The 57,671-nt window shown below is 43.5% G+C and carries 52 protein-coding genes (2 of these 52 only partly in view); 28 read left to right on the plus strand and 24 right to left on the minus strand.

Features of this window, described 5'->3' with window-relative positions; all coding sequences use genetic code 11:
* Window positions 1-171, plus strand: the 3' portion of a protein-coding gene (locus NI469_RS00380) for a hypothetical protein (protein WP_253174202.1). It extends 168 nt beyond the left edge of the window; only the last 171 of its 339 coding nucleotides appear in the window; its start codon lies off the left edge, out of view; the stop codon is at window positions 169-171.
* Window positions 161-427, plus strand: a complete 267-nt coding sequence (locus tag NI469_RS00385) for a helix-turn-helix domain-containing protein (protein ID WP_233945241.1) — start codon at window positions 161-163, stop codon at window positions 425-427. The genes NI469_RS00380 and NI469_RS00385 overlap by 11 nt, the downstream gene beginning before the upstream one ends.
* Here the strand turns inward: NI469_RS00385 and NI469_RS00390 are convergent.
* The 3 genes from NI469_RS00390 to NI469_RS00400 form a co-directional block, all read right to left on the minus strand.
* The gene (locus NI469_RS00390; RefSeq protein ID WP_253174203.1) at window positions 424-1,629 is read right to left on the minus strand and encodes a tyrosine-type recombinase/integrase; all 1,206 of its coding nucleotides are present in this window, start codon (window positions 1,627-1,629) and stop codon (window positions 424-426) included. The two genes, NI469_RS00385 and NI469_RS00390, sit on opposite strands and share 4 nt — an antisense overlap.
* A gap of 153 nt (window positions 1,630-1,782) precedes the next feature.
* Window positions 1,783-6,306 (minus strand): translocation/assembly module TamB domain-containing protein, encoded by a 4,524-nt coding sequence (locus tag NI469_RS00395; RefSeq protein WP_253174204.1) that lies wholly within the window; start codon window positions 6,304-6,306, stop codon window positions 1,783-1,785.
* 36 nt (window positions 6,307-6,342) lie between these two features.
* The gene (locus tag NI469_RS00400) at window positions 6,343-9,099 is read right to left on the minus strand and encodes an autotransporter assembly complex protein TamA (RefSeq protein WP_253174205.1); all 2,757 of its coding nucleotides are present in this window, start codon (window positions 9,097-9,099) and stop codon (window positions 6,343-6,345) included.
* 174 nt (window positions 9,100-9,273) lie between these two features.
* On the opposite strand from NI469_RS00400, the gene NI469_RS00405 reads away from it, so the two are divergent.
* Both NI469_RS00405 and coq7 read left to right on the plus strand, forming a co-directional pair.
* The gene (locus tag NI469_RS00405) at window positions 9,274-10,593 is read left to right on the plus strand and encodes an MFS transporter (RefSeq protein WP_253174206.1); all 1,320 of its coding nucleotides are present in this window, start codon (window positions 9,274-9,276) and stop codon (window positions 10,591-10,593) included.
* Window positions 10,594-10,596: 3 nt separating this feature from the next.
* Window positions 10,597-11,232, plus strand: coding sequence for a 2-polyprenyl-3-methyl-6-methoxy-1,4-benzoquinone monooxygenase (gene coq7, locus NI469_RS00410; protein WP_004278762.1), 636 nt, complete (start codon window positions 10,597-10,599; stop codon window positions 11,230-11,232).
* 144 nt (window positions 11,233-11,376) lie between these two features.
* On the opposite strand, the gene NI469_RS00415 is transcribed toward coq7, so the two are convergent.
* On the minus strand, window positions 11,377-12,078 hold the full coding sequence (locus NI469_RS00415; RefSeq protein WP_216986121.1) for a DUF1003 domain-containing protein: 702 nt from the start codon (window positions 12,076-12,078) through the stop codon (window positions 11,377-11,379).
* A 282-nt stretch (window positions 12,079-12,360) separates the two neighbouring features.
* Between NI469_RS00415 and NI469_RS00420 the strand changes: the two genes are divergently transcribed.
* Window positions 12,361-13,062, plus strand: coding sequence for a VIT1/CCC1 transporter family protein (locus NI469_RS00420; RefSeq protein ID WP_005097209.1), 702 nt, complete (start codon window positions 12,361-12,363; stop codon window positions 13,060-13,062).
* 595 nt (window positions 13,063-13,657) lie between these two features.
* On the opposite strand, the gene NI469_RS00425 is transcribed toward NI469_RS00420, so the two are convergent.
* The 4 genes from NI469_RS00425 to NI469_RS00440 form a co-directional block, all read right to left on the minus strand.
* A complete protein-coding gene (locus NI469_RS00425) occupies window positions 13,658-14,095 on the minus strand; it encodes a 2-amino-4-hydroxy-6-hydroxymethyldihydropteridine diphosphokinase (protein WP_222112201.1) in 438 nt (145 codons plus the stop codon).
* Window positions 14,052-14,432 (minus strand): dihydroneopterin aldolase, encoded by a 381-nt coding sequence (folB, locus tag NI469_RS00430; protein WP_034439422.1) that lies wholly within the window; start codon window positions 14,430-14,432, stop codon window positions 14,052-14,054. The genes NI469_RS00425 and folB overlap by 44 nt, the downstream gene beginning before the upstream one ends.
* Before the next feature lie 129 nt (window positions 14,433-14,561).
* Entirely contained in the window at window positions 14,562-15,860 is a 1,299-nt protein-coding gene (locus tag NI469_RS00435) for an ABC1 kinase family protein (protein ID WP_253174207.1), read from the minus strand.
* A gap of 58 nt (window positions 15,861-15,918) precedes the next feature.
* Window positions 15,919-16,689, minus strand: coding sequence for a HesA/MoeB/ThiF family protein (locus tag NI469_RS00440; RefSeq protein WP_253174258.1), 771 nt, complete (start codon window positions 16,687-16,689; stop codon window positions 15,919-15,921).
* A 483-nt stretch (window positions 16,690-17,172) separates the two neighbouring features.
* Here NI469_RS00440 and NI469_RS00445 point away from each other — a divergent pair, with 483 nt between their 5' ends.
* Window positions 17,173-17,703: a pyridoxamine 5'-phosphate oxidase family protein gene (locus tag NI469_RS00445; protein WP_004731434.1), complete on the plus strand. Its 531-nt coding sequence runs from the start codon at window positions 17,173-17,175 to the stop codon at window positions 17,701-17,703.
* Window positions 17,704-17,959: 256 nt separating this feature from the next.
* On the opposite strand, the gene NI469_RS00450 is transcribed toward NI469_RS00445, so the two are convergent.
* The 3 genes from NI469_RS00450 to NI469_RS00460 form a co-directional block, all read right to left on the minus strand.
* Window positions 17,960-19,606 (minus strand): AMP-binding protein, encoded by a 1,647-nt coding sequence (locus NI469_RS00450; RefSeq protein ID WP_253174208.1) that lies wholly within the window; start codon window positions 19,604-19,606, stop codon window positions 17,960-17,962.
* A 269-nt stretch (window positions 19,607-19,875) separates the two neighbouring features.
* Window positions 19,876-21,012: an acyl-CoA dehydrogenase family protein gene (locus tag NI469_RS00455; protein ID WP_253174209.1), complete on the minus strand. Its 1,137-nt coding sequence runs from the start codon at window positions 21,010-21,012 to the stop codon at window positions 19,876-19,878.
* Window positions 21,013-21,259: 247 nt separating this feature from the next.
* Window positions 21,260-22,030, minus strand: coding sequence for an SDR family NAD(P)-dependent oxidoreductase (locus tag NI469_RS00460; RefSeq protein ID WP_253174210.1), 771 nt, complete (start codon window positions 22,028-22,030; stop codon window positions 21,260-21,262).
* A gap of 138 nt (window positions 22,031-22,168) precedes the next feature.
* Here NI469_RS00460 and NI469_RS00465 point away from each other — a divergent pair, with 138 nt between their 5' ends.
* The gene (locus NI469_RS00465; protein ID WP_253174211.1) at window positions 22,169-23,191 is read left to right on the plus strand and encodes an AraC family transcriptional regulator; all 1,023 of its coding nucleotides are present in this window, start codon (window positions 22,169-22,171) and stop codon (window positions 23,189-23,191) included.
* 229 nt (window positions 23,192-23,420) lie between these two features.
* Window positions 23,421-23,774: a hypothetical protein gene (locus NI469_RS00470; protein WP_044108873.1), complete on the plus strand. Its 354-nt coding sequence runs from the start codon at window positions 23,421-23,423 to the stop codon at window positions 23,772-23,774.
* A gap of 184 nt (window positions 23,775-23,958) precedes the next feature.
* On the opposite strand, the gene prmC is transcribed toward NI469_RS00470, so the two are convergent.
* Together prmC and prfA are read right to left on the minus strand one after the other, a co-directional pair.
* Window positions 23,959-24,777: a peptide chain release factor N(5)-glutamine methyltransferase gene (gene prmC, locus NI469_RS00475; RefSeq protein ID WP_253174212.1), complete on the minus strand. Its 819-nt coding sequence runs from the start codon at window positions 24,775-24,777 to the stop codon at window positions 23,959-23,961.
* Entirely contained in the window at window positions 24,777-25,865 is a 1,089-nt protein-coding gene (gene prfA / locus NI469_RS00480; protein WP_253174213.1) for a peptide chain release factor 1, read from the minus strand. The genes prmC and prfA overlap by 1 nt, the downstream gene beginning before the upstream one ends.
* A gap of 345 nt (window positions 25,866-26,210) precedes the next feature.
* On the opposite strand from prfA, the gene NI469_RS00485 reads away from it, so the two are divergent.
* From NI469_RS00485 to NI469_RS00500, 4 genes are all read left to right on the plus strand, one after another.
* Window positions 26,211-26,627, plus strand: a complete 417-nt coding sequence (locus NI469_RS00485; protein ID WP_004645401.1) for a glycine zipper domain-containing protein — start codon at window positions 26,211-26,213, stop codon at window positions 26,625-26,627.
* Between the two features lie 245 nt (window positions 26,628-26,872).
* Window positions 26,873-27,328, plus strand: a complete 456-nt coding sequence (locus tag NI469_RS00490) for a hypothetical protein (RefSeq protein WP_004278778.1) — start codon at window positions 26,873-26,875, stop codon at window positions 27,326-27,328.
* Window positions 27,329-27,498: 170 nt separating this feature from the next.
* A complete protein-coding gene (locus NI469_RS00495; protein ID WP_114541113.1) occupies window positions 27,499-28,503 on the plus strand; it encodes an LLM class flavin-dependent oxidoreductase in 1,005 nt (334 codons plus the stop codon).
* Between the two features lie 352 nt (window positions 28,504-28,855).
* Window positions 28,856-29,419 (plus strand): NAD(P)/FAD-dependent oxidoreductase, encoded by a 564-nt coding sequence (locus NI469_RS00500; protein WP_253174214.1) that lies wholly within the window; start codon window positions 28,856-28,858, stop codon window positions 29,417-29,419.
* Window positions 29,420-29,665: 246 nt separating this feature from the next.
* On the opposite strand, the gene ppsR is transcribed toward NI469_RS00500, so the two are convergent.
* The gene (ppsR, locus tag NI469_RS00505; RefSeq protein WP_004278781.1) at window positions 29,666-30,502 is read right to left on the minus strand and encodes a posphoenolpyruvate synthetase regulatory kinase/phosphorylase PpsR; all 837 of its coding nucleotides are present in this window, start codon (window positions 30,500-30,502) and stop codon (window positions 29,666-29,668) included.
* 154 nt (window positions 30,503-30,656) lie between these two features.
* Here ppsR and ppsA point away from each other — a divergent pair, with 154 nt between their 5' ends.
* The 12 genes from ppsA to alr all read left to right on the plus strand — a co-directional run bounded on the left by ppsA (window position 30,657) and on the right by alr (window position 43,715).
* The gene (gene ppsA / locus NI469_RS00510; RefSeq protein WP_004278782.1) at window positions 30,657-33,035 is read left to right on the plus strand and encodes a phosphoenolpyruvate synthase; all 2,379 of its coding nucleotides are present in this window, start codon (window positions 30,657-30,659) and stop codon (window positions 33,033-33,035) included.
* Between the two features lie 419 nt (window positions 33,036-33,454).
* Window positions 33,455-34,252: an RDD family protein gene (locus NI469_RS00515; protein WP_085064867.1), complete on the plus strand. Its 798-nt coding sequence runs from the start codon at window positions 33,455-33,457 to the stop codon at window positions 34,250-34,252.
* 298 nt (window positions 34,253-34,550) lie between these two features.
* The gene (cyoA, locus tag NI469_RS00520; RefSeq protein ID WP_044108868.1) at window positions 34,551-35,645 is read left to right on the plus strand and encodes a ubiquinol oxidase subunit II; all 1,095 of its coding nucleotides are present in this window, start codon (window positions 34,551-34,553) and stop codon (window positions 35,643-35,645) included.
* A gap of 3 nt (window positions 35,646-35,648) precedes the next feature.
* Window positions 35,649-37,637, plus strand: coding sequence for a cytochrome o ubiquinol oxidase subunit I (gene cyoB / locus NI469_RS00525; protein ID WP_005252153.1), 1,989 nt, complete (start codon window positions 35,649-35,651; stop codon window positions 37,635-37,637).
* A 4-nt stretch (window positions 37,638-37,641) separates the two neighbouring features.
* Window positions 37,642-38,262 (plus strand): cytochrome o ubiquinol oxidase subunit III, encoded by a 621-nt coding sequence (gene cyoC / locus NI469_RS00530; RefSeq protein ID WP_004278786.1) that lies wholly within the window; start codon window positions 37,642-37,644, stop codon window positions 38,260-38,262.
* On the plus strand, window positions 38,262-38,588 hold the full coding sequence (locus NI469_RS00535; RefSeq protein WP_004645410.1) for a cytochrome o ubiquinol oxidase subunit IV: 327 nt from the start codon (window positions 38,262-38,264) through the stop codon (window positions 38,586-38,588). Before cyoC ends, NI469_RS00535 begins: the two co-directional genes overlap by 1 nt.
* A 10-nt stretch (window positions 38,589-38,598) precedes the next feature.
* Entirely contained in the window at window positions 38,599-39,477 is an 879-nt protein-coding gene (gene cyoE, locus NI469_RS00540) for a heme o synthase (protein ID WP_153566251.1), read from the plus strand.
* Window positions 39,478-39,853: 376 nt separating this feature from the next.
* Window positions 39,854-40,240 (plus strand): 30S ribosomal protein S6, encoded by a 387-nt coding sequence (gene rpsF / locus NI469_RS00545; RefSeq protein WP_004278789.1) that lies wholly within the window; start codon window positions 39,854-39,856, stop codon window positions 40,238-40,240.
* Between the two features lie 12 nt (window positions 40,241-40,252).
* On the plus strand, window positions 40,253-40,480 hold the full coding sequence (gene rpsR / locus NI469_RS00550) for a 30S ribosomal protein S18 (protein WP_004278792.1): 228 nt from the start codon (window positions 40,253-40,255) through the stop codon (window positions 40,478-40,480).
* Between the two features lie 9 nt (window positions 40,481-40,489).
* Entirely contained in the window at window positions 40,490-40,936 is a 447-nt protein-coding gene (gene rplI, locus NI469_RS00555; protein ID WP_004278793.1) for a 50S ribosomal protein L9, read from the plus strand.
* Window positions 40,937-41,152: 216 nt separating this feature from the next.
* Window positions 41,153-42,595, plus strand: a complete 1,443-nt coding sequence (gene dnaB, locus NI469_RS00560) for a replicative DNA helicase (RefSeq protein ID WP_253172836.1) — start codon at window positions 41,153-41,155, stop codon at window positions 42,593-42,595.
* Window positions 42,596-42,644: 49 nt separating this feature from the next.
* A complete protein-coding gene (gene alr / locus NI469_RS00565; protein ID WP_253174215.1) occupies window positions 42,645-43,715 on the plus strand; it encodes an alanine racemase in 1,071 nt (356 codons plus the stop codon).
* Between the two features lie 47 nt (window positions 43,716-43,762).
* Here the strand turns inward: alr and NI469_RS00570 are convergent, their stop codons facing one another.
* The 5 genes from NI469_RS00570 to NI469_RS00590 form a co-directional block, all read right to left on the minus strand.
* Entirely contained in the window at window positions 43,763-44,194 is a 432-nt protein-coding gene (locus NI469_RS00570; RefSeq protein WP_191112145.1) for a BLUF domain-containing protein, read from the minus strand.
* 81 nt (window positions 44,195-44,275) lie between these two features.
* Window positions 44,276-45,010 carry a proteasome-type protease gene (locus tag NI469_RS00575; RefSeq protein WP_159516005.1) on the minus strand — a complete coding sequence of 245 codons (735 nt, stop codon included), beginning with the start codon at window positions 45,008-45,010 and terminating at the stop codon, window positions 44,276-44,278.
* Window positions 45,011-45,023: 13 nt separating this feature from the next.
* Entirely contained in the window at window positions 45,024-45,803 is a 780-nt protein-coding gene (locus NI469_RS00580; RefSeq protein ID WP_180190917.1) for a transglutaminase family protein, read from the minus strand.
* The gene (locus NI469_RS00585; protein WP_253174216.1) at window positions 45,800-46,402 is read right to left on the minus strand and encodes an alpha-E domain-containing protein; all 603 of its coding nucleotides are present in this window, start codon (window positions 46,400-46,402) and stop codon (window positions 45,800-45,802) included. Before NI469_RS00585 ends, NI469_RS00580 begins: the two co-directional genes overlap by 4 nt.
* 22 nt (window positions 46,403-46,424) lie before the next feature.
* Window positions 46,425-47,984, minus strand: a complete 1,560-nt coding sequence (locus NI469_RS00590) for a circularly permuted type 2 ATP-grasp protein (protein WP_253174217.1) — start codon at window positions 47,982-47,984, stop codon at window positions 46,425-46,427.
* Between the two features lie 240 nt (window positions 47,985-48,224).
* Between NI469_RS00590 and NI469_RS00595 the strand changes: the two genes are divergently transcribed.
* Complete coding sequence (locus NI469_RS00595) at window positions 48,225-49,232, plus strand: helix-turn-helix transcriptional regulator (RefSeq protein ID WP_253174218.1); 1,008 nt, start codon at window positions 48,225-48,227, stop codon at window positions 49,230-49,232.
* Between the two features lie 817 nt (window positions 49,233-50,049).
* A complete protein-coding gene (locus NI469_RS00600) occupies window positions 50,050-51,720 on the plus strand; it encodes an FMN-binding glutamate synthase family protein (RefSeq protein WP_253174219.1) in 1,671 nt (556 codons plus the stop codon).
* A 69-nt stretch (window positions 51,721-51,789) separates the two neighbouring features.
* Here NI469_RS00600 and NI469_RS00605 read toward each other — a convergent pair whose 3' ends face one another.
* From NI469_RS00605 to NI469_RS00620, 4 genes are read right to left on the minus strand one after another with little or no spacing between them, the layout of a single operon-like run.
* Window positions 51,790-52,833 (minus strand): alpha/beta hydrolase, encoded by a 1,044-nt coding sequence (locus tag NI469_RS00605; RefSeq protein WP_253174220.1) that lies wholly within the window; start codon window positions 52,831-52,833, stop codon window positions 51,790-51,792.
* Window positions 52,833-53,972, minus strand: coding sequence for a YdcF family protein (locus NI469_RS00610; protein WP_005263276.1), 1,140 nt, complete (start codon window positions 53,970-53,972; stop codon window positions 52,833-52,835). Before NI469_RS00610 ends, NI469_RS00605 begins: the two co-directional genes overlap by 1 nt.
* Window position 53,973: 1 nt before the next feature.
* Entirely contained in the window at window positions 53,974-55,014 is a 1,041-nt protein-coding gene (gene murB, locus NI469_RS00615; protein ID WP_253174221.1) for a UDP-N-acetylmuramate dehydrogenase, read from the minus strand.
* 3 nt (window positions 55,015-55,017) lie between these two features.
* The gene (locus tag NI469_RS00620) at window positions 55,018-55,524 is read right to left on the minus strand and encodes a low molecular weight protein-tyrosine-phosphatase (protein WP_004645426.1); all 507 of its coding nucleotides are present in this window, start codon (window positions 55,522-55,524) and stop codon (window positions 55,018-55,020) included.
* 120 nt (window positions 55,525-55,644) lie between these two features.
* Between NI469_RS00620 and NI469_RS00625 the strand changes: the two genes are divergently transcribed.
* A complete protein-coding gene (locus NI469_RS00625) occupies window positions 55,645-56,805 on the plus strand; it encodes an iron-containing alcohol dehydrogenase (protein ID WP_213687394.1) in 1,161 nt (386 codons plus the stop codon).
* A gap of 44 nt (window positions 56,806-56,849) precedes the next feature.
* Window positions 56,850-57,284: an acyl-CoA thioesterase gene (locus NI469_RS00630; RefSeq protein WP_081401206.1), complete on the plus strand. Its 435-nt coding sequence runs from the start codon at window positions 56,850-56,852 to the stop codon at window positions 57,282-57,284.
* An 8-nt stretch (window positions 57,285-57,292) separates the two neighbouring features.
* On the opposite strand, the gene dnaX is transcribed toward NI469_RS00630, so the two are convergent.
* Window positions 57,293-57,671: the 3' end of a DNA polymerase III subunit gamma/tau gene (gene dnaX, locus NI469_RS00635; protein WP_253174222.1), read on the minus strand. Its footprint extends 1,754 nt past the window's final position; 379 of the gene's 2,133 nt are visible here — the last part of the coding sequence; the start codon falls outside the window, past its right edge — the gene reads right to left on this strand; the stop codon is at window positions 57,293-57,295.

Genomic DNA, 57,671 nt, shown 5'->3' on the forward strand with positions numbered 1-57,671 from the left:
CTAAAACGCCTTGTCGAAAGTCATGAGTTGGTTGAACATGCTGGAGGCTTAGATAGCGCTAAAAAACAGATTGAATTGAAAGACAGTGAGGACAACTGTTTGTGGTTTGTTGATTTGAAGATAGCCATCGCAGACGTAGAAAGTTGTATGGAGGTGAAAAGTGAAAATTAAGCTAAATGAAATGTCGCAGCAAGATAAAGATATGCGTTTAGATCGCTTCCTTGCTGCATCAGATCAACAGTTATTTCCGCAGGAAGATGTAGCAATTTACCTCTCCTGCTCTATCCACACCTTGCAGCGCTTGCGTTGTGTGGGTGGCGGAATCCCTTACACTAAGGTTGGTCGATGTGTTACCTACAAGAAGTCAGACGTACTAGCCTACCAAGAGCGACAAACAGTAATGAATACAGCTCAACTTGCCTCTTAATCGAAGCAGTTGAGCTTACCTTGATACACGGCTTCAATGTCATTCATTGCAAGCCGTAATTTTTTGAGTGATACCTGCACATAACCACCAGTCACATCATTTTTAGCCCCAGATCTATGGTTGAGTAGTCGCTTAATGGTATATGGGCCATAGTCCAAATTATTGCAGATCGTCGCAAAGGTTCGACGCAAATCATGTAATGAAATTTGGATACCAGTCTGTTCACCAATAGTTCTTAGTAAGCCTTGAGCGCCCGCAATATGCTTTGCATTTGATGTCATATTGGAACCCGGGAAAACATAATCATTTCTTCGCAGCTCATAACGCTGTTTGATAATTTCAAATAAGTGGTCGCCCATTGGTAACAAGTGGTCGTCACCGTTCTTTGGGTCCTTGAATACAAATAAGCCCTTTTCGATATCTACATTTTCCCACTTCAGGGTTTGGGCTTCGTTTCTGCGGCACCCGGTATACATAATAAATAACACTAAGTCACGAGTAGCATTCTTGGAAGCATCTTCATACAAGGAGCGCTCAGTAAAGTAATTCAGGACCGCATTGTAAAAAGTGTGGATATTGCTTTCATCCAGGTGGCGTGTACGTGCTTTGGTTTTATTCCAGCCACGTTTTGCAGGAATCACGTCAACCGGGTTTTGTTTAAGAATTGGGTTTTCATCGGTAGAGCAATGGATTTGAGCAAAGCGCCAGATGGACCCGAACATTTTTAAAGTAAGATTGGCTTGAGTGGGACTGTATTCTGTCAGCTTAATGAACCGGTCAAATACATCCTTTTTATTGATTTCAAATATAGGCCGTTCTTTCCAGTCTGGAAGGAAGGTATTGATGCAGTGATTGTAGGTATTCACAGAAAGCGGTTTTAACTTTCTTTGCTTTAGGTACAGGTCGAAAGCCTGGCTTAAGGTTATCTCATTATTTAAGGCATCTTTCTTTTTCTCAAAAACACCATTGGCAATATCAGCCAAAATAGACTGAGCCTTTTTTCTAGCTTCTGCAGGTGTAATCTCATTGGTCTTACCCAGCGTCACACGGAATAACTTTCCAGCATGCCGACGCTCGACAATATAAGATTTACTTTTGGTAGTGGCTCGGACTGCAAAACCAATCAGGTCTGAGTCGCGATAGATGGCTTGCCCTTTTTCGGTCAATGCAATAGCATCAACATTAGATTTGTTGAGTTTCATTTCAAGCTTAATTTACAAATTCGACACTTGCATTTTAAGCCTGAAATTACTCAACAGTCTACATATAGTCTACACGTTATTTTTTAGTGTAGACGTGATGCATAATAAATTACTTTATAACAACAACTTGCATCACACTACACTTTCTCACCACTAGAAGCGCCAATTATAGAACAAGTCAATCGCACGTTCTAAAGACTGACTCGCTTCCAGATACAAGCGCTGATTTACCTGATAGCGTAAAGTGAGCTTATTCACCGGTGTAAATACCCCGACTCCATAACGGAGATATAAATCAGGCGTAATATAACCAGTCACAGAAACCTGGGTATCATCTCCTGTACCTTGAGCATCCAGAGCTAGACCAGTTAAGCCAAAACTGCGCCCGATCTGGTTGGTCAGCGCGCGGGTGCTACCCAAGCCCAAACTAATCCCCGCAGCAGCGATCGTATTATTCACATCGGACCTAAATCCTTCAGCCTGGCTTAAACCAGATACACCCTCATTAACACGACCGGTAATCAAGGCATTTAAGGCTTCCTGTTCTGACAGGCCCGCATCATTATAAATCTGAATACTTGGACTCGATGCAGTCCCTGTTACCCGTACCCCGACTGTACTACCCTGAACCGATTTATTGGCATCAATGTCCAGTGTCGGATTGGTAAGTTCACCATTAAAACGCGCGATAGCACGATTCAAGTCCAGACTTTGGCCATAGGCTTCGATTTTCACCCGCTGTGATACCCCGATTGCACCATTGGCACGCATTGCAGTTTCCAGACCACGCTGTGACAGATTGACTCGACCCAAGAGTGGAATACGACTGTCAAAGCCCTGGAAAATCACCTGATTACCTAAAGAAACAGCAACATCTGCCCGGATATCCCAAGGACGTGCAGACTTCAAGATCGCCAGCTGATCATCACCTTCATGTACGACACGAACATCTGAAGATAAACCGACTACAGGTTCTGAGGCTTCAGGCATTGAAATCAGCGCACGCGGTACATCAACTGTGCCACTCAGACTCAGTTTTTTATTAAATGGATACATGTCCAGAGTCAAATCAGGTGTCACCACAGCGGTAATTAATGGGGCCTGACGAATCAGCAGATTGTCACCTTGCAATTTTAACTGCACTCGCGGATCGCCTTTCCAGTCGACCGATCCGGTTAATTTACCCACACCACGACCACTGTTAAATGCGCCATTGATGCTGGCTGAATTCTGACGTATGGATGAATAGAGCTGTACATTGGTCAAATTAATCGGCAAGGAGATCATGCTAATCGACGCATCTTTGACCCGAACCTCACCTTCAAGCAAAGGATCTGTTAAAGTTCCGCTAATTTTTCCAGCATAAGATAAGATCCCGTCCAGATTACGGATGTCCTGAATAAATGGCTTAAAGACCTTGAGCTGTACTTGGTTAAAGGCAATTTCACCACGCATCGGTTTACTGTCACGATATGGATCAATGATGACATTGGCATAGCCGGTTCCGATATCCGGTGTTTTAACATCTAGCCGAAGTTGCAAGCCATCTGCCACACTTTTTGCTACCAAACCGACTTCATCATATTTCAGTGTAGAACCCAAATAATCCGGATCTTCAGAAGATAGGCCCACCACACCATTACGCGTCACCAGACGTGCGTCAATTTTAGGTTTGGCGCCTTGTGCCCAAGCAGCCTTGGCATAACCATTGACTTTCCCTGTTAACGCCAATCCATCAGGCAAGAATGCACTGAAGTCTTCCAGATCAAGGTTTTGAGTAATAAAAGAGGCACTGCCACGGGTTTTGTTGACCCGAATCGGCTGATCAAAACACAACTGGCTTTGCTGACTCATCCAGCAATGGGCACCAACAAACAGATCCGATTGAGCACTGTTATAAATCACTGCTGCATTTTGACGTTGCACCAGACGGGCACGTAAAGAGTCGAAATCACCTTTTTGAATCTGACCCAGCCAGTTATTTTGCGCATTAAAGCCACCGGCGAGCTGTACAAAGAATTTTGACAGGCGGTTTTCTGCCTGAACTTTAAGAATGTGTGCAGCCCGGGTACCGGCCAGTGATATCTCACCGCGTACAATCTCGCGTGAACCGCTACGCAGGCGATCCATTGTCGCGGTTAATAAAGTTGGTGTGCTTTGCGATGTTGGCAACTGTCCGCGAACACGAACTTTCTGCACGCTAAACAGGTTTTTAAAGGCAAAATTATCAATCGAAAGGTTTGCCGAAGCCTGCAAACGTGGCTGCGCCTGCACATTGATATAGCCCTGCGCACGACCTCTTAAGCCCGGATATAACTCATACAATGCTGGTGCGTTGACTTTGAGTTGCAGATTTTGCGCATTGCCAGTGGCCTGAATCTGGTTGCTGGCATAAGACAGGAACAGGTTATTGGCTTCAAACTGCTCTGGGACAAAACCACGCTGATTTGAATTAATAACGACTGATAAATTACCTGTACCTCGTACCGGCTTGTTATTTAACATACCGGCCAGATTCAAACGCTGGATCTGAATGCGTTTTAAGGCATCTGACCAAACCCCTTGGGTTTTTACATTGCCCGACAACTCGCCTTTCAGGTTGGCATTAAAATATTGCGGCTTAAAGCGGATTAATGAAGCGTTAATATCCCAGCCAATACCATTTGCCAGATTCACCAGACCATTGGCATTAATCTTGCCAGCGATACCATCATGACGCAATTCATTGACTCTCAATACTTCTGGTGTACCTGAAACACGCAGTTTCAGGATTCCCTGACTGGCTTGCAACTGACTGGCATTTAAAGCTCCATCATAATTGACTGCATAGCCTCTAAAACCACCGCCGGCTTTTTCATTATGGAATAATAAGGCAATGGTACTGTTACCGATCAGACGTACTGTTTCGTTCTGTTCTGCCAGGCGCCCAGTCAGGTCTACATTAGACAGTTTAATAATCTGCTGATTGGGTTGTGCATAGCCATTTGCCTTGATCTGACCATTTAAACGGTCTATCGGTGAAGCTGCAGCCAGACTTCGGGTATTTAAGTCTTTGGCGTTTAATAATGCAGTCCATTTCAACTGGCGTTTTTCTTGTGGCAGTTCAATTCGCGCATGACCGCTTAAGCTACCTGCCTGTGCATTGGCGCTGTAATTGAAGCTTGGGACATTCAGGATATTTTTGTTCAGATTGAGCTTGGCTTGGTACATGCCTGCAGGTAGAAGTCCTTCTTCATGCTGCTCGACTTTAGTCGCCACATGAATATTCTGCTGACCTTCGACCAATGCCAATTTGACATCGCCAGACTCACTGCTGAGCCAGCCCACATAAGGTACGGCGCGATCAATATTTTTCCAGGCAACATCTAACAGCATCGGTTGTACTTTATTGCCTTTGACCGGGTTTTGATCCAGCTTCAGATTCCAGCTTTCATAACGGTCGAAATCAACCAGCCCGGTAAGGTGCAAGCCATTTTCCAGGTTACCCGCAGAAGCAATATTCGCATCCAGACTTGGCGGCAAGAAATCTTGTACGACTTGCGGAATGCGCTCGTGCTTGGGATCAATCCCGTTCAAACGCCCAGCCAGATCCCAGCTGACCCGGTCTTTCCAGCCTACTGTCCCGGCAAGGCTAACTGCACCTTTCATCAACTGACCATTCAGATCGGTAATATTCAGCTGATTGACCAGATCGGTATACATCACCGCACTATACTGACCTTGCGGAATATTTTCCCCAATCAGGTCAGTCTGGACATTCAGATCTAGACGTTGGATATCACCATTGAACTCGGCAATGCCGTCTTTGGTAAACAGTTTCTGTTCGGCTAGAATAGGCCAGTGATAATCCTTGAACTTCAACTCGCCGCGCATCGGTACCTGAGGGCGCATAGGATGTACAATAACCCAACCGGTTAATAAATCAGGCGTATTGGTCGCTACGCCAGCCTGAATCGTGTCCAGTGTTCCACGTGCCCGAACCTGAATATCATGAATATTCAAGCTGTCTCTTAAAGAAGGCAGATTGACGATTGCGCGGGCATCCAGTGGATATTTGCCTTCAAACTGCATTTTACCCGTCGCTTCACGCACCGAGAGATAGCCCATATCCATTCGGGAATCTTCAAAATTTAATTCGGTGCCAGACCAGAGCGCCTCATTTAATTCAATATTATAGAAATCAACTGCCGTGGTCTGGGTTTTAATGACCAAATGATCCAGCAACAGATGATCGACGCGCAGCACAAAAGGCAAACGGATGGCATTGAACTTGAAAGGTTCGCTGCTAGACGCAGTTTTATTAATAATTTGCAGGTTACGGACATCTGCTTCAGTCAGATGAATTTCTTTTTTGACAATCGCGCGCCAGCCCAGCTTTACATCAGCACGATCAATTTTGACATCGACCGGTTTCAGGCTGACCAGCACATTTTTAAGAATAATTCCACGCCATAAATTTCCGCCTTCATATTCATAATGAATAATTTGCTGGCGTTGTAATACCTGATCTAGCAGGAACTTACTGCCCTGATTGGTCGAAAACAGCAGCGCCAGCACAGAGAGCAGGAAAATGAGTGAGAAAAGTACCGACAATAGGATACTTCTCAATATACGGCGCTTTTTCGGCACAACGCTATCTTGTGGTTGTTGTTCTGGCTGTGGTTGGTTCTCGACCATGATGTACCCAAATAACTATTTTTAAAAAATGATGTTTTATAACTGCGAACCAATAAAGAAATGCAGACGAATTGGGTGATTGTCATCAGACAATCCAGTCGCCACATCGATACGAATCGGTCCAATCGGTGAGGCCCAACGTATCCCCACACCCGCACCATATTCGGTCGGATTACTGAACTCTTTATTATAAGCATTTCCGGCATCTGCAAAAACCGCAGCACGCCAGCCTTCCCTAAACTGATAGTTATACTCTAAGGAAGCAACCCCTAAGGCCTGACCACCGACTTTAAAGCCTTCGATTTCCGGAGAAAGACTCTTGTAATCAAAACCACGAATGCTCTGGTCACCACCGGTGAAATATCTCAGGTTATACGGCACTTTGGCAAAATCTTCAGTGAAGATATAACCGGCATCGGCACGTCCAACAAACTGATGATCTGCATTTTCACCCAATGAATAGATAAAACGCCAGCCTGCATTTACAATCGCCATATCTGCATCAGACAATAACGCCTCACTACCCAGCTCGACTTTGTAGGTCTGCTTGAAACCCTTGGTCGGATTGACCCGACGATCGGTATCGGTACGTGAAACTTCATAACCGACCAGTAACGACTGCTGTTCATCTTCGGTATTAAAGCGAAACGCTTCCGGAATCTGGTTAAAATCAACAGAACCATTCTGCTTCAAGCGATCCAGACGGTAACGCGCTCCAAAAGTACGCTGCCAGTTACCCAGCGGGTTTTTAATAATCCGGTCTACACCCAGCACTGCCGATTCAATTTGCAGACCTTCGCCTTGAGCCACGCCATCACGTTCTTCGCGCTCATAACCACCGACAATACTGACATAATCATTCAGCGGATGGTGATAAGGAATGTTATAACGACCATCAATGGACTGCCGGATACCGGACAACTCGAGGTTGGCATCAAAAGAATGTCCGCGCTTATTTACAATGGCGCGGCGGTACTGACCACGTAGGCGTATATCGGTATCTGTTCCATAACCCAGACCCAGTTCAGCACTGTTTAAACGGTCTGCATTTAAAGTCACAATCACTGGAACTTTCTTCTCTTCCCGCGCTTGTGCCTTTAAACGCTCCTGCTCATTTTCTTTGGTCTGCTGCTCGACCCGCAAGCTTCTTAAATTTGGATTTTCCTGATCGCGGCTACCGGCAAACTGGTCTTCATCGACGACATTTTGAGTGACTTCTTTAGCAGATGCCACTGAGCGATCAGGCTGTGTCGCAGTCACCTGATCTTCAGAAAGTTTCTGCTCTTCTATCAGGCTTTGAATATCCGGTGCCAGCTCCAGCTCCCTGTCAACAGGATCAGGGCGAATCGCATCCACCAGGGTATAGTTAAAATAGCGCGAGTTGGTCAGGTTATTGGCCAGGCTATTGACCCGCCAGAAGGTATAATCTGCACCATCTGTCCAGGTGACCAGACTTTCCAGTACGTCTCGGTCCAGCGGAAATTCCTTTTCAGGATCACTCATTCTGAACTCGACATTACCCAGCTTGTAACGTTCGCCGGTTTCAAAACGCAGGTTCACATCGGCGGTATTTTGTGGCTGGGCAATCTTTACATCATGCAGACGCCAGAATGAATCAAAATAACCATTGTTATTGGCTGCAGTAGTAATCCGTGTTTTGGTTTTTTCATAATTGCCATGATTGAAAATATCGCCTTCTTCCTGTTCAGGCAAAAGACTGATGACCTGGAATTGTGGCTGTTCGGCGCCCTCTCCAGTAAATTCAATATTTTGACTGCTAATCAGGACAGGTTCATTCGGGGTCACAAAAACTCGAACCCGGCTGTCAGAGATTTTTTCAAACCTGAACTGGGCATTATAATAACCCACTGCCTGCGCTGCCTGTCTGGACAAGGTGCGTAATTGCGGCAAAGCCGAATTAAAGTCGCCAAAAGACTCTTGGGTAAAACTGGATAATTTGGCTTTGACATTATTTCTTAAATTCAGATGGCCTTCAGGTACATCTTTACGATTCAGCATACCGTTGCTTTGCGCCACACCTTGCCCATTTATGATCACCACATCTGCACTAATTCGAGGAACTCTTGCGGTCATGATCTGACGTGGAGGACGGATTTTATAAAATAGCCGTTTGAACAGATTTGGACGTTTATCATCCTCAGCAACCAACTGACCCGGCACTTCTGGCAAGGTCAATCCGGCTTCATTATTTTTTACAATAATCTGGCTGTCTGCCTGAATCGATTGCATCAACTGATCGACATTAACCGGCGCCTGATTAATTTCCAGCAGTTCTTGCTGGCTGATATCAGCCACCACCGTTTCGCTGGTCTGAGTATTGCGATAGTTTTGTGCTTCCTGTTTGGCTTGCTCGGCTACCTGATAAATTTCATTGACCATGTTCTGATCAATAGTCTGTACTGGCAGATCTTCCAGATCATCAAACTCGATCGGCGTAAATTCGCCCAGACCAGATCCTGCATTTTGCTGTTGTTCCAGCATCAACATGCTGTCAACTGGTACTTCCGGCTCCAAGGCTTCTTCGATTTTTTCTTCTGCTTCAGTTTCAGACGTGGCCACTCCCTGACGAATCGCTTCTTTAGATAGCTCGTCCACCATTTCTGCCTGAGAAATGGCTACGGGTGTTTCTGGCTGTTCGGTTTGTGCCATGCTCTGATGGGATAACATCATAAAAAAGATGCTCATACACAGCTGCATACCACTATGCTGTGGTATGAGAGGCCCCATACTGCGATTTAGCATCGTTTTTTTAAAATTTTTCTTTGCAGGCATAGCAAACTCTAAACGAATACATTCTTTAATTGATTATTTGACCGAAAAATATAAGCTAAGGAGCTTAATTAATTGGTTTTTACCTTTACATGGCTGAAAGTATCTTACATGATTTTTCTCAATGTTTACGCATAACTGACATTTCTTAATAAAACTTAATGTAGCACGGCCTATATGAACAAAAATGAACATTTGTTAGCTTCTCGGCGCTTTTTACCGATGTTTCTGACGCAGTTTTTTGGTGCATTAAACGATAATGTATTTAAACAGGCGTTACTGCTGGTCATCACTTATGGCTGGATTCAACAGCAATCAGCCAACATCAGCACCTTGAATAATCTGGCGGCATTACTATTTATTCTGCCTTATTTTATTTTTTCAGCCACTGCCGGTCAGATTGCCGACAAATACGAACGTTCACAGCTGATTCGCTATCTCAAGCTTCTGGAAATTGTCATCATGTTGCTGGGAACTATCGGTTTCCTGCTGGGTAATTTATGGATTCTGTTATTTGCCTTATTCTTGATGGGCACCCAGTCCACTTTCTTTGGCCCGATCAAATATGCCATTTTACCTGAAGTCCTAAAACCGAATGAACTGATGTCCGGTAATGCCCTGTTCCAGTCCGGAACTTCTCTGGCAATCCTGTTCGGTATGATTCTGGGTGGCGCAGTTATTGCAGCGTCTGCTGGTCACCTGATCTGGATCAGTTTAACCATCATCAGCATCGCCTTGATTGGTTATATATCCAGTCGCTATATCCTGAAACAAAGTATTCCCGCGCCTGAGCTGCAAGTTGACTGGAATTTCTTCCGCACCAGCTTGCAGACCTTGAAATATGCCAAAAGCTTACCTCTGATTTTTACAATTTTACTGGGCAACTCATGGTACTGGTTTTATGGTGCAACCTATCTGACCCAGATTCCTCAGCTGACATTACAAAATCTGCATGCATCTGAAAATGTCGCCAGTCTGCTCTTAACCTTTTTTTCTGTCGGAATTGGTCTGGGTTCATACTTATGCCGTAAAATTGGTGGCAGCCAGGTCAATATCAAGATGGTGCCTTTTGGCGCGATCGGTCTGGTGATCTTTGCCCTGTATCTGGCCGCGAGTCTGGCCTTTGTTCCGGAGCGTACAGGTGCATTAATCGGCTTGGCAGATGTCTTTCAGCAAGGCTGGAGCTATTATCATGTGATGCTGGCCGTCACCTTACTTGGAATTAGCGGCGGTTTTTATATTGTACCGCTGTATGCCATGATGCAGGCGCATTCTCCCCGCTCACATCGTGCGCGTGTGGTTGCAGCAAATAACATTCTGAATGCCGTTTTCATGGTATCTTCTGCTATATTCTCGATTATTATTTTAAGTGTTTTAGAGCTTGATCTTAAAATACTTTTTTGTATTACCGCAGTATTAAGCGGCCTGTTTACTCTCTGGCTACTTTACCGGCTGAAACCAATGATCAAAACTGCAAAAGCGCCCTTGGAGGATTAATTCATGCGTCAATATACAGGTCTCGATAAACTGATTCACTCTTTTGACCAGGCATTACGCAGTCTAGTCCCGGGCACGACTTCGGCCCAACGTGAAAATCCGGCCCAACCGGTAGAAACACAGTTAACCGTCAGTGATGCACGTCATGTGGCAGGTTTAATGCGGGTCAATCATAGTGGTGAGGTTTGCGCACAGGCGCTGTACCATGGTCAGGCGATGACGGCGAAACTCCCGAATGTACGTCGCGAAATGGAACAGGCAGCGATTGAAGAACAGGATCATCTGGCTTGGTGTGAAAACCGCTTAAAAGAACTGGATAGCCATACCAGTCTGCTCAATCCGGTCTGGTACGGTCTTTCCTTCGGTATGGGTGCAATTGCCGGAATCGCAGGCGATAAATACAGTCTGGGTTTTGTGGCTGAAACAGAACGTCAGGTCAGCATGCATTTACAGCATCATCTTAGCCAGTTGCCACCGCAGGATGAACGTTCTCGTCGTATTCTAGAACAGATGAATGAAGATGAACTGCATCATCGGGATACAGCGTTAAATGCTGGCGGTGTAGATCTACCCGTTCCAGTTAAGATCGCCATGACAGGCATTTCCAAGTTGATGACCAAAACCAGTTATTTTATTTAAATCCCACTATTTTAATTTTAGCCCACTCATTTGTGGGCTTTTTAATACATCTGAAATCCTCACTGGTATCTATCAGCTCAAGGGATATCGTTATCTTATTGCTTATAAGTTCTATAAAATAATAGAGATTCCCCACAGCTTCCTTTAATCTTTTTTGCTCATTTCAGAAAGCAGGTCCAGCTGGATTTCCTGAATTTGCGCCAACCGTTCCCATTGATGTAGCAGCAGATGATCTAATTTTTCATGCAAGTGTTGGATTTCCAGCTCGGCTTTTAAATTGATCTGATAATCATTTTGCGAACGTAAGCGGTCTTTTGCTTCCTGTCTGTTCTGGCTCATCATAATAATAGGTGCCTGAATCGCCGCAAGACAGGACAGGATTAAATTCAACAGAATAAATGGATAAGGATCAGTAGGTCGTGTCACCATCACCACAGTATTTATCGTAATCCACAGGCCCAAGAAGATTGCAAAACAAATCAAAAAGGTCCAGCTTCCACCAAAAGTTGCAATTTTATCGGCGAGCCTTTCTCCCAAGGTCCACTTTTGCTCTAAGGTTGTTTCCACATTTTTGGTAATCAGTTCATGCTGATGCATGCTATCAATCACTTCAAACTCAAGATCAGTCACTTCACCCTTTTCCGAACTTAATAATGAATGTACATACTGTATGCGGTACCGGGTTAAATCTGCCTGGCAAATATAATCTTGCGGTGTCCAGCCTGGAATATCCCTGGCAATCTCTTCGGTAATGACTTTTCTGACTGTTCCCATCGGAGTGAGATTTTTCAGAAGAAAGTGCTTGCCGCATACCAAGCATTTATGGCTTTCATGTTTTTCTTTCATGATGATTCTCTTTTTAAACCAGCTCACTCAGCTATTATTTTGTTCGATATATTTGATTTGCTTTAATCATTTTTACCATTCGTAAATCAATTATGTATCAAGTGCGTCTGATTTCTTGAACTTATGAATCTCACTTCGATTTTATCTTGGATTGATAAAATGCTCAGCCAAGCGCACGATGATCAGATCATTCAAGATAATTTTCAGATCGATTCAATCCTACTATCTATACATGACTTAAATTTACTATAATCATGATGATAATAAAAAAGGGGCTTCATTGTGCGCCATTCATACCATCTTGAAAAACATTATATCGAACGCGCGGGTTGGCTTCGTGCAGCTGTACTGGGGGCAAATGACGGAATTATTTCGGTCACCAGTCTGGTGGTGGGTATTGCAGCCAGTGGAGCATCCACAGAAATTTTATTGGTGACCTGTGTTGCCGGCTTAATCTCTGGCGCTGCCTCGATGGCGGCCGGTGAATATATTTCGGTTAAATCCCAGCAAGATATTGAAACCAATGATCTACTCATGGAAGAGCGCGAACTTCAGCGCCATCCCACGCATGAGTTAAATGAACTCAAAACGATTTATATACAACGAGGTCTGGAACCTGCTTTGGCACAACAGGTCGCTGAACAGCTGACCGACCATAATGCCTTGGATGCCCATGCCCGGGATGAAATTGGTATTTCAGCACATACCTCTGCCCAACCCTTTCTCGCTGCATTTTCTTCCGCCATGGCATTTACGGTAGGTTCATTATTCCCTTTAATTTCAATCATGATTTTACCGGAACACTATCTGGATAAAGGCGTCATGCTGATTGGCGTTTTAAGTTTGGGGATGATGGGTGCACTGGCGAGCTATGCCGGTGGAGTAAGTGTCTGGAGAGGCGCTGTTCGGGTGATGCTCTGGGGAATTATCGCCATGTTATTCAGTGCGTGGATCGGATCATTATTTAATGTGTCCGTCGCCTAAACATCTGTTCATCGTTTAATAGGCACACCATATGATTGAACAACTATCATTTTAACGTTCATGAATAAGGCTTTTTCGAAAAACTGCTGTGCTAACAAAATTAGAGTTTATTTTAATTTACGTTCAGTTTTAATTTAAATGCTTAAAACCTAAGATTTATGTCTGAGAGGTATTGTTATGGAAACTAAGATCATTCTTGCCATCTTGGCGATCATTATCGTATTGCTGATCATTTTTTATAATAAGAAAAAGTGAAAGGGCGATGATTCATTTCTTGCTATTTTGAAAATTTTTATCGAACTTAAAATAAATTCCAGAGCTTTAAATCAATCAAATATTAATTCCCTGTCGGAAAACCATGAAATCCCCATTGGATCACATAAAGGATCCCAAGGATTAAAATCACCGAAACCACAATTTCCAATATTTTCATTTTTAAATGATTCCTAAAATCTACCTGAGCCATCTTATCTGAATTTTTCTTTTCATATAAAAACAAAAAACTGCATCATAAAAAAGCCTGATCTTGTTTGATCAGGCTGGTTAACCATTCGTACTAGATAAATTGTATTAGCAGAAAATCATGTGATTCGATTTAAATCAGCTGTTCAACTGTTGGGAAACTATGTGATCCATGTTCAAACATGGCATCATGCCAGATATCAAACATGGGCACTTTCACATCCAAAGCCAAAGGCAATTTTTTTTCATTAAACTGCATATGTTGAAGATCGGATCCCCAGGCAATCAAATCAACATCCAAAGTAATCTGATGTGATGGACGTACTCGCCCTGATGCCTGTTCCAGCTGTTTGAGCAGCTCAATCAGGTCTTCACTAGACACCGAACTTCGCAATAAACACGCTGCATTCCAGTAATCTGCGCCGATGCCATCACGGCAAGGAATCATATAAATGGGAGAAAACTGAACTTCTCCCCATTCGGAAATACGTTGCTGTGCAGCTTGAAAATGTTGCTGAGGATGACAATTACTCGCTAATGCTAGGGCGAAAATCGTTTCGGTGGCGTTCAAGACGTATCCCTACAGAATTGGCTTGCGCGATAATGGCAGGCTTACGGATCGTAATATTAATCGATTCAATTGCTGTAAAGGTAGTAAAAAGTGCATTCAGCACTAACTTTGCTGCATGTTCAATCAATTCAGGCTTGGCCTCTTGAATGACTTTGCTGGAAATCTCACAAATTTCTGCATAATTCAGCGTATCTGCAAGTGCATCTGAGTTTGATGCCTGTTCCAAGTCGGTTTGAATGGTCAAATCCAGCATTAGAGGCTGAATAATTTGACGCTCCCAGTTAAAGCAGCCCACGACTGTTTCAACCTTTAAACCTTCAATAATAATGGCGTCCATTGGATTGCTCGAGAATTTAATACTGACCACATCCCTCTCAAGCTCCTTTTCAAAGGGAGGAGCTTTTAAAGCCCCCCCTTTAAAAAAGGGGGATTTAGGGGGATTTTCCAAGTCTAGATGAGTTTAAGATTAATGCTTTAACAGCAGATTCGGATCCATGCTTTGCACCATTTGCAAACGCTGATCGGCATAGATATCGGTATACGGCGCAAGAATTCGCATGAAACGGTCGAAATACAGCATTTGCTTGAACAGCAAGGCAAAATCGCGCGGGAACCGGATGCCATGACGTTCACCCACAGCCACCATATCCATCATGATATCGTTCAGGTCAGCAGGGTTGGACGTTAACAATTCCTGTGGATCTGCCATCAACACGCCACTGAATAAACGCTCTAGATCAGCAGCCAAAACTTTGGTGTCTATCTGCACAGCGGTCATACCCATTTTCAGCATGTTTTGCGCCATCAGCTCATAATTGGTATGTTGCAATGAATCCATAAATGCCATACATGCCGTCCATACCTCAGGCTTGAGCTGACCAACAATACCGAAATCAATAAAACCGACACGGCCATCTTCAAGGAGCATCAGGTTGCCTGCATGCAGATCGGCATGGAAGCTGTTACACATCATCAAGCTGCCAAACCAGGTATTCATCGCAGTAATCAGTACTTGAGATGGATCTTTGGATACCTTTTTAACCACTTCAAAATCGGTCAAAGGCACACCGTATAAACGCTGCATGGTGAGCACACGACGGGTCGAATATTGATGATAAACCTTCGGCGCAGTGGCTGCTTGATTGTTGGTGATATTTAGGTAATTGACGAAATCATCCAGATTCTGAGCTTCTTCAATGAAATCGACTTCACGCACCATACGGGTTTTGATTTCTTCGACAATGTCAGCCAGTGAAGCAAACTTAACTTTCGGGACTGCTTTTTCCAGCAACTTGGTTGCCCAATGCAGCACATTCAAGTCAGTGTACAAAATGGTTTCTACGCCCGGTTTTTGTACTTTAATCACGACATCTTCGCCAGATACCAGTTTGGCTGCATGCACCTGTGCAATAGATGCAGAGGCTAATGGCGTTTCATCAATCGATGCAAAGATTTCATCCAGATTGCGTCCTGCAAATTCAGAGGCTAAAACCTGCTGGATATAGCTAAACGGCAAGCGTGGAGTCTGATCCAGACAACCCTGAAATTCTTCTACATATTCACGTGGAAACAGCGACGGCGTGCTGGCAATAAACTGACCCAGCTTGATATAAGTCGAACCTAAGGATTCAAAAGTTTCACGCATCAGTTTGGCATTGCTCGGCTTTTCAGTGACATATTTAAAGCCCGCCTTTGCCGCAACGACTGCTGTTTCTCCCATACGGGCAACTGAACGTATTCCATCTAACCAGATATTGTTTTTCATAATGTCTTAGGAAAAATTAATTAAATGCAGTGTAGCAAAAAAAATTCACTTTGCAGGCTTATCTTGCCTGACAGATTGGGCAATCTGTATCTTTTTCGAAAGCTAGAATCCGCTGCTTAAAACTCAGTCCATCCCACAACAACAATTTTTGTCTGAGTGGCATCTGACCCAATCCCAGATATAACAAGGTATGATGTGCCTGCAAGCTGGCCATCACATTCGGTGTGGTCGCCAATACACCGGAATCTGCACAGCGCAGACTTTCATCGGCCTGATTTTCTGGCGGGAACAGGCAGGCATAACAGGCAGAATCCCCTTCAACCATAAACAGCTGGCCTTGCAAGCCAATCGCAGAAGCACTCAATAATGGCACATTCAGCTCCACGCAAATCTGATTGACCAGATAACGTGTGGCAAACTGGTCACAGCCATCCAGCACCAGATCCTGATGTTCAATCAGGTGCGCTGCATTTTCAGCCGTTAATGCCTGATTCACATAGTCAACCTGTAGGTGCGGATTAACCTGACTTAGTCTTTTGGCCAGAGTTTCTGCCTTATAAAATCCAATATCCTGCGGCATAAATGCCAGTTGTCGCTGTAAATTACTCATCTCGATAGTATCTGGATCGATCAGGGTAATTTTTCCTACGCCTGCGCGTGCCAGAAGTTCTGCCAGTGCACAGCCAATCCCGCCACAACCAATAATGCAGACATTAGAAAATTTTAACCGCTCTTGAGCGTCAATATCCCAGCCATCCAGAAGAATCTGACGGCTATACAGATGTAGTTCAGCATCAGTGAGTTCAAATTCTGGGGAGATGGCATCCATGTTAAATGTAGACAACGTCTTTCCTTGTTTCGAAAATTTTTAACAATGATCGCAAAAATTAGCCTTACTGAAGTTTCTAAAGGCTGATAAATCTCTGGAAGATCAATCTCACAGTCAATTTACAGCATATCAATAAATGGTTCGGCAATCGTTGAGCCAAATAGCATATCAGCTAAACGCTCGGTATCAAGCTGCAGCTGCTATGGCTTGGCAAGATTTTTTGAATCACCTCAATTCAATGGTTCCGGCAAACAGCTTTTTCTAACTTATAAAAGGTGTCAGACCTGAAGTTTTTAAAATCTTTGTTATTAAATTTCCCTGTAAATCGAGCTGTCTTGTTTAGCAATTCTGTAGTCTCTGCCTATATTTGAGTATGAAAATGTATGAGTTCAGTGAGACCTAAGGCATCTGTCTCTAAATATGATTAATCTGAAAATACCAAGCAATCTTTTCAGCTTTCATAAAATCGTATGGAGAACATACATGACCGAGCATAACAATACTCAACATGATAATCGTGAAAAATTATGGGAATTGATCAAAGATGTCCGTTACACCATGATCAGCCATTTAACCGACACCCATGAAATCCACTCCCAGCCGATGACCATGCTGAACTCCGAGCAGATGAATGAACGTCAAAACTTATATTTCATCCTGCGTAATACCAATGATCTGGTCAAAGCAGCAGAAACAGGCCGTGGTCAGATCGGTCTGTCTTTTGCAAAACCATCAGATGGTATTTATGTGTCGATTAGTGCACATGCCCAGATCAGTACTGACCGTATTCTGATTGAGCAATTATGGAATCCATGGGCTGAAAACTGGTTTGAAGGCAAGGATGATCCTACCGTACGGGTATTGATTGCAGAAGCAGTCAGCGCAGAATATTGGAATGTGACAGACAACAAAGTCACCCAGCTTTTTAAAGCCTTAAAAGGCGGCGTTACCGGTGAAGCGGGTGAACCGCATGCAGAGCATCAAAAAGTGAATTTACAAGGCAATATTTGGTAGTTGCCAAGATTTAGCCTCTTTTTCTTAAGAGGCTAAATTTTTGATATATTTCATTTTAAATATTAATGTAATTTTACTGTAATGACATAAAATTATAATTTTGGCTTGCCTCAATCTGCTCTCTTAAAAATATAAGCTTAGGAAAATCAGCTCAACATTCAGCTTAATTTTAAATAGAAGAAAATTTATTTTCTCAAAAACCAAAAGGCTGCCATAGCAGCCTTTGAACATTCAATTAAAGGATGAATTTTGAAAATTAACTGACTCGCTTCATCTCTTGAAGTTTGGCTATTTCCTGCTGTTTGAGTAAATTGCGCTGAATCTTGCCGCTCGATGTTTTAGGCAAAGACGCCACAAACTCAATCTCTTTCGGATAGGCATGTTTGGATAAGCGTGAACGTACATAACTTTGCAGTTTTAACATCAAATCTTCAGTAGCCGGATAAGCCGATTTAAGCACTACAAAGGCTTTCACAATTTCAGTTCGTTCTGGATCTGGCTTGCCGACTACGGCAGATTCAAGCACTTCTTCACATTCAAGCAAGGTACTTTCTACATCAAAAGGCCCAACCCGATAGCCCGAAGTTGTAATGACATCGTCTGCACGCCCAATAAAATCAATACCACCATATTCATTCAGCTTCACGGTATCACCAGTGAGATAATACTGCCCGACAAATGACTTGCGGTTGTGGCCTGCATAGCCTTCAAACCACATCAACGGTGAAGCTGCACAGTCAATTGCCAAGGTTCCAATCCCGCCTTTTTCTACTTCCTGATGTTCTTTGTCCAATACAGCAAAACGATGCCCAGGAATAGCAAAACCGGCTGAACCAACTTTTTTATAATGCTCCAAGCCATGATGATTGGCGATCACCATACCCAGTTCAGTCTGTCCATATTGATCGTAAATATTCACATTTAAATCATGATTGAACCACTGAATCACTTCAGGCGTGAGCGGCTCACCTGCACTGCTTACCACGCGTAAATGCGAACTGATGCCTGCATCAAATTTTTCTTTAAAACCAAAGAACATGCGAAATGCGGTTGGCGAACCGGTCAGGTTACTAACCTGATATTTTTGAATGATTTGTACGGCATTATCGACACTAAAGCCACGTTCATCCATGATGATGCTGTGCCCTAAACTGAGCGGCCCTGCAATGCCATAATACAGTCCATACGCCCAGCCCGGATCTGCCAGATTCCAGAAGAAATCTTCATCTCGCAGATCTACAGCGTGCAGCATATAACCTTTAAAGGCCAATAACGCTTTTAAAGGCACAGGAACCGATTTTGCTAAGCCTGTCGTACCTGAAGTAAACATCATTAGAAAAATATCATTAAACTGGCAATTTACCGGTTCAAACTCTTCCGGTTGTTGCTGTAAGGCTATCCAGAAGTCCGCATCTTGATAATCATCTGCTGCTGCCTGATGCACAGTCAGAATATTAGGAACATTGAGATCATGGAGTTTCAGTCGCTGCTCTTCATCAGTAACGATCAACTGGGTGCCAGCGGTACTGATACGATGTTCAATGGCTTTGCTTTCAAAGGCAGTAAATAAAGGTTGATAAATGGCACCGATACGCCAGGTGGCCAATATGGTAATTAAGAGTGCTGGCGTTCTTGGCAGCAATCCTGCAATACAGTCACCGGCTTTTAAACCCAGAGAATGCATATAATTGGCCAGCTGTCCTGAAGCTACGGCCAGCTGTTCAAAGGTCCACTGCTCTGCATCTCCGTTTTTGCCTTCCCAAATCAGTGCAGTTCGGTTTTGACCCAGGTAGCGACCACAGCATTCGGTATACGCATTGATGTTCTCTGCATTTCCAACCAGATGTTCCTGAACCATATTTTCAAAATTAAAATCAGCATATGCCTGCTCTAGTGTCTTCATGACGACAACCTCTTTCCTATTGTATTTTTCAGGCGACCTTGCCTGAGTTTGTCCATTTGTATTTGTTGTTCCTGCTGATTCCATCAGCATACTTTTTTCAAATCTGCATTCATGCCCTAGGACTAGAACATGGATAAGGCTTATTTTTCGATTATTCGTACTGTATGTCTTTAGATCATCATGTTCAGTTGAATCCTGCAATTTCCATATCCATCCATGTAAGTGCAGGATTTGAACATCAATCAAAGTCTGTTTTTTTAATTTAACAATCAGCGTTGACACACTTCACGTGCAATCACCAGTCGTTGAATATCTGATGCACCTTCATAAATCTGGCTCACTCGCACATCACGATAGATACGCTCAACCGGAAAATCAGAGACATAACCGTAGCCACCATGAATCTGGATCGCATCTGAACAGACTCGCTCTGCAATGGTCGATGCAAACAGCTTTGCCATTGATGCTTCTTTTAAACACGCCAAGCCTGCATCTTTTAAGGTTGCAGCATGCAAGACAAGCTGACGTGCGGCTTCAATTTGGGTCGCCATATCTGCAAGCCTGAACGCCACACCCTGATGCTGCACAATTTCCACACCAAAGGCTTTGCGTTCATTGGCATATTCCACTGCAGCATCTAGTGCAGCCCGCGCCATACCGACTGATTGTGCTGCAATGCCGATCCGACCCGATTCAAGATTCGACAAGGCAATTTTATAGCCTTCACCTTCCTGGCCCAGCAGGTTGGCAGCCGGAATCCGGCAGTTATCCAGAACGATGGTCGCGGTATCCGAACAATGCTGACCCATTTTCTCTTCTAGGCGTGACACGATATAACCCGGTGCATCGGTCGGCACCAGAAAGCATGAAATACCCTTTTTCCCTGCAGATTTATCAGTCACAGCAAAGACTAGTGCAATCTGTGCGTGTTTACCTGTCGTGATAAACTGCTTGGTGCCATTTAGCACCCATTCATCACCATCACGTTCGGCTTTACACTCCAGCGAACTGGCATCCGAACCGGCCTGAGGTTCTGTCAAACAGAAACAGCCAAGCCATTCACCTGTTGCAAGCTTGGTTAAATACTGTTGTTTTTGTTCCTCTGTGCCATAACGCTGGGTAATGCCACAAGGTAAAGAATTCTGCACACTGATAATCGTCGAGATTGCACCATCTCCTGCGGCAATTTCCTCTAGCGCCACAACCAATGATACATAATCCAGACCTGCACCACCCCATTCTTCAGCCACTGTCATACCAAGTGCACCGAGTTCACCGAGTTCTTTCAATTCCTGTGCTGGAAATTGTGCAGTTTTGTCGCGTAAGGCCGCCGTCGGTTTCAGCTTCTGCTGCGAATAATTGCGCATCATGTCCTGAATCATTTTTTGTTCATCATTTAAAATCATTGAACTTCCCTTTCTATATCTATTTTATTTACTTCAAGCTTTTTACTATTGAGATCGTTGGAACGTCAGTTAAGGCGGCATGGATGTCGCCTGCGAAACTGAGATACAGGGATGTATCTTCAGTTTCGCAAAGGATTTTTGTTTCTTTTGACCCTTCAAAAGAAAATGCATGCTTAAACAAAGTCATTTGAATTCAATGAGAAATTGGTAGCTGTGCAAATCATCATGTCCTATATAAATCGAAGACTTATTTAGGCTGCATGCGAATCGCGCCATCCAGACGAATGACCTCACCATTCAAATAACTATTTTCAAAAATATGTCCCACCAGCTGGGCGAATTCCTGTGGTTTTGCCAGACGTGGTGGAAACGGCACCATTTGCCCCAAAGCATCCTGGACATTTTGCGGCATGCCTTTCAGCATCGGAGTTTCCATAATGCCCGGCGCGATGGTCATGACACGGATCGCTTCACGAGCTAGTTCACGTGCCAAAGGTAAAGTCATTGCGACGACTGCACCTTTAGAGGCCGCATAGGCAGTCTGACCAATTTGACCGTCATAAGCGGCAACCGAAGCTGTATTCACAATTACGCCACGTTCTTCTTCACCAGCTTGCAGCTCATATTTTGCAATTAAAGCCGCCGCATGACGCAACATATTAAAAGTACCGTTTACATTAATATTGAGCACTTTCTGGAACATCGCCAATTCATGGATGCCGTTTCGTCCCAATACTTTGGCAGATGGCGCAATCCCGGCACAGTTGACCAAGCCATTCAGTTGACCATAGGTGCTTTCAACATGAGCGAAGAAACTTTCAACGGCCTGTTCATCGGTAACATCAAGCTGTACAAACTCAGACTGTGAACCCAGTTGCTGCTGTAATGCCTGACCCTGCTCCTGATTCATATCAACCAGAATCACTTTAGCACCGTGTTCAACCAAATGAGTCGCTGTAGCTGCACCTAAACCTGATGCACCACCTGTAACGACAACAACTTTTCCCTGAATGTTCATGTTTATTTCCTAGCGATTTTTCTATTTCAGATACGACTTAATATGCAGAGTAAACAGAGTTTTTATTCTGTACAATTTCCAAATATTGCATCTTGCATGATGTATTTGGACAATGAAAACAAGGATGTCAGACTGAATATGCATAAGCCTGCACTGGAATATAGCAAAGGCACCATCTCGATTGATCTGGTGAATGAAGCATTGCTGGATGCCAAACGGCTGCAATTTGATATCCCTGCCATTCTGAAAAAAGCCAATATTCCAGTGGAGGTCCTGAATGCTCCCAAGGCACGCGTATCGGTTAATCAATTTGCCCAATTATGGACTGTGCTTGCAGACAGCATGAATGACGAATTTTTTGGCATGGACAGCCATGCCATGCGTCGTGGTAGTTTTAAATTGCTTTCGAAAATGGTCATGCAGGCAGATACGCTGGAAAAAGCCCTGCAACATATTTTGCAATTTCTCAATCTGGTTTTGGACGACCTGCAAAGCACGCTCATGGTTGAGGAACACTATGCCTATATCGTGATTTATGATTTAAAAACAACCAAACGCATGTTTAGTTATGCGACTTATCTGATGCTGATTCATACCCTGATCTGCTGGTTAAGTGGACAACGGATTTTGCTTAATCAGATTCAATTGAAATGTGCAGCACCACTGAATGATTTTGATTACAAAGTTCGATTCTGTGAACAGATTGAATATCAGGCCAGCGAAAATTACGTGCAATTTGATGCAAGCTATCTGCAATTGCCGATTAAACAGGATGCTCAGTCCTGGTATCAGTTTATTCAGCAAACACCACAAAATTTATTGGTGCGTTTTAAAAACCCCTATGCCTTGAGCACCCAGATTCGCCGAAAATTGCTACAGGTTTCGCCGGCAGAATGGCTGGAACTGAATGAACTAGCCTTAAAAATGAATATGTCTGAAGCCACCATGCAACGGCGTTTAAAAAGTGAAGGTGTCAGCTATCAGCAATTAAAAAATGAGATACGCCGGGATACCGCAATTGAATTACTGACCCGTACTGAACAAAGTTTACAAGAGATCAGCGATCAGCTTAACTTTCAGGAATCCAGTGCATTTCATCGTGCATTCAAAAAGTGGACTGGCGTCAGTCCAGGTGCGTATCGACAAAATAATATTAGATAATTTATATAAAATTAGACTTTAAAAATATTACCGAAAAAATACTTGGATTCTAAACATTTATTTTTATTATGATTATATATTTCAAGCCCTAAAATATATATTAGCAGGACTACACAGTCACCCAGAAAGCTTTGCAATTCACCCGGAAATAGATTATTTTTCATTCAATTTATAGCACTTTTGCTATTGGCTGTACTCTCCATTTTCCTTTCTAGTTGAAGGTATCTCCATGTTAAAGATGACTGATGTGCTTGGGCAAAATCTTGTTCAAAACTTCTCTAAAGCTTTATTTTCTTCGACTGATCTCATCACAGAACAGTTGAATCAAGGGATTTTAAATGCATCGGATGCAGAACTGAAAGATGCAATTTTGCACTTCTTTAACCAGGTAGATGCTGTGGAAGCGGCTCAGGCCCTTGAAATTCCAGCAGAACGTATAAGTGGATTACAGGAAGGTATCGCCTTGAAAGATGAAAAATATCTGGCAGATACTTTGAAAGTTGTGGCACTTTGTCTGGCAATGGAAACCGGTAGCCTAGATCAGGTAGAAGTCTATGACTGTCTACAGGATTATCCGATGTAATTCTTTTTAAGAATTCCTCGAAAGCGATGCTCTGGCATCGCTTTTTTTGTTTTTAGTTATACTGCGTTGGCGTCATGTCATTCAAAATACTTAAGGTTTCAAATGCAGTCAGGAATTTATAAAGAAAAAATCCAATAAAAAAGCGACCAATGTAGTCGCTTTTTTATAGAAAAAGAATTACAGATTAATGCGGCCATTGCGCCAAAGTCACACGATCATTCCCGCCATAATCTTTAACCGTGCGGACTTGCTTATAACCCGCCTGTTTAAATAGATGTTGTACGGCATCTGCCTGATCATAACCATGTTCAAGCACCACCCAACCATTCACAGTCAAATGCTTCTTGGCTTGCAGAATAATCATTTCAATATCGGCCAGACCTTTTTTATCTGCCACCAGCGCACGTTCCGGTTCAGTCGCCAGATTCTGCATATGCACATCATCAGCGTCGATATAAGGTGGATTCGATACAATGGCGTCAAAGAATTGACGGCCAAATGGCTTCAGCCATGAACCCAGAACAAATTCTACATTCTCAATATCATGTTGTTCCGCATTATATTTCGCCACCTCAAGCGTAGGCTCGTAGATATCGGAAGCCGTTACTGTCCAGTTTGGACGCTCAGATGCCAGTGATAAGGCAATTGCGCCAGTACCTGTACCCAAATCTACTACACGGGCGTCATCAGGCAGGTCTAACTTCAACACGGTCTCAACCAGCACTTCAGTATCCGGACGTGGCACTAAGGTATTTTTGGTCACTTTGAGGTCTAAAGTCCAGAATGGCTGTGAACCAGTGACATAGGCCAAAGGCTCACCGGCAGCAATACGCGCCAACCCGTCTTTATACGCTTGTTCCTGTTCAGGCGTTAACTCCTGATCCTTTTTCATTAGTAGATCAAATGAATCAATCTTGGTGATGTGTTCCAGTAACCAGGCATTTTCCTGACGTTCGTAACTTTCAGCTTCGCCGCGTAAAGCCAAGGCTTGTAAAATATTCATTATCCACCATTCTGCTGTGCAAGCATGGCCAATTGATCCGCCTGATATTCGCGATGCAGGCTGTCCAGCAATTCAGTCAAATCACCTTCCATCACGGCATCCAGCTTGTATAAAGTCAGGTTAATGCGGTGATCTGTCATACGACCTTGCGGATAGTTATAGGTACGGATACGTTCTGAACGATCCCCCGAACCCACCAGGTCACGACGCATTTCCGAGGTTGCTGCATCTGCTGCTGCACGTTTGGCATTTTCTAAACGTGATACCAGCAGTGCCATCGCTTTGGCCTTGTTCTTATGCTGTGAACGCTCTTCCTGACACTCCACTACGGTGCCGGTTGGAATATGAGTAATACGTACTGCAGAATCGGTTTTGTTAACATGCTGACCACCTGCACCTGAAGCACGGTAGGTATCAATGCGCAAATCAGATGAGTTGATTTCAACCGAGGTATCGACATCAATTTCAGGAAGAATCGCAACGGTACAAGCAGACGTATGTACACGGCCCTGTGATTCGGTTGCCGGTACACGCTGTACACGGTGCGCCCCACTTTCAAATTTTAAACGACCATAGACCCCTTCACCATTAATAAGACAAATGACTTCTTTATAACCGCCATGCTCGCCTTCATTTTCAGATAGAATTTCAAGACGCCAGCCTTGTGACTCCGCATATTTACTATACATGCGGTATAAATCACCCGAGAAAATCGCAGCTTCATCGCCACCCGTTCCGGCACGAATCTCCAGATAAGCCGAGTTGGCATCATTCGGATCTTTCGGAATCATCAAGATGTTCAGGTCAGCTTCAAGCGATTCAATTAAAGCTTTATTCTCTTTAATTTCTTCCTGTGCCATTTCCTTAAAGTCCGGATCTGACAGCATGGCCTGAGCTGTTTCAATGTCTTCTTCAGCCTGTCTGTACTTGGTCCAAACATTGGTGATTTCTGTTAAGTCATTATGCTCACGTGACAATTGACGGAAGCGCTTATTATCAGAAATGACTTCTACATCAGCCAGTAATGCGGTCAATTCTTCATGGCGGTCAGAGAGTTGGTCTAATCGTAAACGTAACGATTCTTTCATTTTCTAAAAAATCTCAAACATAGGCTGCGACTAAAAACCGATTTAGCACAGCGAAATCAAAAAATTGCGCCTAGTTTAACGACTCTGGCTTCTAATGAACATCATTATTGAGTAAGTCCGCGTTGCTATCATTCGTGCTCTACAGCATTTGTTAACAAATATGATTAAAAACAGTGGAATTGCTTTTTTTATAGTCGATCTTATTCTTATTTCTTGCCGATTTTACAATTCGCCAAATAAAGCAGGGAATTATGAAGAAACATCTTCATATTGTTTTGGGCATGATTTGTTACATTTTCCGCATCGAAATAACTACAGTCCTGTAGATGGACACGGAGTGATGACATGAAACTCAACGCACTTTTAATGAGTACAGTTTTAGCTGCTGGTTCAATGATGACCGTAAACGCACATGCCGACAGTACAGCGCGTGTTGCAGCAGCAAGTGCTTTAGGTAGTGTTGCAGGTACAGCATTAGGTAAAAACATGGGCGGTAATACCGGCGCAACCATTGGTGCTGCTTTAGGTGGTGCTGGCGGTGCAGCGGTTGCAAGCAGCAAAAAAAACCGGACTGAATCTGCCATTGGTGGCGCTCTAGGCGGCGGTGCAGGTTATACCGTAGGTAAAAATATGGGCGGTACTAACGGCGGTTATATCGGTTCAGCTTTGGGTGCTGCCGGTGGTGCTGCACTAGGTAACAAGATTGCCAAAGATAAAGCAGCTGAAAAACGCTCTAAACACTGGAAAAAACGTTACCGTTAATTTGCGCTCAGGCAGTTTAGACCAGACGCTATATTTAACATGAAAAGCACCTTTTGGTGCTTTTTTTATTGTGGCTTTAATACGTGAATTTTCAATTAATACATGGAATTATCCTGTCCACATCATGAATAAATTAAGGAGATAAAAATCACAATTCGCCAACACTGCCTTCATGCTGTTTTGCGCTTGCTAGATTAAATTTATCTCATCAACAAAATATAGCTAGATATATAAAAGGTGTCCTCATGAACTATAAATCTCTAATGATCGCTGTCGTAGCAACCTCAGCCATGGGTATGACAGCTGCCAATGCAGGCAATACAACCAATACAGCTTTAGCTTCTGCTTTGGGTGGTGTCGTTGGTGCCGCAGTAGGCAATAAAATGGGTGGTACCACTGGCGCAACAATCGGTTCAGCGATTGGTGGCGGTGCAGGTGCCGCAGTAGCTGCAAATAAACGTGACCGTAATGGTGCGATTATCGGTGGTGCCCTAGGTGGCGGTGCCGGGTATGCGGTAGGCCGAAACATGGCAGGCACTAACGGTGGTTATATCGGTGCGGCACTGGGTTCAGCAGGTGGTTCAGCCTTAGGTAAGAAAGTTAGCGAAGACCGTCGTTATGATGACCGCAGCGAACGTCGCTATAACTCTTCTCGTAACTACCGTTATAACGATTATCGCTATAACAACCGTCGTCGTTAAGATTCTCCCCCCCTTATTCTTTCCTCCTTTATAAGCATCTTCGGATGCTTATTTTTTTGCCTTTATTTTTTATCTTTATCTTTTGGTTTACACTTATATCGATTTTTTTCGATATACAAATACATTCTAAAGTCGTATGCTTTTAGAGATGTTTATTTAAGAGTAATACTATGCGTACGCTTAACGATACCCAGTTCTCTATACTCGAACTGGTTCCTGTTCGTGACGACAAGAGCATTCAATTCGCGCTGAACCATGCGCTGGAACTTGCCCAAACAGCAGAAAAATTGGGTTATCGCCGGATGTGGCTGGCAGAACATCATAATATGGATGGTATTGCCAGTTCAGCAACTGCAGTTCTCTTAGGCTATTTACTGGCGAATACCAAAACCTTAACTTTAGGCTCTGGCGGAATTATGTTGCCCAACCATGCACCGCTGGTCGTGGCTGAACAGTTCGGCACATTGGCGACGCTCTATCCGGACCGGATTGAACTGGGTTTGGGCCGTGCTCCGGGCACCGATCAAATGACCATGCGTGCCCTACGTCGTGGCCGTCAGGAAACCGAAGATCAGTTTCCGCAGGATGTTCTGGAAATTTTGCAGTATTTTAAAGATCCAATTCCAGGACAACGTATTGTGGCGACGCCGGGTCAAAGCACGCACGTACCCGTATGGCTTTTAGGTTCCAGCCTGTTTAGTGCACAGCTGGCGGCGAAACTTGGTCTGCCATATTCCTTCGCTTCGCATTTTGCCCCGCGTATGCTGGGTCAGGCCATTCAGCTGTATCGTGAAAACTTTGAACCGTCTGAATATCTCGACCATCCCTATGTTTCCATGGGCGTTCCGACTTGTGTCGCAGATACCGATGAAGAAGCACAATATCTGGCGACCAGCGCCTATCAACGGGTTTTATCACTGATTCGTGGGCAAAGCCTGAAACTTAAAGCACCAATTGATTCGATGGAAGGTCTGTGGTCGCCGCCGGAAAAAATGTCAGTCGATAATTTCTTTGCCATGGCTCAGGTCGGTTCCAAAGAAACCGTTAAAGCTGGGCTAGAATCGCTTTTAGCCAAATATGATGTGGATGAGTTTATCTTTACTTGTGACATCTATGACACTGACAAACGTCTGCACAACTTTGAGCTATTGATGCAAATAAAAAACGGTCAGTAAATGAATGAGAGTTGCATCTACCTATTCTCAGCAATGGGTAGATGTTTTTCATCTTTAAAGATAAATGACTAAAAGAAACATCCCAGTAAAATCATTTCTATCGACCTCCTCCATTAAAAAACTTCTTCCCTAAACGAACACTTCACTTCTTTTCCTTCATCCATCTCAGCAAGTTAAAAGTCATTCCTTTTGGATCGCATGTAAATCTATTCAGTCTTCAATAAAATCAGATTTTATATTTTGCTCAAATAGATGACTGTCTAAGTTAAATTTTTCACTTTACCCTGGCTTGAGTTTTTGTTTATATCTCATACAAAGAAAATTAATTATTAAATAAATTCAAGGAATTCTAATGTCTACCAAGCAGGATCCACACGCTGGTATTTTTGAAAATCGCCCCGAACATTTTCAGCAGTTTAATGGAATTAAAGTGCCCTCTTCCGAACTGTTAGAATTGGATTATGCAGATAAAGATATTGCTATTATTGGCACAGATCAGTTTACCGTGAGCCAGCTGGATAAAATCAGTCAACATGCCCGTTCGGTAAAAGTTTTCCAGATTAATCCTGCTTTTGTACTGCCCGGTTCCGACCGAATTCTGCAACGAATTATTAATCACCCATTGATTGGTAAAAATCGCCGCTTATTTAACAACCGCATTAAAAGCCTGCTTTCTCTGCGGTTTTTAGAAAATCAGGTGCAGAATTTGTGGCTAAGACGCCAGTTAATGCCAAATCTTGCATCTTCCCGTAAAATTTATCTGAAATCAGATCATTATTATGCTGCCCTACAGCGTGAAAATTGCCACCTAATTACCTGGCCGATTCTGAAAATTTCGGAAAATTCAATTCATTGTATTAATGGTGAACAGCATCCGGTCGATATCATTATTCATACTTATTTAGCAGAAAAATAACTCACGCTGGCGAGTAAAAATGAAAAATTGGTAAGCTGATAATGAGATTTTTATTTACGTATCAAGAACCGACATGATGATTTATTCAACAAAATGAGCAAAGAAGACTCTTTTATATTTCAGAATATGATAGTTGGTATTTTCTTAGAATTATAAAATTCATACATTATTTCGATTAATCAATGCTTACTTGTAATTTTTAGCTATAAATCAAAGCCAAACCGAAGTTTGGCTCTGGCTGGTTTCTTAACCGATTCGACGTTTTAAACCGGTCATCTGCAACACACGTGTTGAGATTTCCTCAATCGACATTTCAGAGACATTCAGGTACTTGATGCCTTCCGAAATATAAATCCCTTCAATCGCACGTAACTCCATCTGACACTGACTAAAGCTGGCATAACGGCTATTGGCCTTACGCTCAGAACGAATGGCCACAAGGCGTTCCGCATCAATCATCAGGCCAAACAGCTTGTTTTTATGCGGTCGCAGCACGGCTGGCAGTCGGTTATCATCCAAATCTTCTTCAGTCAGTGGATAGTTCGCCACGCGAATACCGAACTGCAAAGACAGATAAATAGAGGTCGGGGTTTTACCTGAACGCGATACACCAATCAGGATCAGGTCAGCTTTATCATAATGACGGGTACGTGCGCCGTCGTCGTTATCTAAAGCAAAATGAACAGCATCAATACGGGCCTTATAAGACTCAGAGTCGGTCACCGCATGGGTCTGCCCGACTAAAGTTGTAGGAATCGTGCCTAATTCATCAGCCAACTTACTAATAAGCCCTTCAAATACATCGAGATTTACTGCATTCGCAGTATTAATAATGTCGCGCACATAGGGATCAACCAGGGTATCAAATACCAGCGGTTTTTCACCGTCGATTTGAGCTCTTGCATTGATCTCTGCAACCACGTTTGTGGCCGCTTCTTCGGAACTAATGTAAGGGATAATATGAATGTCAAATTTCACATGCGGAAACTGCGCTAACAGCGAGTGTCCAAGGGTTTCAGCGGTGATGGCGGTACCATCTGAAATAAAGAAAACACTACGCTGAATTTGTTTACCTTCCGACATTAAAATTCTCCTCCAACATTTGTCTTAGTGCTATATAATCTTTATAGTAAACCGATCTTACATGACTGTCGCTTAGTAAAATCAAAAACCTAGATGATTTGCTATACTCTCATGCCGAGATAGTGATTAATACTGCAAAAGTGGAGTAACAACTTTGGAAGCGCGCGTAATTGGTCTGGAAAAATTAGGGAAGCACGACGTTGAGCTGGTCGGTGGGAAAAACTCATCACTAGGCGAAATGATCAGCCACTTATCAAATGCTGGTGTATCTGTGCCAGGTGGTTTCGCAACGACTGCCGATGCCTACCGTGAATTTCTCGAGCAAAGTGGCCTAAACGCTAAAATCAATGCAGAGCTTGCTGCACTCAATGTTGATGATGTAAATGCACTTGCTGAAACTGGCGCAAAAATTCGTCAATGGATTGTGGATACTCCACTTACGCCTGCATTAGAACAAGAAGTTCGTACAGCATTTGCAGAACTTTCTAACGGCAACCCTGACATCGCGGTTGCCGTTCGTTCTTCTGCAACTGCAGAAGATTTGCCGGATGCTTCTTTTGCCGGCCAGCAAGAAACTTTCTTGAACATTCGTGGTATCGATAACGTTCTGATCGCAATCAAAGAAGTGTTTGCATCTTTGTACAACGACCGCGCAATCTCATACCGTGTACACCAAAACTTTGCCCATGATGTAGTTGCCCTGTCTGCTGGTGTACAACGCATGGTTCGTTCAGAAACTGGCGCTGCAGGTGTGATGTTTACGCTAGATACTGAATCAGGCTTCCGTGATGCAGTATTCATTACTGCATCTTATGGTTTGGGTGAAATGGTCGTTCAAGGTGCAGTTAACCCGGACGAATTCTATATTTCTAAACCGCTTTTAAATGCAGGCCGACACGCGATCCTTCGTCGCAACCTGGGTTCTAAGCACCAGAAAATGATTTATGGTGAAGAAGCATCTGCAGGTAAATCTGTTGTTGTCGTGGATGTTGAAAAAGCTGAACGCCAACAGTTCGCTTTAAACGACCAGGAATTACAAGAACTTGCTAAACAAGCGCTGATCATTGAAAACCACTACGGTGCACCAATGGACATCGAGTGGGCAAAAGATGGCGATGATGGCAAGATTTATATCGTTCAGGCGCGTCCTGAAACTGTAAAAAGCCGTGAAAATGTCGGCACTATGGAACGCTACCTGTTGAAACAACGCGGTACTGTGATCTGTGAAGGCCGTTCAATTGGTCAACGCATTGGTTCTGGTAAAGTCCGCATTGTGACGTCTATTAAAGAAATGGACAAAGTACAAGATGGTGATGTTCTTGTATCTGATATGACTGACCCGGATTGGGAACCAGTCATGAAACGTGCAGCTGCGATTGTAACAAACCGTGGTGGTCGTACTTGTCACGCAGCAATTATTGCACGTGAGCTTGGTGTTCCTGCAATCGTGGGTTGTGGTAATGCAACTGAAGTTCTTGTAGACGGTCAGGAAGTGACTGTGTCTTGTGCTGAAGGTGATACTGGCTTTATCTATGAAGGCGCACTAGATTTTGAAATTCAAAAGAATTCAATTGAGTCTATGCCTGCTCTTCCATTTAAAGTAATGATGAACGTGGGTAACCCGGATCGTGCATTTGACTTTGCTCAAATTCCAAACGCAGGTATTGGTCTGGCGCGTCTTGAATTCATTATTAACCGTATGATTGGTGTTCACCCGAAAGCATTGATCAATATTGACAGCCTTCCACGTGAAACACGTGCAGCAGTCATGGCGCGTACTGCAGGTTATGCATCTCCAATCGAATTCTATGTAGAGAAACTGGTCGAAGGTATCTCGACACTTGCTGCTGCATTTGCAGACAAGCCAGTCATTGTTCGTATGTCAGACTTTAAGTCTAACGAATATGCAAACTTGATCGGTGGTAAGTTATACGAGCCAGAAGAAGAAAACCCGATGCTAGGTTTCCGTGGTGCAAGTCGCTACGTTTCTGATAACTTCCGTGATTGCTTCGAACTTGAATGTCGTGCATTGAAAAAAGCACGTGATGAAATGGGTTTAACCAATATTCAGATCATGATTCCATTTGTTCGTACTGTTGCTGAAGCGAAACGTGTAATTGAACTTCTTGCATTAAATGGTCTTAAGCGCGGTGAAAACGGCCTTAAAGTGATCATGATGTGTGAACTTCCAACCAATGCTTTATTGGCAGATCAGTTCCTTGAACATTTCGATGGTTTCTCTATTGGTTCAAACGACTTGACACAATTAACACTTGGTCTTGACCGTGACTCTGGTATTGTCTCTCACCTATTTGATGAGCGCGACCCTGCGGTTAAAGCGTTGCTTTCTCTTGCAATTCAAGCATGCCGTAAAGCTGGCAAATATGTAGGCATTTGTGGTCAAGGTCCTTCCGATCACCCAGATCTTGCACAATGGTTAATGGAACAAGGTATCGACTCTGTGTCTTTAAACCCAGACTCGGTACTTGAAACTTGGTTCTTCCTGGCTGAAGAAAAAGTGCAAAAAGCATAAGCAATTGTGAATAAAAAAGACCCTTTTATAGGGTCTTTTTTATGAGATAGATATTATGATTTACTGTTTGAAAATTAATAATTAAAGGCCTAATCGCAAGATAAACGATTGAATTTATAAATATAATTAAATCAAAGCTTATCAACACATGAAAACTGTAATGACAAACAAATACCAACAGTAAAGTCATATCAAAATGGCAATAATAATGAATAACCATTGGATGTTCGGGAAGATATTTTTAAGAGTGGTGATCCTTGCAATTTTGTATGGGCGCATTTTTAATGAGAAATATGATTGAAAATCCTCAATTAATCTATATCTTACGATAAGAGGATGTTTGTTTTCAAAACAGAATTCAATACAATCTTGATCAAAGCTATTATCAGTTCACATTTATATATTGAGATTCAGTCTATATGCAGATTTACTTGGCACGAAACAATCAACAAGCTGGTCCATATACGCTCGAGCAATTGAATCAGATGCTGGCGAATCAACAAGTCATGCTGACTGACCTGGCATGGCATCAAGGCATGACAGAATGGAAAGCCTTAGGTGAACTTACCCAAGGAAAATCGGTATATCAACCTGAAGGTTATGTCGCTCCGGCAGTCACACCTGAAACACCGATATTCCAGAACAGCCAGCCAACGACTTCGGCCTACTCACAGCCTCATACTCAAACAGCGACTCAAAAAAATGAACTCGCCAGTATTCCAAGCCGTATCCTGGCCAAAATTGTAGATGTGTTACTGTGGTTACCAGCAACCTTCATTTTGACTGCATTTTTTACCCCTGAACAGGAAACGCGGTTTGCACAACTGAATGAAGAGTTCATGAATGTCGTGCTGAGTAGCGATGCAGATCCTGCACTGGCCCAACAATTACAGACTCAAATGTTTGAGATGTTTTCTCAGCAGGCGTGGCTTGCCACAGCGGTCTATTTGATTATCATGCTGGCCATTCAAGCCTTTCTGATTGCCAAATCAGGCCAAAGTATTGGTAAAAAGCTGACAAAAATCAAAATTGTAGATGCCGAATCAGGTGAAAAGACCAGCCTGTTACGCGCCTTCACTATTCGTAGCGTATTTTTCATATTTTTAAATATTGTATTTATGCCACTGAGTTTAATTATTGACTGGGCCTTCGGGTTGGGCAAAAAACGTCAAACCTTGCACGATAAACTCGCAAAAACGCAAGTTGTGAAACAATAGTGCAGGAATACACAAAATGGGATGAATATCATCCCATTTTGATTACAGAACTTTGAAATTGAAATAAAATTCCCATAAATCCCCCCCAATCCAGACCAGCAAAATCGGTTTTTATTACAGGCATTTAAAGCGCCCTAGATATAGCTTAGTTCGTGAATCTCAGGCATAATGCCCTACAACGTAGCGGTGTATTGTGATTAATAGGATGTTTTGTAAAATTCAGCCTTTTTTGTCATGTGCACTTTAATCGCTATCCCATATTAAATTAGGGAATGGGACTCTTCACCGAGGTTGTAAAATGAGACAAACGATTTTAGCTGTATTGTCTTTATCTGCGATGACTGCACTCTTGACCGGGTGTGGTGGTGATATGGTACTTCTGAACTCTAAAGGTCCAGTTGCAGCAGGTCAAAGTAACCTGATGATGACTGCGATTTACTTAATGCTATTGGTGGTTATTCCATCAATCATCATGGCATTATGGTTCGGTTGGAAATATCGTGCATCGAATAAAGACGCAGACTATAAACCTACATGGACACACTCTACTGCGATTGAAATTGTAGTATGGGGTATCCCTGTCATTATTATTGGTATTTTAGCTTGGTTAACTTGGTGGGGCTCCCACAAGTATGACCCATACCGTCCAATTGAAGCAGATAAAGCACCATTAACTGTTCAAGTTATTGCTGAGCAATTTAAATGGATCTTCATCTATCCTGAGCAAGGCATTGCAACTGTTAACGAATTGCGTTTCCCAGAGAAAACTCCGGTAAGCCTTCGTTTAACCTCTAACTTCACGATGAACTCGTTCTTCATCCCGGCGTTAAGTGGTCAGATTTATGCAATGGCAGGTATGCAAACTCACCTCAACCTATTAGCTGATGAAACTAGCCCAGCTGAAGGCTACCGTGGTTTCTCTTCAAACTATTCAGGTTACGGCTTCTCACAAATGCGCTTCCGTGCACATTCTGTGACTGATGCCCAGTTTGCCGAATGGGTTTCTGCTATTCAGGCAGGAAACGGTACTTCAGTTAACCCTAATGCAGTACAAAAAACTGTTCTAGACCAAGCTGAATTTGCAAGCTTACGTGACGGTAACCGCGGTGTTCACCAGATCGAAGCGATTATTGCAAGAGCTAAGACTCCTGAAGAGAAGGCTGCTGCTGAAGCAATGAAGCCTTACCCTACTAAGCCACATCCTGTGACTTACTACTCTTCTGTAGAGCAAGGTTTGTTTGAATCTGTGATTCACAAGTATATGAGTAACTACCACGGTGCTGACCATTCAGCTCCTGTAGAAGCTGCAGCGACTGATGCTGTTGCTCATGAAGCGTCTGCTTCTGAAGCTCATGTAGCTGGTGAACATGCGACTGCTTCTCAAGGAGAATAAGACATGAGCTTCTTAGGTAAGTTAGGTCCGGATGCAATTCCTTACGATCCAATCGTATTGGCAACTGTTGCAATGATGATCTTGGGTGGTATCGCAGTTGTTGCCGGTATTACCTACTTCAAAAAATGGGGCTACCTGTGGAACGAATGGTTCACATCTGTAGACCATAAAAAAATTGGTATCATGTACCTGTTCGTATCGATCATCATGCTGGTGCGTGGTTTCGCCGATGCGATCATGATGCGTCTTCAGCAGTTCCTTGCAAAAGGTGGCGGCGAAGGTTATTTACACCCTGAGCATTACGATCAGATCTTTACCGCGCATGGCGTGATCATGATCTTCTTCGTGGCAATGGGTCTTGTTGTTGGTTTGATGAACATCTCTGTACCGCTTCAAATCGGTGCACGTGACGTTGCATTTCCATTATTAAACTCACTCAGCTTCTGGTTATTCGCCGGTGCTGCGGGTCTAATGATGGTGTCACTCGCGTTAGGTGAGTTCGCTGCAACAGGCTGGATGGCATACCCTCCACTGTCTGGCATTGAATACTCTCCAGGCGTAGGTATGGACTACTATATCTGGGCACTGCAAATTTCAGGTCTGGGTACGCTATTAACGGGTGTTAACTTCTTCGTTACCATCATCAAAATGCGTGCGCCTGGCATGAAACTTATGGAAATGCCAATCTTTACCTGGACATCTTTATGTACAGCAGTATTGATTATTGCGGCTTTCCCAGTGTTGACTGCAACAATTGCAATGTTAACGCTTGACCGTTACTTCGGTTTCCACTTCTTTACTAACGACTTGGGTGGTAGCCCGATGTTGTACGTGAACTTGATTTGGACTTGGGGTCACCCGGAAGTATATATCTTGGTATTACCAGCATTTGGTATTTACTCTGAAGTTGTTGCGACTTTCTCGCGCAAAGCATTGTTCGGTTACAAATCAATGGTGTATGCAACAGTAGCAATCACAGTATTGTCATTCGTTGTATGGGTTCACCACTTCTTTACCATGGGTGCAGGTGCCAACGTTAACGCGTTCTTCGGTATCATGACCATGATTATTGCGATTCCTACAGGTGTGAAAATCTTCTCTTGGTTATTCACCATGTACAAGGGTCGTATTGTTTACACTACTCCAATGCTATGGACACTAGGCTTCCTGGTAACTTTCGGTATCGGTGGTTTAACAGGTGTATTGATGGCGGTTCCACCAGCGGACTTCCTGGTACATAACTCTTTATTCCTGATTGCTCACTTCCATAACGTAATTATTGGTGGTGTAGTATTTGCGATGTTCGCAGGTATCATCTTCTACTGGCCGAAAATGTTCGGTTGGAGACTGAATGAGACTTGGGGTAAAGCAGCGTTCTGGTTCTGGTTCTTCGGTTTCTACTTTGCGTTCATGCCACTTTATATCCTTGGTTTCATGGGTATGACACGTCGTTTGAATACATTTGACAACCCAGAATGGGACCCGTATGTAAATATCGCGATGTTCGGTGCAGTTCTGATTGCGCTTGGTATCGTATGTTTCATTCTGCAAATCGTGGTTGGTTTCTTACAACGTGACCAACGTCTGGATTTGACTGGCGATCCATGGGATGGTCGTACCCTTGAATGGGCGACATCTTCTCCTGCTCCGTTCTATAACTTTGCTCATCTTCCAAAGATCAATGGTATTGATACTTTCTGGATCGAGAAAGAAAATGGTGTTGCGTATGCAAAACCAACGAAGTACGAAGATGTTCATATGCCAACTAACCGTGCTGCCGGTTTCGTTATCGCGATGTTCATCACTGTTATGGGCTTCGGTTTAATCTGGCACATCTGGTGGTTAGTAGTTGTTACGTTCCTTGCTTCTATCATTAGCTTCATCGTGTCTTCTTTCACCAAGAAAGTGGATTACTATGTTCCAGCTGCTGAAGTTGAGCGTATTGAAAACGAACGCTATGCGATTCTTGAAAAACACTTGAAGAAGGACTAAGACAATGGCTGAAGTACTTCATCACGATAACCACGGACACGATGAGCATCATCATCACGATGATACTGACATCACCGTCTTTGGTTTCTGGACTTACTTGATGAGTGACCTTGTCCTGTTCGGTACACTCTTCATTGCGTTCGCTGTTTTGAGTAGCCACATTCCTGTGGGTACTCCAAGTGCGAGAGACCTGTTTGGCGACTCTTTAGGTTTCGTTCTTACTGAAACCTTCGCCCTCTTGATCTCTTCTGTAACCTTTGGTTTTGCAGTTCTTGCTGCATACAAAAAAGACGTTGCAAAAGTACTGACTTGGTTAGCGATTACTTGGGTATTCGGTGCTATCTTCATCGGCATGGAACTATATGAGTTCAATCATTTAGTTCATGCTGGTCACGGTCCAAGCACAAGTGCGTTCTTATCTGCGTTCTTTACTTTGGTAGGTACGCACGGTATTCACGTAACTTCTGGTCTGGTCTGGATGATCGTGCTTATGGTTCAAATCAAGAAATATGGTTTGACTCTTGCAAACACGCGTCGTCTAGCTTGCCTAAGCTTGTTCTGGCACTTCCTTGACATCGTTTGGATCTGTGTATTCAGCGTAGTTTACTTGATGGGAGTTCTGTAATGAGTCACGATCATAACGCTGCTGGCGAATCACACGGTAACGTTAAGCAATATACTGTTGGCTTTATCCTTTCTGTCATCCTTACCGTAATTCCATTCGGTATGGTGATGGCAGGCGGTTTTGGCCGTGGTATCTTGATTACTGTCATCGCGATTACTGCGGTTGCTCAGATTCTTGTGCAGTTAATTTACTTCCTGCATATGAACTCTTCTTCAGAGCAACGCTGGAACGTGATTGCATTCGTGTATACCATCTTAACTATCGCTATTCTTTTAGTGGGTTCTGTATGGATCATGAATTACCTACACTACAACATGATGATCTAAACTGGTCGTCATGCTGAAAAAGTATTTATTCCTGACTAAGCCAGGAATTCTCTTCGGTAACTTTGTTACCACTTTGGGTGGCTACTTCGTAGCCACCCAAGGTTCTGTAGATTTCCTTCTCCTGCTTATTACCCTTCTCGGTACTACGCTTGTCGTAGCATCAGGATGTGTGGTCAACAACGTGATTGACCAGGACATCGACCAAAAAATGCAGCGCACCCAAAACCGTGCTCTGGTCACCAAAACCATTTCCGAACCTGTTGCCCTGGCCTTTGCTCTGGTATTAGGCATCGTTGGTTTTAGTCTTTTATGGTTCTGGGTAAATGCGTACGCTTTCTTATTCGCGGTGATTGGTTTTGTCGTATATGTTGGTTTCTACAGCCTATGGACAAAACGAACCACAATTCATCAAACTGTTGTAGGCAGTATTTCTGGTGCAGCTCCGCCTGTCATTGGTTATACCGCAGTAGCCAATCAATTTGACCTTGGTGCGTTACTGATCTTTTTAGGTTATGCGCTATGGCAAATGCCTCACTCATGGGCGATTGCGATTTACCGCTTTGATGATTACAAAAATGCAGGCATTCCGATTCTGCCTGTAGCGCGTTCGATTCATCGTACCAAGATTGAATCACTGGTTTATGTGGTGTTATTCACGCTGACCATGAATGCGTTATTTGTCTTTGGTTATGCCAACTGGTTCTATGCAGTGATTTTAAACTTACTGTGCATTTACTGGTTATATATCGGTGTCATTGGATTTAAAGCTGAAAATGATCAACTTTGGGCAAAGAAATATTTCTTGTTCTCGGTGATCCTGATTACTGTCATCAGTATTATCTTTAGCTTTACCTCAACTGCGCCATCTACACAGATTGTGTTTTTTTAAAAAGATAGAGTTAGTCTCTATCTTTTTTTATTTTGATTTTTCTTCCTGTTCCAAACCTCTGTATACAGAATCAACATTTCAGCCTTAAGCGCTATTGATCTTGATTGTTTAACTTTCTTATATCATTCACTCATTTTTATTTTAGAGTCCTATCTCAATAAGTTTAAGCGGGCTAAGACTGTTTAAAGCTATAACTACTTTGCCCGTAAAGATATGGAGCGATAGATATAATTTCGCAAAAACCGCTTATCTGGTTGAAATTATCCCTAAACATCACTACAATTCCCCCTTCGCAAACACTGCGACACAACTTTGGTTGTGACTCCTTGCTTCAATTTACTTAAATTGGGGCTGTCCAAACCGTAAGGAGCTGACAATGCGTCATTACGAAATCGTACTTTTAGTACACCCTGATCAAAGCGATCAAGTAGTTGGTATGGTAGAACGTTACCTAACTCACATCAAAGAAGCTGAAGGTCAAATCCACCGTCTTGAAGACTGGGGCCGTCGTCAATTGGCTTACCCAATCAACAAGATCCACAAAGCTCACTACATTCTTATGAATGTTGAGTGTGGTCAAACTACTCTTGATGAGCTTGAAGAATTGTTCCGTTATAACGACGCAATCATTCGTAGCCTTATCATCCGTCGTGAAAACGCTATCACTGAAGAGTCACTATTGGCGAAGAGTGCTGAAGAAAAACGTGCGCGTAAAGCTCAACGTGAAGAAGCACAACACGCTCAAGACTCTGCTGAAGCTTAAGGAGAACATAACATGGCACGTTTTTACCGTCGTCGCAAGTTCTGCCGCTTTACAGCTGAGAACGTTACGTACATCGACTACAAAGATATCGACACTTTAAAACAGTACATCACTGAAAACGGCAAGATTGTTCCTAGCCGTATTACAGGTACTAAAGCTCGTTACCAACGTCAATTAGCGTTAGCTATCAAACAAGCTCGCTACTTGTCTTTGATCCCTTACACTGACAATCATAAGTGAGGTTGAGCTGTGGATATTATCTTATTACAACGCATTAAAAACCTAGGTAAACTAGGCGATAAAGTTTCAGTTAAAGCTGGTTACGGCCGTAACTTCCTTATCCCTCAAGGTAAGGCTGTTGCTGCAACTGAAGCAAACACTGCTGCTTTTGAAGCTCGTCGTGCTGAACTTGAGAAAGAAGAAGCTGCTATCTTGGCTGCTGCTCAAGCACGTGCTGACCAATTGAACGAAGTGAACATCGTTATCACTGCGAAAGCTGGTGACGAAGGTAAACTATTCGGTTCTATCGGTACTCGTGACATCGCTGACGCGTTGACAAATGCTGGTCTAGAAGTAGACCGTGCTGAAGTACGTCTTCCAAATGGCGCGCTTCGTCACACTGGCGAATTTAACATCGCAATCCAATTGCACCATGATGTTACTGCAGAAGTTCTAGTTACTATCGTAGCTGAGTAATTTCTCGCCTCAAAAAGAGCATGCGAAAGCATGCTCTTTTTTTATCTCTAAAAAATATAATCTAGCCAACACTGTCAAATTCATTTTATTATTCGTGTTTACAAAAAATTGCACTTCGCATTTTTGATCAGAGCGCGTATCATTTCATCTCGTAGTGAATAAACGCTATTCATCTCCGACGATATTTAACCATTGTATTTAAAATCAGGGATTTATATGTCACAGGCGAATGCCAGCAAAAAGGTAGCTCCTGCTAAACGGGAAATTGTTACTGAAAATAGCAATCTCAAGGAGTTCCGTACTCCACCCCACAATTTAGCAATTGAACAGGCTGTACTTGCTGCCCTTATGACTGTGGCTGAATCTTTTGAACAGGTCGGTGATGTGCTGACCGAAAATGATTTTTATGCCACCCGACATAAATATATCTTCCGTGCTATTGAGCAGCTCTCTAAAGAAAACTCACCTTATGATGCCGTTCTGGTGCATGACTGGCTCATCAAACAGAATTTACTCGATGCCATTGGTGGTGAAGAGTATTTAATGCAGCTGATGGCAGATTCACCATCGAGTTTCTATAACCTGGAAACTTACGCTGGGAAAATTAAAGAGTTTGCTACCCTGCGTAGCATGATTAAAGTCAGCTCTGAAATTTTACAAAATGCCTATGACACCAAAGGCCGTACCGTCAGTGAAATTCTGGATCTGGCTGAGACCAATATTTTCTCGATTGCCGAACAACATAATAACAATGCCAAAGCACAAGGGCCTAAGCCGATCAACTCGGTCGTCGCAGACGTATTTGATAAATTAAATGAACTGTCACAAATGGAAGGCAGCATTACCGGTTTAACTACTGGTTTTGTGGAACTGGATAACAAAACTTCCGGCATGCAATCCGGTGACCTGATTATTGTCGCGGCGCGTCCTTCCATGGGTAAGACCACCTTTGCCATGAATCTGGTCGAAAGCGTTTTATTCAATAACAATCTGCCTGCTCTGGTCTATTCAATGGAGATGCCTGCCGACTCGATCGCCATGCGTTTGATTTCTTCATTTGGTCGCGTGCACCAGGGACATTTACGTTCTGGTAAAATGGACAGTGATGAATGGTCAAAAGTCACCAGTACCATTGTGCATTTACAAGAAAAAAATCTGTATATCGATGATTCTTCTGCGCTGCCACCAACAGAATTACGTGCCCGTGCGCGTCGTATTGCCAAAATGCATGGCGGAAAACTAGGCTGTATCATGGTCGATTACCTGCAGCTAATGAAAGTCCCTGGCATGGGTGATAACCGTGTTGGCGAGATCTCGGAAATTTCCCGAAGCTTAAAAGCTTTAGCGAAGGAAATGCAGTGTCCGGTAATTGCCCTGTCACAGCTTAACCGATCGCTGGAGAACCGTCCGAATAAACGTCCGGTGATGTCCGACTTGCGTGAATCCGGTGCGATCGAGCAGGATGCCGACTTGATCATGTTTATTTACCGGGATGAGGTTTATAACAAGGAATCTAAAGAAGCTGGCACTGCCGAAATTATTATCGGTAAACAACGTAACGGCCCGATTGGTACCGTACGTCTGGCATTCGAAGGTCAATATACCCGCTTTAGTAATCTCTCACCTGAGTTCTATGCTCAGTATGATGATGAAGAGTAATCAGACTCTCGTCATCACATTTCCATCGTCCCTCTAGGAGTAATTTAGGGTGCGTCAAGCTACAGTTTATATTGACAGCGCTGCGCTGCAATATAATTTAAACCGTGTCAAACAACTTGCCCCAACCGCGAAAATAGTCAGCATGGTAAAGGCCAATGCTTATGGACACGGAGTTAAAGACTGCTTAGCAGCCTTAAGCGAAACCGATGCCTTTGGTGTCGCCTGCCTGCAAGAAGCCTTGGAAATTCGTGAATTAGGCTATCTACAGCCGATCACGCTCATCGAAGGTGTTTTTTCTGCAGATGAGATGCCAATCATAATCGAACAGAATATTGAAGTCATTGTGCATCAACAGGCACAAGTCGACTGGTTAATTGCACATAAAGATGCCTATATCGCCAAAGAACTTAAAGTCTGGGTCAAACTGAACAGCGGCATGAACCGCCTGGGCTTTAAGATTGAAGCGATCAAAGACGTAATTTATACGCTAAAAGCCGCAGGCTTTACTTGCGTGCTTGCCATGCATTTTGCCAATGCCGATGCTGAGCATCCACTGAATGATGAACAAATCCGTCAATTCTTGGAAATTAAAAATGACTGCGCGCCAATTTTAGCTTCTTGCTGTAACTCGGCTGCAATCTATAAATATCCAGAATTGCATTTTGACTATGTCCGTCCCGGAATCATGCTCTATGGCGCGACGCCTTTTGCAGACCGTGATGTACATGACCTAGATTTAAAACCGGTCATGACCTTTACCGCCGAGATTATTGCCTTGAATGAGATTCAAGCGGGTGAGCATGTCGGTTACGGTTCTACGTTCACAGCTGAACAGGACATGACTTTAGCAATTGTTTCAATTGGCTATGGTGATGGCTACCCTCGCGCTTTCCCTAAACAGAACTATATCGCGATTAATGGCCAGCAAACTCGCGTGATCGGCCGCGTAGCGATGGATATGATCGCTATTGATGTCACAGGGTTAGAAGTGCAATTGGGCACAGAAGTCGAACTTTGGGGTAAAACCCGTCTGGTGGATGATGTGGCTGAAGCGAATGGCACGATTGGTTATGAACTATTATGCCGACTGAGCAATCGTCCACTACGCAAAATGGTCTGATCTAGTCTTCAAAGTAAAAAAAGCCCAACATAGGTTAGGCTTTTTCTTTAGGCTGACTTTTGTTCTTCGCCCTGTTCTATGCATAATTGCATTAATAAGGCATCGACATGGCTTTGCTGAAAGGCAAAAGGATTAAAGTCATCAAATCCCATTTCCCGACAGAATTGCTGGATCTGACTGCGTTTGGAAATATATTTCATGGACCAGTCCGGGAAACTTGGATATTCAATTTCCTTGGTCTCAAATAATTTAATATCCTGATGGCGTGGATCTTTATTCAGTCGCTCCACCAGCAGACTCTTTAAAGTAAGACATTCACCTTCCAGACATTGAAAAAAATGCCCATCTGCGAAATACAGTACACCTGTCACTTGATGCTGGTAATTAAAATCACGAGCTTCTTTCAGGATATTCGCCAAATCTTCGAGTAAGTCAGTTTTGGGAGAAGTACTTTTACTGGCGTAACAAAATTGGTACATGCGCTAACTTCTCTATTTTTATTATGCTGAACCGCATAGAAGTTAACACTGTACGCGAAAAACCTGACTCACGATAGGTTTTTATAAGAAATACTCATTAGAGGGAACTGGAAGTTCTGCCAATCCTTTTTTCAAGGTCTCTGACCATTGCCGGCTGATTGCCGTGAAATACTCATCATCTTCGGCAATACGCTTGCCTCGTGGCATGATCAGACTGTCTTTTTTATAGACCAGCACATCGAGTGGCATACCGACCGATACATTGGAACGTAGGGTCGATGCAAATGAAATCAGGGAACAGCGCAAAGCTTCATCCAGCGGCATATCATAAGTCAGCGCACGATCCAGGATCGGCTTGCCATATTTACTTTCACCAATCTGGAAATACGGCGTATCGCGTGTGGCACAGATAAAGTTCCCTTGCGGATAGACATGATAAAGCTGCATATCCTGATCTTTAAGTTGTCCACCGACCAGCAGATTACAATAGTAATTGCTTTGTTCCGAAATATCGCTCGTAACATTCGCAATCACTTTCTTCAGCATACTACCCACCAGCTCAGCGACATCAAACATGGTGTGCAGACTCAAGATATTGGGTTCCTGCTTCAGTTCGAGCTGATTTTTGATATGCCCAATCACGGCTTGTGTGGTTGCCAGATTTCCGGATGCCTGTATGACGATCATACGTTCACCAGGAATACCAAAGGTATACAACTTTCGAAATACAGAAATGTGATCTACTCCGGCATTGGTCCGGGTATCACTGATAAAAAGCATACCTTGCTCTAAACGTAGTGCACAACAATACGTCATTCATTCGTCCTTATTAACATCCTAGCACTTGAACGATGGAATGCATGGATTCCACACCGCCCTTTTCTCTGACACCGCGTACCGGCGCCACATCCCAGTAATCCCGTCCAATCGCCACATAAACATGCGAACTTGGAGTAAACAACAGATTACTGACATCAAAACAATACCATGTCTGGTCTACAAACACCTCTGCCCAAGCGTGACTGGCCAGATGCGAAGCATTTTGTGCATATAAATAACCAGAAACATAGCGTGCAGGCAAACCTAGATATTTGCACATGGCAATAAAAATATGACTATGGTCCTGACAGACGCCCTGTCTGGACTCAAAGGCATCTATTGCAGAGCCTTGCACTGAAGTACTGTTGGAAATATAAGGCACATGCTCCAGCAAGGCCTGTGCCAGTCCAATCAAATGCTGACGGGTTAATGCAGGAACATGACGTTGTGCAAAGTCTTTCATTGCTGCATTACATTGTGTTGATTCGGTCGGCTGTAGAAAAAGATTGGGATTGATTAAATCATTCAGTCCACTCTGATGCGCAGGATTCAGCTCAACAATCCCTTGCGCCATGATGGTCAGGGAATGATAAGGCTCCCGCTGGCTACAGGTCATCCACAGATTATGAAATGCATCTTTCCGGATTTCTTTATTACCCGGTACACTGATATCCCAAGAATGAACCCGCTGATGCGCATTGCTCGAAGGCATCATTTTAATGTACTGAATACTGTTCCTCACCTCGGCCGTGTACATATAGTGCGTTTGGTGATTCACCATCAATTTCATACATCTGCCTCAAACAGTTGATGAATATGGTCGCTAAACTGATAGAACTGGATTCGATTCGGCTCTGTACGTAACTGCTCCCAGTACTGTTCCAGATCATCCCAGCCCATTTCTACGAGAATTCTGACCACATAATCAATCTTGCACAGTGTAGTACTGGTTTCTTCACCCAGGCGTAACTGGTGATCGAGCTGTTCGACACATTGCCCTAAACTGAAAAACAGGAAGATATCGGAAGATTCGGCTTCCAGAATATCTTCACATTCCGTTACCACTTCACAGATATAACCGGCATTTTTGTCTGCGGTTTTGATCAGTTTCATCAGTTCTGCATAGCCTGAAGCAGACAGCACCCCACGCAATTCCTGAATATTGTCTTTGGCCACTTTAAACTGCTGGCTAACAGACGCCACTTGCGTAGGATCAAGTACCAGCTCATTTAAGGAACTGGCATCAAAGGCAGGTAAACAGAAAGCATGGGCATATGCCACTGCCGCTTCGTCTTCTAAAAATGGAAAGCGCGCACATAAAAAATGAGTGCGAGATAAATAACGCCCTAACCAAAAAATATGTTGCGCATTGCTATTCAGCAAAACCATGACATTTTCCTTCTTTGGAATCTTATGAATGTAAATTGTCGACTATCCAGGTATCTTTGATACCGCCACCTTGTGATGAATTCACCACCAGTGAGCCGGGTTGCATCGCCACACGTGTCAAGCCACCCTGTACGATTTCAGTACGATAAGGCGAACTTAATACAAATGGGCGTAAGTCGATATGACGTTCAGCAATACCAAAATTGGTCAAAGTCGGACTAACCGATAAGTCCAAAGTTGGCTGCGCAATATATAAATGCGGCGCAGCTAAAATTTTCTCCCTGAAAGTTTCAATTTGCTGTTTAGACGCTTGTGGTCCAATGAGCATGCCATAACCGCCCGAACCCTGCGCTTCTTTCACCACCAGCTGATCCAAATGAGCCACGACATAGTCTAATTCTTCAGAATTACGACATTGATAAGTCGGAACATTTTTTAGAATTGGCTGCTCGCCCAAATAAAAACGAATCATTTTGTCGACATATGGATAAACCGATTTGTCATCTGCCACACCGGTTCCCGGCGCATTGGCAATCACGACATTATTTTGCAAATAAGCCGACATCAAGCCAGCAACACCCAAAGTGCTATCCGATTTAAAGCATAAGGGATCAAGAAACGCATCATCGACCCGTCTATAAATAACATCGACTCGTTGGCGACCACGTATGGTTTTTACATAAACCTTCGAGTCATCAACAAAAAGGTCACGTGATGTTACCAATGGCACATCCATCTCTCTTGCAAGGAAAGCATGTTCATAGTAAGCGCTATTAAAACGTCCTGGAGTTAATACCACGACAAATGGCTTGTCGACGTAGGCATTTTCGATCAGGATTTCTTTCAATAATTGTGGATATTGCTCGATTCCGGCAATCTTGGACTGCTCGAATACTTTCGGCATCAGTTTTTCACTGATCTTGCGGCATTCCAGCATATAAGAAACACCAGATGGCGTTCTGAGATTATCTTCTAAGACATAAAACTCGCCCTTGGAATCACGGATCACATCGATCCCGCTAATCTGGCTATAAATCCCGCCTTTCAAGCTATGTTGATACATATGCGGCTGATAGGCCTCATGAGTTAAAATCTGCAACTCAGGAATAATATTGGCTTTTAAAATGTCCTGTTGATGATAAATATCATGTAAGAATAAATTTAGCGCCCGTATCCGTTGTGCCGAGCCTAAAGCCACCATATTCCACTGCTTCCGGTCTATGACTCGCGGAATGATATCGTAGGGAATGGTGCGTTCTACGCCTTCTTCATCGCCATAAACGGTAAAGGTAATACCGTGATGTAAAAAATGTTCTTTTGCTACCTGATTCAGTGCATTGAGTTCATCCAGCGTATGTTGTGATAACCATTCTTCCAGTCTTTGACCAGCCTGACTGGACAACACATGTTCATCCTGCATTTCATTAAAGAACTTTGAAGATAACTGCTGCAGTAAAAGTTGTGGATTCGTTGTAGTAGATACCGCTGTAGTTTTAGTGTCTATAAAATTTTTTCCAATATTCTGGGAACTAAATTTATCAATTGTTTCAATCACATTTGTATCCTGATTTCCTTTAAGCATACAAACCCTCGTATTATCATCTATTATAATTAAATCAAAGCAATATCCATGCCATGACATCTGTATTTCAATTACCATTAATCTAATAAATGCCCTTTGAACTCAATGCCATTTTCGACCAAGTTGTTTTAGAATTGTAGGACAAATGTTGCACAGAGGGACTTGCGAAAAAATGAGAGTTTTTTTATTGTGTTAAGCTAAGCCTAAATCCCCTCTTCTTTATTGCCAGCAAAATAAATTATGTCAGCACAAGAAAAAGAAACTTCAAACAGTCTATATCGCCAATGGCAAATCTTGTCGCGTCTTTCTACCGGCAAATGGATGGGAACACGTGAATTACAGGAAATCCTCAATCGTGAAGGCATCGATATCAGTCTGCGCACCATTCAGCGCGACCTGAATCAGATTGCTCAACGCTTTCCGATTGAAAGCAGTAAAACCACGCCGCAAGGCTGGCGTTGGCGTTCAGATGCGCCGCTGCAAAGTTTGCCGCATATGACCAGCTCGCAAGCGGTCACTTTCATGATGGTCGAAGAACATTTAAAACATCTGCTGCCACCGAGCCTGATCGAGGAAATGAATCCGTGGTTTGATCTGGCACGACGCAGTCTTTCTTCCCAGAACAATGTCCGGCAATGGATTAACCGCGTACGCATTGTTCCGGCTACCCAACCCCTGATTCCACCTGTGGTAGATAAGGCTGCGCAGCAAGCGGTGTATGAAGGTCTGTTACAGGACAAACAGCTGGAATGTGTGTATCAGGGCCGCGGTCATAATAGCGAAGAAAAAACCTATATTCTCAATCCTCTGGCATTGGTACAAAAAGGGTCAATCATCTATCTGGTGTGTACCCGTCATGACAAGTCCGATATCCAGACCTTTGCCCTGCACCGCTTTAAATCGGCCGTCGTGCTGAATTCACGTGCCTTGCATCCGGTCAATTTCGATATTGATGAGTATATTGATTCTGGTGCGCTGGGCTTCCGGGTGGACTTCAACCACCCTACTGAAAATGTCACGCTAAAACTCAGGATGTCGGAATCGGATGCACATTACTTTGAGGAAAGCCAGCTCAGCAAAGACCAGAAAATTGAAAAAATGGAAGATGGCATGTCGCTGATCACTGCTACCGTGCCATTTACCTCGCAACTGGTCTGGTGGCTACGTAGCTTTGGTAAAAAGATTAAACACATTGAACCGAGTATTGTAGCCAATGCAGTCCATCAGCTGGATGAGGAAAACCCTTAACCACGCTAATGCCAGTCAGTTAAGAAATTGACTGGCATTTTCTTTTTAAATTCATGACTGTAGTTGATATGTAGGAAAGTCATCCGCAACTGTTTGAGGCTGGACTGCATAAAAAAATGATTGTTTCTGCGATAAATTTGTTAGTCGATAGAGGCTGACGAGTTTTGCGGATGACAAATGCCTTTGGTTACTTTGGGCGAAACCAAAGTAACAAATGAGCTGCAAGGGTTTGATTTAAAAAAGTAAGACTCCGCCATGAATCATTAAAAAGTTAAGGAGTATACTTCTAAACTCCTTAACTGATCAGCATTACTTAACCACGCAGCTTTCATCAAGATTCTCTAAGTATTTTAGAATAAAAAAATCCCCAAATTGGGGACTGGAGAATTGTGCTTATATTTTTATGATTATTCTGGTGATCTGCCGCGATGCCAACCTGCTTTCTTCTACCCCCCCGAAATGCAGCTTGGATGAAAACCCTATAGTTAAAAAGAGCTGAGACATAAGCAAGCCAGTTCAGCATCATTAAAGCGAATGGATTTTTTGGTCATGGTTTAAGACTCCTATATAGTGAATAAACCGACTATAAAGTCATCCGCCTTACTTGTGAAATAAATAGAATGCATGTCTTTTGCAGAATTTTTCTATAGTACTTTTTCCGCAAAATTTATCTGTAATCGCTGCTGATTCATTGCTTGGCTTAATACTATTTTCGGCAAGTTTATAAAATCGAATAACAATTCTCTGCTTGTATAAGATACCTCGCTCTGCACATCATAAAGCCCTATAGAAGTAGAAATAGGGACTTAATTTTACAATGGCTAACCCTGCTCAATTAGTACGTCACAAGCTGCTCAATACTTTCTTTTCCCGCCATTCGGTCTGGTTTGCCTGCATTCTGATTGCAGTGATTTTTACTACATTTCATATCGGTTATTCACCGCGTTATATCTATTATTTTATTCCACAAACGTTGGTGAATACCCTATGGATCCTGAGTATTCTGCTGAGTTTGCTGGGTTTGTATGATGTACTGCAAAATAAGCATTCCATTCTGAAAAATTATCCCATCATGGGACATTTCCGCTTTATCTTTGAAGAATTCCGTCCGGAGATTCGTCAGTATTTTATTGAAGCCGACCGCGATGCACTGCCTTTTTCCCGTATGCAACGCAGTCTGGTGTATCAGCGGGCAAAAAATGAAAATTCAGATAAACCTTTCGGCTCGATTCTGAATGTCTATGAAGATAATTACCGCTTTGTTAGTCATTCTATTACGCCCTGCAAAGTTGCCGATCCGCAGACTTTTCGCATTCTGATTGGAAATGAGCAATGTACTCAGCCCTTTTCAGCTTCTATTTTAAATATTTCAGCCATGAGCTTTGGCAGCATGAGTGCCAATGCGATACGAGCCCTTAATCTCGGTGCTAAAAAAGGTGATTTTTTCCATGATACTGGAGAAGGCAGTATCAGTCCCTACCATCTGGAATATGGCGGCGATCTGGTTTGGGAGATTGGCAGTGGTTATTTTGGCTGCCGTACTTTAGATGGGCAGTTTGATCCGGAACGTTTTGCTGCACAAGCCAAATTACCCCAAGTGAAGATGATTGAAATCAAGCTTTCGCAAGGTGCAAAACCTGGCCATGGCGGTATTTTACCTAAAAGTAAAATTTCGGAAGAAATTGCCCAAATTCGAGGCATAAGCCGTGATCATGATTGTGTGTCACCTTCGAGTCATCCGGCATTTAGCACACCGATTGAAATGATGCATTTCATACAAAAATTACGTGAACTTTCCAACGGAAAACCGGTCGGATTTAAGCTGTGTCTGGGTCAACCGTGGCAGTTTATGAGCATGGTCAAAGCCATGTTACATACCCAGATTTATCCAGATTTTATTGTGGTTGATGGCTCTGAAGGTGGAACGGGAGCTGCACCCATTGAATTAATTGACTATGTTGGCGCCCCTTTAAGAGAAGGTTTGCTGTTTGTACACAATACCCTTGTTGGTGCAGGATTGAGAGATAAGATCAAAATTGGTGCAAGTGGTAAAATAATTAGTGCATTCGATATTGCCAGTACGCTTGCCATTGGTGCAGACTGGGTCAACTCGGCCCGGGGCTTTATGTTTGCAGTGGGCTGTATTCAGGCTCAAAGCTGTCATACCAATCAATGTCCGGTTGGGGTCACGACCCAGGATAAAGATCGCCAGAAAGCCTTACATGTGCCGACCAAGGCCGAACGGGTATTTCATTTTCATAAAAACACCTTACATGCTCTGTCTGAACTGATTGCTTCCGCAGGTCTGAAACATCCTTCAGCCATTAAGGCGCATCATCTGGCACAACGTGTGAATAATCACGAAATAAAAAACTTTGCGCAGATTCATTTTTGGCTGAAAGAAGGCGAATTATTGTCCTGTGAAAATAAGGATGAGGAGAACTTCTACTTCAGGATGTGGAACTTGGCCCAATTAGAAAAATTTTAATTTGATGCATTTAAAATCAAAAAAGGCGTTTAATTCAAACGCCTTTTTTAATATTCAATTTTCACTCTATTAATAATAAGTTTTGCTGCCATGTGCATGCAGAAAGGCAGGAATCAGTCCCGTGAGTGCAGCACGAATATCAGCACGCTCATTGATTAACTGATGCGAACCTTCTTCCAGCATCAGCAAAGTCTGGAGCCGGAATTTACGTCGGATAAATTCGATATTATAACGCCAGTCCACAGTCTGATCCTGTGCACCCTGTGCCAGCCACACCGGAATACGACAAGCCGGACGCGCTTCCATTTCCAGCATCCAGCGTGACATCGCTAAAATCCAGTCCATGCCCATCATTCGCGGTTGTAATGGATCTTTAAGCCGGATAAAACGCAAAAACTCGGGATTATGGTTATTACGTCTAAAATGCCGGGGAACTTCACGTTTGATTCGACTAATAATGCCCAATCCGACCGAATTATGCCACCAAGCAGTTTTGGCGGGACGAATCAATGGTGATAACAGCAGAACTCGTTCCACAAAAGGATTTTCGCGACGCTGCGCAAATTCCAGTAAATGGTGCATCCAGATCGCACCGCCGGTACTCTGCCCGATGCCAACCCAAGGTTTCGATAGTTGTGAGGCGTGCTGCACATAACGATGCACGGCATGTAAAACCTGCTGATAATGATCAAAATTCTGAATGCTGGCAGGTGAACCATCACTAAGACCATGTCCAGGCAGATCATAGGTCAATACACTAAAACCCTGTTCCAAAAGCTCTTTGACAATGGGCTGATAAATACCGCTATGTTCCAGATAACCATGCAGCAAAAAAGCGGTTCCCTGGATCTTGTCAAAGCGGGTATTTTCCAGATTCGGTTCAAACACCTGTACATGCAACCTGAATAAAGGCATCTGTACATAGCCCTGCCAGTGTTTGCAATCCAGCAAATCAAAACCATAAAGCTTGCGATAGGACTGCAGATCAATCGGCGGTTCATCACTACGATTCAAGTTTAAAGGTGGCAAGAGTTGAGGCGTAACATCCCGACTCGGAATGGGTAAATCCAGCTGTTTCAGAATGGTGGGATTTAAAAATGGGATATCAGACATTATGGCACCTCCCGACAGTCACTGGATCCAAACCACATATCGCGCATGGTCGCCAACATTTCATAATTGGCACGACGACTGTGATCATAATTTTGTGCACTTGGACGCCATCGTGTCAATGGCGTTGGCATCGGCGCTTCTACCGGAATGGTTTGTATGCCATTTAACGCAAATAAACGGCGGGTACGCGGCATATGATAACGATCCGTAATCAGAATCACTGTAGGCGCTCCACCTTTCTTTTGTAATAATAATGAACTGAAACGGGTATTTTCACAGGTGTTCATGCTGCGATCTTCCAGTAATTTGGCATCGACACCATGATTTTTTAACCAGCGCTGCATATACGGCGCTTCGACCCCACTCAGAACAATCGGCAACTGATAATGTTTCTCTACTGCCAGCGTAGTTTCCAGACGTAGTCGCGTATAGTTATTGACGATGATCTCTTTGCCTTGGTCATCTAGGGTTAAGCCACCACCCAATACCACAATGGCATAAGGTTGGGAGCTATTCGCCGGTTTAGCCTGCTGTTGCTCTTGTAGTAAAGCCAAGTCCTGCTGGATTTCCTCTCCATCGGTTTCCTGTACCGAACTGGCTTCACCCTGCTCAAGTGGATGCGTCGTCAGAAACTCCATATATTGCTCAATGCGTTCCTTATTTTCACTACTGTCCCACTCCAGCAATTCCCGGACATTGGCTGTCGGATCGGCTGGTTCTGCATCTTCCTGTGAGGACAATAAGGGCACCTGAGCAGGTGGACTTTGCTCTGCTTTTTGATCTTGCTGTTCGCGCTGATATTCTTCAATCACCTGCTGCAGTGCTTTATAACGTGCCTGAATCAACATGAGGTTGGCCGAGTTATTTTGCTGGATATCCTGTTCCATGACCTTTAAATACGCCTGACGGGCAATCCACAAATCAGAGCCAGGTTCCAGATTTTCATGTTCGCTGAGTGCAGCCATTTTCTGGCTTTGAGCCGCGACTTCATTTAGCTCTAAGGAGACAAACTGGTTTAAGCCCTTGACGATCATTTTTGAGTAAAAAGGCGTATAAACCAACACCAGTAGACAGCCGCATAGCACAAACAGTCCAGTGACAATTTGTAGCAAACGTACCATCCAATGGGTGTTTTTCATGTTATTCCTCTTCCTGATGAGAACGGATCAAGCCATTTTTATCGAACAATACAGGTTCAGGCTCCAGCATTAGACTAAATTTTTCCCAAACTGACTGTTGTACTGCACGATACGTTTTACGGACATCGGTGAGAGAGGCCTGACCATAATTCACCAACACCAGCGCCTGTTTATGAAACATGCCAACAGGCCCCAACTGTTTACCCTTCCAGCCCGCCTGATCAATCAACCAGCCTGCTGCCAGTTTAACTTGAGCATTGGTTTGCTGGTAATGGGGTAAATTCGGGAAAGATACAGCAATTTGGTCAAAGACCGCCTGATCAACCACCGGATTTTTAAAGAAGCTGCCCACGTTGGGAAATTCTTGTGGATCAGGCAATTTACTCTGGCGAATCTGGATGACCTGTTGCTGCAAGTTTTCTGCTGTGAGCTGATCACCGACCGCAGTCTTCAGATCACCATAATTCAGTTTCAAATCTGGCTGTTTAAGTAATCTAAAAGTCACATGGGTAATCACATAACGATTGGGATCATCTTTAAAAATACTATGCCGGTAGGCAAACTGACAATCTGCTGCCTGAATCGAAGCAAACTGTTTCAATTGTCGGTCATAGACCTCAACAGAATCGATGAATTCTCCGACTTCGACACCATAAGCGCCAATATTCTGTACTGGCGATGCACCGACCCGACCCGGAATTAAAGCTAGATTCTGTAGGCCATATAAACTTTGTGCCGTGGTCCAGAGCACGAAGTCATGCCAGCCTTGTCCGCCGCCTACACGTAAACGTTGCGACTGATCATCAGCATCCAGCATTTCAATGCCTTGAATATCCATATGCAGAACTAGCGCATCAATCTGCTCCGGCAACAACATATTACTGCCGCCTGACAGGATCAGCACATTGAGTTGCTGTTGTTCAGCAAAATCCAGTGCAGCCAGCAGATCAGCGGTTGATTGAATCTGAGCATAGTGCGAAGCAACTGCTTCTAAATTTAAGGTATTAAAAGGTTTAAGTTGAACCTGGGTTTGAATCTGCATCGCTTAAACCTTGTGTAAATTCTGTTTAAAAATCTCAATCCAGGCCTGGCTGCTGGACTCACACTGATCAAGCACCCGTTCAAAGCCATCCGCTTCGCCATAATAGGGATCCGGTAAGGCCTGTTTCGGATAGGTCTGATCATGCTCACTCATCAATGCCACACGTGCACGTACATGACCAAACTGAGTTTCTGCCAGACGCTGTATGTTCTGGATATTGGATAAATTCTCCAGATCCATCGCCAGAATCAGATCATAATCAATAAAATCGTGTGGAATGAGTTGACGTGCGCGAAGTGCTGAAAGGTCATAGCCACGTTTTAGTGCATGCTTCTGGCTACGCAAGTCCGGTGCCTTGCCGGGATGATAATTACTGGTTCCGGCAGAGTCGACCACAATGTTCAGTTGCTGTTCATCACAATAATGTCTGAGTACAACTTCTGCCGTGGGAGAGCGGCAAATATTTCCCAAACAAACACATAACACCTTGTATGGCGTTCTGGATGACATAAACAACCTCAGAGCTACTTTATTTTAAGGATTCTTATGTTAAGTTATTTATATACTGATTCCTATCTTACAACCATAGAATAATCTCGTATTTGCAATAAAAAAATCAAGGATATCGCCATGAATCGTTTTCAGTTTCAAACCGTCCCCAATATCATTGCCGGACTAGGCACGATTCAGGAATTATTTAAAATTCTAAAAAATGGCCGTTATCGCCGTCTTCTACTGGTGACTGACCCGGGTATGCTGAAGGAGCAATTACATCTGCCGATTCTGGATATTATTGAATCTGCCGGACTGGAGTATGTGATTTACTCGGATGTTCAGGCCGATCCGCCCGATACAGTGGTGCTTGAAGCGGTGGCTTTTGCAAAACAGGAAAATATTGATGTGGTGCTGGGCTTTGGTGGTGGCAGCTCGATGGATGTGGCCAAACTCATTGCAATTTTGGCGCATCCTGAACAGCATCAGACATTGTCTGATCTGTATGGCGTTGATAATGCCACCGGACCGCGTTTAGCTTTAATTCTGGTACCAACTACGGCTGGAACAGGTTCAGAAGTGACGCCGATTTCGATTGTCACCACAGGTGAAACCACTAAAACCGGTATTGTGGCACCGATCCTTTTTGCAGATATTGCCATTCTGGATGCAACATTTACCCAGAATCTTCCAGCACAGATCACTGCCGCCACCGGCATTGATGCCATGGTACATGCCATTGAAGCCTATACCTCAAAACACAAGAAAAATCCTTATTCGGATATGCTGGCCAAACAGGCTTTAAGATTACTGAATGCCAATCTGCAACGTGTACTGCAAAACGGTCATGATTTAGATGCCCGCCAAAATATGCTGGTCGGTTCCATGCTGGCCGGACAAGCCTTTGCCAATGCACCAGTCGCTGCCGTACATGCGCTGGCTTATCCACTGGGTGGACATTTTCATCTTTCGCATGGGCATAGCAATGCACTGGTTCTAACTGAAGTATTAAAGTTTAATGCGCCAGCAGCCAAACAGCTCTATGCGGAATTGATGACCTGGCTGGATCCCCGTAGTAAAGGTTGCCATGATGGCCTGACCGATCTGTTTATTGATCATTTTAATAATCATCTGATGCAAAGCGGTTTGACTCTAAAACTAAATCAGTTGAATGTTCCAGAACATATGCTGCAGGTGATGGCAGAAGATGCGATGCAACAAAGCCGGCTGTTGCAGAATAATCCACGTGAACTCAAGGTGGAGGATGCTTATCAGATTTATCAGGCGATCTATTCCTAGATCAATTTCCACCTAAGCCTTATCTAGCTGAGGACTGAATAGTGATGAAAGCCACCATCAAACAGCGTGAACACTATACTTTTTTCCTGCCCATTCAAACCCGTTGGGCAGACAATGATCTGTACGGCCATGTCAACAATGTGACTTATTACAGTTATTTTGATACCGCCGCCAATGCCCTGCTGATTCAGGAGGCTGATTTTGATCCTAAATATTCCCCGATGATTGGGCTGGTGGTCAGCTCCAACTGTCAATTTAATCAGGAACTGTCTTATCCGGAAATTATTGAAGTAGGCGTGGCCATTGAAAGTATGGGAAATTCATCGCTCAGCTATGATCTGGCTATTTTTAAACGCAACTCGGATACAGCCGCTGCGCAAGGTAATTTCGTCCATGTATTTGTTGATCGTGAAACACGAAAAAGCACCCCAATTCCAGTCGAAATGCGGGATGCTTTATCGCGATTTGTTGTGACTTAAAATCCAGCCTATTTCAGCTGAATATTTTGCAGTTCACCGTCAAACTGCTGTAACAGATTGCGTACTGCCGGTTCAGCATGTAACAATTCTTCGGCACGTTTAAAGGCACGTGCCTTACGCTGATGCTGCATGGTATATGGCGTTAACTGGTCCACATTTTCAAATTTCACCTGGAAATTGGTTTGCGGCCATTGCTGTTGCAAAGCAGCTTCCAGATGATGTTGCAACTGGGTCAGCAACTGCTGGTACTGTTCAGGAATATGGAAAACGGATTCGCCATTCATCTGACCAGTCATGATGCCATACTGCGCCAGTTCCTGTACCGCTGGAGAAAGCTGGCTATTACGGAACCAGTATTCCCATTTTTCTACGCTCCACTCGCCTTCT

The organism is Acinetobacter lwoffii (assembly GCF_024129735.1).
Taxonomy (GTDB): domain Bacteria; phylum Pseudomonadota; class Gammaproteobacteria; order Pseudomonadales; family Moraxellaceae; genus Acinetobacter; species Acinetobacter lwoffii_H.

Bases quoted from the DNA above. Each gene is read 5' to 3' on its own strand.
- prmC (WP_253174212.1), bottom strand. From the start codon at position 24,777: ATGAATATTTTACAAGCCTTGGCTTTACGCGGCGAAGCTGAAAGTTAC.
- dnaB (WP_253172836.1), top strand. From the start codon at position 41,153: ATGTCACAGGCGAATGCCAGCAAAAAGGTAGCTCCTGCTAAACGGGAA.
- NI469_RS00470 (WP_044108873.1), top strand. From the start codon at position 23,421: ATGTTAAAGATGACTGATGTGCTTGGGCAAAATCTTGTTCAAAACTTC.
- NI469_RS00600 (WP_253174219.1), top strand. From the start codon at position 50,050: ATGGCTAACCCTGCTCAATTAGTACGTCACAAGCTGCTCAATACTTTC.
- NI469_RS00495 (WP_114541113.1), top strand. From the start codon at position 27,499: ATGCGTACGCTTAACGATACCCAGTTCTCTATACTCGAACTGGTTCCT.
- NI469_RS00390 (WP_253174203.1), bottom strand. From the start codon at position 1,629: ATGAAACTCAACAAATCTAATGTTGATGCTATTGCATTGACCGAAAAA.
- coq7 (WP_004278762.1), top strand. From the start codon at position 10,597: ATGCGTCAATATACAGGTCTCGATAAACTGATTCACTCTTTTGACCAG.
- cyoA (WP_044108868.1), top strand. From the start codon at position 34,551: ATGAGACAAACGATTTTAGCTGTATTGTCTTTATCTGCGATGACTGCA.
- NI469_RS00580 (WP_180190917.1), bottom strand. From the start codon at position 45,803: ATGAAATTGATGGTGAATCACCAAACGCACTATATGTACACGGCCGAG.
- NI469_RS00575 (WP_159516005.1), bottom strand. From the start codon at position 45,010: ATGACGTATTGTTGTGCACTACGTTTAGAGCAAGGTATGCTTTTTATC.
- NI469_RS00610 (WP_005263276.1), bottom strand. From the start codon at position 53,972: ATGAAAAACACCCATTGGATGGTACGTTTGCTACAAATTGTCACTGGA.
- cyoE (WP_153566251.1), top strand. From the start codon at position 38,599: ATGCTGAAAAAGTATTTATTCCTGACTAAGCCAGGAATTCTCTTCGGT.
- NI469_RS00440 (WP_253174258.1), bottom strand. From the start codon at position 16,689: ATGGATGCCATCTCCCCAGAATTTGAACTCACTGATGCTGAACTACAT.
- prfA (WP_253174213.1), bottom strand. From the start codon at position 25,865: ATGAAAGAATCGTTACGTTTACGATTAGACCAACTCTCTGACCGCCAT.
- NI469_RS00485 (WP_004645401.1), top strand. From the start codon at position 26,211: ATGAAACTCAACGCACTTTTAATGAGTACAGTTTTAGCTGCTGGTTCA.
- ppsR (WP_004278781.1), bottom strand. From the start codon at position 30,502: ATGTCGGAAGGTAAACAAATTCAGCGTAGTGTTTTCTTTATTTCAGAT.
- cyoB (WP_005252153.1), top strand. From the start codon at position 35,649: ATGAGCTTCTTAGGTAAGTTAGGTCCGGATGCAATTCCTTACGATCCA.
- rpsF (WP_004278789.1), top strand. From the start codon at position 39,854: ATGCGTCATTACGAAATCGTACTTTTAGTACACCCTGATCAAAGCGAT.
- NI469_RS00605 (WP_253174220.1), bottom strand. From the start codon at position 52,833: ATGTCTGATATCCCATTTTTAAATCCCACCATTCTGAAACAGCTGGAT.
- NI469_RS00535 (WP_004645410.1), top strand. From the start codon at position 38,262: ATGAGTCACGATCATAACGCTGCTGGCGAATCACACGGTAACGTTAAG.
- NI469_RS00400 (WP_253174205.1), bottom strand. From the start codon at position 9,099: ATGCCTGCAAAGAAAAATTTTAAAAAAACGATGCTAAATCGCAGTATG.
- NI469_RS00490 (WP_004278778.1), top strand. From the start codon at position 26,873: ATGAACTATAAATCTCTAATGATCGCTGTCGTAGCAACCTCAGCCATG.
- NI469_RS00570 (WP_191112145.1), bottom strand. From the start codon at position 44,194: ATGTACCAATTTTGTTACGCCAGTAAAAGTACTTCTCCCAAAACTGAC.
- NI469_RS00445 (WP_004731434.1), top strand. From the start codon at position 17,173: ATGACCGAGCATAACAATACTCAACATGATAATCGTGAAAAATTATGG.
- NI469_RS00585 (WP_253174216.1), bottom strand. From the start codon at position 46,402: ATGGTTTTGCTGAATAGCAATGCGCAACATATTTTTTGGTTAGGGCGT.
- NI469_RS00450 (WP_253174208.1), bottom strand. From the start codon at position 19,606: ATGAAGACACTAGAGCAGGCATATGCTGATTTTAATTTTGAAAATATG.
- NI469_RS00515 (WP_085064867.1), top strand. From the start codon at position 33,455: ATGCAGATTTACTTGGCACGAAACAATCAACAAGCTGGTCCATATACG.
- NI469_RS00590 (WP_253174217.1), bottom strand. From the start codon at position 47,984: ATGCTTAAAGGAAATCAGGATACAAATGTGATTGAAACAATTGATAAA.
- NI469_RS00595 (WP_253174218.1), top strand. From the start codon at position 48,225: ATGTCAGCACAAGAAAAAGAAACTTCAAACAGTCTATATCGCCAATGG.
- NI469_RS00455 (WP_253174209.1), bottom strand. From the start codon at position 21,012: ATGATTTTAAATGATGAACAAAAAATGATTCAGGACATGATGCGCAAT.
- NI469_RS00405 (WP_253174206.1), top strand. From the start codon at position 9,274: ATGAACAAAAATGAACATTTGTTAGCTTCTCGGCGCTTTTTACCGATG.
- NI469_RS00415 (WP_216986121.1), bottom strand. From the start codon at position 12,078: ATGAAAGAAAAACATGAAAGCCATAAATGCTTGGTATGCGGCAAGCAC.
- NI469_RS00630 (WP_081401206.1), top strand. From the start codon at position 56,850: ATGAAAGCCACCATCAAACAGCGTGAACACTATACTTTTTTCCTGCCC.
- cyoC (WP_004278786.1), top strand. From the start codon at position 37,642: ATGGCTGAAGTACTTCATCACGATAACCACGGACACGATGAGCATCAT.
- folB (WP_034439422.1), bottom strand. From the start codon at position 14,432: ATGGACGCCATTATTATTGAAGGTTTAAAGGTTGAAACAGTCGTGGGC.
- NI469_RS00500 (WP_253174214.1), top strand. From the start codon at position 28,856: ATGTCTACCAAGCAGGATCCACACGCTGGTATTTTTGAAAATCGCCCC.
- NI469_RS00625 (WP_213687394.1), top strand. From the start codon at position 55,645: ATGAATCGTTTTCAGTTTCAAACCGTCCCCAATATCATTGCCGGACTA.
- NI469_RS00620 (WP_004645426.1), bottom strand. From the start codon at position 55,524: ATGTCATCCAGAACGCCATACAAGGTGTTATGTGTTTGTTTGGGAAAT.
- NI469_RS00435 (WP_253174207.1), bottom strand. From the start codon at position 15,860: ATGAAAAACAATATCTGGTTAGATGGAATACGTTCAGTTGCCCGTATG.
- NI469_RS00460 (WP_253174210.1), bottom strand. From the start codon at position 22,030: ATGAACATTCAGGGAAAAGTTGTTGTCGTTACAGGTGGTGCATCAGGT.
- NI469_RS00395 (WP_253174204.1), bottom strand. From the start codon at position 6,306: ATGGTCGAGAACCAACCACAGCCAGAACAACAACCACAAGATAGCGTT.
- NI469_RS00465 (WP_253174211.1), top strand. From the start codon at position 22,169: ATGCATAAGCCTGCACTGGAATATAGCAAAGGCACCATCTCGATTGAT.
- murB (WP_253174221.1), bottom strand. From the start codon at position 55,014: ATGCAGATTCAAACCCAGGTTCAACTTAAACCTTTTAATACCTTAAAT.
- rpsR (WP_004278792.1), top strand. From the start codon at position 40,253: ATGGCACGTTTTTACCGTCGTCGCAAGTTCTGCCGCTTTACAGCTGAG.